Source organism: Actinoplanes rectilineatus (assembly GCF_000962825.1).
Classification (GTDB): domain Bacteria; phylum Actinomycetota; class Actinomycetes; order Mycobacteriales; family Micromonosporaceae; genus Actinoplanes; species Actinoplanes rectilineatus.
The window spans coordinates 1-55,111 of the sequence record NZ_JZKF01000033.1 but is presented as its reverse complement, the minus strand read 5'-3'; the positions used below and the strand labels follow the sequence as shown (position 1 = coordinate 55,111).

59 protein-coding genes (1 of these 59 cut by a window edge) are annotated in these 55,111 nt (G+C 70.2%); 32 read left to right on the top strand and 27 right to left on the bottom strand.

All coding sequences use genetic code 11. The features are described from left to right. A protein-coding gene (locus WH85_RS24185; protein WP_045744262.1) for a glycosyltransferase family 4 protein crosses the window boundary here: on the bottom strand, positions 1–460 show its beginning. It extends 548 nt beyond the left edge of the window; 460 of the gene's 1,008 nt are visible here — the first part of the coding sequence; its start codon is at positions 458–460; its stop codon lies off the left edge, out of view. An 86-nt stretch (positions 461–546) separates the two neighbouring features. On the opposite strand from WH85_RS24185, the gene WH85_RS24180 reads away from it, so the two are divergent. Further along, positions 547–1,851, top strand: coding sequence for a hypothetical protein (locus tag WH85_RS24180; protein WP_052720763.1), 1,305 nt, complete (start codon positions 547–549; stop codon positions 1,849–1,851). Positions 1,852–1,908: 57 nt separating this feature from the next. Then, positions 1,909–3,612 carry an alpha-glucosidase gene (locus tag WH85_RS24175; protein ID WP_045744261.1) on the top strand — a complete coding sequence of 568 codons (1,704 nt, stop codon included), beginning with the start codon at positions 1,909–1,911 and terminating at the stop codon, positions 3,610–3,612. On the opposite strand, the gene WH85_RS51690 is transcribed toward WH85_RS24175, so the two are convergent. Together WH85_RS51690 and WH85_RS24170 are read right to left on the bottom strand one after the other, a co-directional pair. Then, positions 3,602–3,748, bottom strand: a complete 147-nt coding sequence (locus WH85_RS51690; RefSeq protein WP_169792483.1) for a hypothetical protein — start codon at positions 3,746–3,748, stop codon at positions 3,602–3,604. The two genes, WH85_RS24175 and WH85_RS51690, sit on opposite strands and share 11 nt — an antisense overlap. A 65-nt stretch (positions 3,749–3,813) precedes the next feature. Next, positions 3,814–5,391 (bottom strand): CocE/NonD family hydrolase, encoded by a 1,578-nt coding sequence (locus WH85_RS24170; RefSeq protein ID WP_045744260.1) that lies wholly within the window; start codon positions 5,389–5,391, stop codon positions 3,814–3,816. A gap of 54 nt (positions 5,392–5,445) precedes the next feature. Here WH85_RS24170 and WH85_RS52360 point away from each other — a divergent pair, with 54 nt between their 5' ends. The 3 genes from WH85_RS52360 to WH85_RS24155 all read left to right on the top strand — a co-directional run bounded on the left by WH85_RS52360 (position 5,446) and on the right by WH85_RS24155 (position 8,721). Beyond that, a complete protein-coding gene (locus WH85_RS52360) occupies positions 5,446–6,075 on the top strand; it encodes a TetR/AcrR family transcriptional regulator (protein WP_045744259.1) in 630 nt (209 codons plus the stop codon). 10 nt (positions 6,076–6,085) lie between these two features. Further along, positions 6,086–6,574 carry a TspO/MBR family protein gene (locus WH85_RS24160; protein WP_045744258.1) on the top strand — a complete coding sequence of 163 codons (489 nt, stop codon included), beginning with the start codon at positions 6,086–6,088 and terminating at the stop codon, positions 6,572–6,574. 92 nt (positions 6,575–6,666) lie between these two features. Further along, positions 6,667–8,721 (top strand): N-acetylmuramoyl-L-alanine amidase, encoded by a 2,055-nt coding sequence (locus tag WH85_RS24155; protein WP_045744257.1) that lies wholly within the window; start codon positions 6,667–6,669, stop codon positions 8,719–8,721. On the opposite strand, the gene WH85_RS24150 is transcribed toward WH85_RS24155, so the two are convergent. After that, the gene (locus WH85_RS24150) at positions 8,705–9,622 is read right to left on the bottom strand and encodes an NADP-dependent oxidoreductase (protein WP_045744256.1); all 918 of its coding nucleotides are present in this window, start codon (positions 9,620–9,622) and stop codon (positions 8,705–8,707) included. The two genes, WH85_RS24155 and WH85_RS24150, sit on opposite strands and share 17 nt — an antisense overlap. A 97-nt stretch (positions 9,623–9,719) precedes the next feature. Here WH85_RS24150 and WH85_RS24145 point away from each other — a divergent pair, with 97 nt between their 5' ends. The 4 genes from WH85_RS24145 to WH85_RS24130 all read left to right on the top strand — a co-directional run bounded on the left by WH85_RS24145 (position 9,720) and on the right by WH85_RS24130 (position 12,391). After that, on the top strand, positions 9,720–10,295 hold the full coding sequence (locus tag WH85_RS24145; protein WP_045744255.1) for a hypothetical protein: 576 nt from the start codon (positions 9,720–9,722) through the stop codon (positions 10,293–10,295). A gap of 49 nt (positions 10,296–10,344) precedes the next feature. Further along, the gene (locus tag WH85_RS24140) at positions 10,345–10,983 is read left to right on the top strand and encodes a bifunctional 4-hydroxy-2-oxoglutarate aldolase/2-dehydro-3-deoxy-phosphogluconate aldolase (protein WP_052720762.1); all 639 of its coding nucleotides are present in this window, start codon (positions 10,345–10,347) and stop codon (positions 10,981–10,983) included. Further along, positions 10,980–11,906 (top strand): sugar kinase, encoded by a 927-nt coding sequence (locus WH85_RS24135; protein WP_045744254.1) that lies wholly within the window; start codon positions 10,980–10,982, stop codon positions 11,904–11,906. Before WH85_RS24140 ends, WH85_RS24135 begins: the two co-directional genes overlap by 4 nt. Positions 11,907–11,977: 71 nt before the next feature. Continuing rightward, complete coding sequence (locus WH85_RS24130; protein ID WP_045744253.1) at positions 11,978–12,391, top strand: PRC-barrel domain-containing protein; 414 nt, start codon at positions 11,978–11,980, stop codon at positions 12,389–12,391. 91 nt (positions 12,392–12,482) lie between these two features. Here the strand turns inward: WH85_RS24130 and WH85_RS24125 are convergent, their stop codons facing one another. Beyond that, positions 12,483–13,193: a TioE family transcriptional regulator gene (locus WH85_RS24125; RefSeq protein ID WP_045744252.1), complete on the bottom strand. Its 711-nt coding sequence runs from the start codon at positions 13,191–13,193 to the stop codon at positions 12,483–12,485. On the opposite strand from WH85_RS24125, the gene WH85_RS24120 reads away from it, so the two are divergent. The 4 genes from WH85_RS24120 to WH85_RS24105 all read left to right on the top strand — a co-directional run bounded on the left by WH85_RS24120 (position 13,129) and on the right by WH85_RS24105 (position 15,964). Then, complete coding sequence (locus WH85_RS24120; RefSeq protein WP_281179078.1) at positions 13,129–13,728, top strand: DUF6194 family protein; 600 nt, start codon at positions 13,129–13,131, stop codon at positions 13,726–13,728. The two genes, WH85_RS24125 and WH85_RS24120, sit on opposite strands and share 65 nt — an antisense overlap. Positions 13,729–13,796: 68 nt before the next feature. Beyond that, positions 13,797–14,378 (top strand): cysteine hydrolase family protein, encoded by a 582-nt coding sequence (locus WH85_RS24115; RefSeq protein ID WP_045744300.1) that lies wholly within the window; start codon positions 13,797–13,799, stop codon positions 14,376–14,378. Between the two features lie 6 nt (positions 14,379–14,384). Further along, positions 14,385–15,275: a GlxA family transcriptional regulator gene (locus WH85_RS24110; RefSeq protein ID WP_045744250.1), complete on the top strand. Its 891-nt coding sequence runs from the start codon at positions 14,385–14,387 to the stop codon at positions 15,273–15,275. Further along, complete coding sequence (locus WH85_RS24105) at positions 15,272–15,964, top strand: HAD family hydrolase (RefSeq protein WP_045744249.1); 693 nt, start codon at positions 15,272–15,274, stop codon at positions 15,962–15,964. Before WH85_RS24110 ends, WH85_RS24105 begins: the two co-directional genes overlap by 4 nt. 49 nt (positions 15,965–16,013) lie before the next feature. On the opposite strand, the gene WH85_RS24100 is transcribed toward WH85_RS24105, so the two are convergent. The 3 genes from WH85_RS24100 to WH85_RS24090 form a co-directional block, all read right to left on the bottom strand. Further along, the gene (locus WH85_RS24100) at positions 16,014–16,802 is read right to left on the bottom strand and encodes a pectate lyase (RefSeq protein ID WP_245674070.1); all 789 of its coding nucleotides are present in this window, start codon (positions 16,800–16,802) and stop codon (positions 16,014–16,016) included. A gap of 91 nt (positions 16,803–16,893) precedes the next feature. Next, positions 16,894–17,436 carry a nucleotidyltransferase family protein gene (locus WH85_RS24095; protein ID WP_045744248.1) on the bottom strand — a complete coding sequence of 181 codons (543 nt, stop codon included), beginning with the start codon at positions 17,434–17,436 and terminating at the stop codon, positions 16,894–16,896. After that, the gene (locus WH85_RS24090; RefSeq protein ID WP_245674069.1) at positions 17,433–18,866 is read right to left on the bottom strand and encodes a hypothetical protein; all 1,434 of its coding nucleotides are present in this window, start codon (positions 18,864–18,866) and stop codon (positions 17,433–17,435) included. Before WH85_RS24090 ends, WH85_RS24095 begins: the two co-directional genes overlap by 4 nt. A gap of 165 nt (positions 18,867–19,031) precedes the next feature. On the opposite strand from WH85_RS24090, the gene WH85_RS24085 reads away from it, so the two are divergent. The 4 genes from WH85_RS24085 to WH85_RS24070 are packed head-to-tail and all read left to right on the top strand — an operon-like array spanning position 19,032 to position 22,085. Further along, on the top strand, positions 19,032–19,874 hold the full coding sequence (locus WH85_RS24085; protein WP_245674068.1) for a hypothetical protein: 843 nt from the start codon (positions 19,032–19,034) through the stop codon (positions 19,872–19,874). Further along, complete coding sequence (locus WH85_RS24080) at positions 19,871–20,296, top strand: ABA4-like family protein (RefSeq protein ID WP_045744246.1); 426 nt, start codon at positions 19,871–19,873, stop codon at positions 20,294–20,296. Before WH85_RS24085 ends, WH85_RS24080 begins: the two co-directional genes overlap by 4 nt. Before the next feature lie 5 nt (positions 20,297–20,301). Then, positions 20,302–21,459: a sensor histidine kinase gene (locus WH85_RS24075; RefSeq protein ID WP_045744245.1), complete on the top strand. Its 1,158-nt coding sequence runs from the start codon at positions 20,302–20,304 to the stop codon at positions 21,457–21,459. Next, complete coding sequence (locus tag WH85_RS24070) at positions 21,456–22,085, top strand: response regulator transcription factor (protein ID WP_045744244.1); 630 nt, start codon at positions 21,456–21,458, stop codon at positions 22,083–22,085. The genes WH85_RS24075 and WH85_RS24070 overlap by 4 nt, the downstream gene beginning before the upstream one ends. 1 nt (position 22,086) lies before the next feature. On the opposite strand, the gene WH85_RS24065 is transcribed toward WH85_RS24070, so the two are convergent. Together WH85_RS24065 and WH85_RS24060 are read right to left on the bottom strand one after the other, a co-directional pair. After that, the gene (locus tag WH85_RS24065; RefSeq protein WP_045744243.1) at positions 22,087–22,569 is read right to left on the bottom strand and encodes an NADPH-dependent FMN reductase; all 483 of its coding nucleotides are present in this window, start codon (positions 22,567–22,569) and stop codon (positions 22,087–22,089) included. A gap of 29 nt (positions 22,570–22,598) precedes the next feature. After that, positions 22,599–23,096: a flavin reductase family protein gene (locus WH85_RS24060; protein ID WP_245674067.1), complete on the bottom strand. Its 498-nt coding sequence runs from the start codon at positions 23,094–23,096 to the stop codon at positions 22,599–22,601. A 220-nt stretch (positions 23,097–23,316) separates the two neighbouring features. Between WH85_RS24060 and WH85_RS24055 the strand changes: the two genes are divergently transcribed. The 3 genes from WH85_RS24055 to WH85_RS24045 all read left to right on the top strand — a co-directional run bounded on the left by WH85_RS24055 (position 23,317) and on the right by WH85_RS24045 (position 26,335). Then, positions 23,317–23,853 (top strand): winged helix-turn-helix domain-containing protein, encoded by a 537-nt coding sequence (locus WH85_RS24055; RefSeq protein WP_052720761.1) that lies wholly within the window; start codon positions 23,317–23,319, stop codon positions 23,851–23,853. A 251-nt stretch (positions 23,854–24,104) separates the two neighbouring features. Continuing rightward, the gene (locus WH85_RS24050; protein WP_211275432.1) at positions 24,105–25,118 is read left to right on the top strand and encodes a S1 family peptidase; all 1,014 of its coding nucleotides are present in this window, start codon (positions 24,105–24,107) and stop codon (positions 25,116–25,118) included. A 65-nt stretch (positions 25,119–25,183) separates the two neighbouring features. Beyond that, a complete protein-coding gene (locus tag WH85_RS24045; protein WP_045744241.1) occupies positions 25,184–26,335 on the top strand; it encodes a cytochrome P450 in 1,152 nt (383 codons plus the stop codon). 835 nt (positions 26,336–27,170) lie between these two features. On the opposite strand, the gene WH85_RS47375 is transcribed toward WH85_RS24045, so the two are convergent. Further along, positions 27,171–28,196, bottom strand: a complete 1,026-nt coding sequence (locus WH85_RS47375; RefSeq protein ID WP_052720760.1) for a hypothetical protein — start codon at positions 28,194–28,196, stop codon at positions 27,171–27,173. A 491-nt stretch (positions 28,197–28,687) separates the two neighbouring features. Between WH85_RS47375 and WH85_RS24035 the strand changes: the two genes are divergently transcribed. Then, the gene (locus WH85_RS24035) at positions 28,688–29,578 is read left to right on the top strand and encodes a serine hydrolase (RefSeq protein ID WP_045744240.1); all 891 of its coding nucleotides are present in this window, start codon (positions 28,688–28,690) and stop codon (positions 29,576–29,578) included. On the opposite strand, the gene WH85_RS24030 is transcribed toward WH85_RS24035, so the two are convergent. From WH85_RS24030 to WH85_RS24020, 3 genes are read right to left on the bottom strand one after another with little or no spacing between them, the layout of a single operon-like run. Next, positions 29,553–30,128 carry a DedA family protein gene (locus WH85_RS24030; protein WP_045744239.1) on the bottom strand — a complete coding sequence of 192 codons (576 nt, stop codon included), beginning with the start codon at positions 30,126–30,128 and terminating at the stop codon, positions 29,553–29,555. The genes WH85_RS24035 and WH85_RS24030 overlap by 26 nt on opposite strands. After that, complete coding sequence (locus WH85_RS24025) at positions 30,125–30,901, bottom strand: MBL fold metallo-hydrolase (RefSeq protein ID WP_045744238.1); 777 nt, start codon at positions 30,899–30,901, stop codon at positions 30,125–30,127. The genes WH85_RS24030 and WH85_RS24025 overlap by 4 nt, the downstream gene beginning before the upstream one ends. After that, positions 30,898–31,386: a DUF1990 domain-containing protein gene (locus WH85_RS24020; RefSeq protein WP_045744237.1), complete on the bottom strand. Its 489-nt coding sequence runs from the start codon at positions 31,384–31,386 to the stop codon at positions 30,898–30,900. The genes WH85_RS24025 and WH85_RS24020 overlap by 4 nt, the downstream gene beginning before the upstream one ends. A 65-nt stretch (positions 31,387–31,451) precedes the next feature. Between WH85_RS24020 and WH85_RS24015 the strand changes: the two genes are divergently transcribed. From WH85_RS24015 to WH85_RS50690, 5 genes are all read left to right on the top strand, one after another. Continuing rightward, positions 31,452–32,399, top strand: a complete 948-nt coding sequence (locus WH85_RS24015; protein WP_045744236.1) for a diacylglycerol/lipid kinase family protein — start codon at positions 31,452–31,454, stop codon at positions 32,397–32,399. Beyond that, positions 32,396–33,400 (top strand): YihY/virulence factor BrkB family protein, encoded by a 1,005-nt coding sequence (locus WH85_RS24010; RefSeq protein WP_045744235.1) that lies wholly within the window; start codon positions 32,396–32,398, stop codon positions 33,398–33,400. The genes WH85_RS24015 and WH85_RS24010 overlap by 4 nt, the downstream gene beginning before the upstream one ends. A gap of 10 nt (positions 33,401–33,410) precedes the next feature. Further along, a complete protein-coding gene (locus WH85_RS24005) occupies positions 33,411–34,868 on the top strand; it encodes a phosphatase PAP2 family protein (protein WP_045744234.1) in 1,458 nt (485 codons plus the stop codon). Next, complete coding sequence (locus tag WH85_RS24000) at positions 34,865–35,620, top strand: endonuclease/exonuclease/phosphatase family protein (RefSeq protein WP_045744233.1); 756 nt, start codon at positions 34,865–34,867, stop codon at positions 35,618–35,620. Before WH85_RS24005 ends, WH85_RS24000 begins: the two co-directional genes overlap by 4 nt. A 120-nt stretch (positions 35,621–35,740) precedes the next feature. Next, positions 35,741–35,905, top strand: a complete 165-nt coding sequence (locus WH85_RS50690; protein ID WP_157411197.1) for a hypothetical protein — start codon at positions 35,741–35,743, stop codon at positions 35,903–35,905. Between the two features lie 200 nt (positions 35,906–36,105). On the opposite strand, the gene WH85_RS23995 is transcribed toward WH85_RS50690, so the two are convergent. Continuing rightward, on the bottom strand, positions 36,106–36,588 hold the full coding sequence (locus WH85_RS23995) for a MarR family winged helix-turn-helix transcriptional regulator (protein ID WP_045744232.1): 483 nt from the start codon (positions 36,586–36,588) through the stop codon (positions 36,106–36,108). A gap of 75 nt (positions 36,589–36,663) precedes the next feature. Between WH85_RS23995 and WH85_RS23990 the strand changes: the two genes are divergently transcribed. Together WH85_RS23990 and WH85_RS23985 are read left to right on the top strand one after the other, a co-directional pair. After that, complete coding sequence (locus tag WH85_RS23990) at positions 36,664–37,842, top strand: FAD-dependent monooxygenase (protein ID WP_045744231.1); 1,179 nt, start codon at positions 36,664–36,666, stop codon at positions 37,840–37,842. 12 nt (positions 37,843–37,854) lie between these two features. Then, entirely contained in the window at positions 37,855–38,469 is a 615-nt protein-coding gene (locus WH85_RS23985) for a cysteine hydrolase family protein (protein ID WP_045744230.1), read from the top strand. A gap of 7 nt (positions 38,470–38,476) precedes the next feature. Here WH85_RS23985 and WH85_RS50685 read toward each other — a convergent pair whose 3' ends face one another. The 3 genes from WH85_RS50685 to WH85_RS23975 are packed head-to-tail and all read right to left on the bottom strand — an operon-like array spanning position 38,477 to position 41,077. Then, positions 38,477–38,617, bottom strand: coding sequence for a hypothetical protein (locus WH85_RS50685; protein WP_157411196.1), 141 nt, complete (start codon positions 38,615–38,617; stop codon positions 38,477–38,479). Beyond that, positions 38,614–39,621, bottom strand: a complete 1,008-nt coding sequence (locus tag WH85_RS23980; RefSeq protein WP_045744229.1) for an alpha/beta hydrolase — start codon at positions 39,619–39,621, stop codon at positions 38,614–38,616. Before WH85_RS23980 ends, WH85_RS50685 begins: the two co-directional genes overlap by 4 nt. Continuing rightward, positions 39,614–41,077, bottom strand: coding sequence for an MFS transporter (locus tag WH85_RS23975; protein ID WP_045744228.1), 1,464 nt, complete (start codon positions 41,075–41,077; stop codon positions 39,614–39,616). The genes WH85_RS23980 and WH85_RS23975 overlap by 8 nt, the downstream gene beginning before the upstream one ends. A gap of 69 nt (positions 41,078–41,146) precedes the next feature. On the opposite strand from WH85_RS23975, the gene WH85_RS23970 reads away from it, so the two are divergent. Next, positions 41,147–41,752, top strand: a complete 606-nt coding sequence (locus WH85_RS23970; protein WP_045744227.1) for a TetR/AcrR family transcriptional regulator — start codon at positions 41,147–41,149, stop codon at positions 41,750–41,752. A gap of 441 nt (positions 41,753–42,193) precedes the next feature. Further along, on the top strand, positions 42,194–43,441 hold the full coding sequence (locus WH85_RS23965; protein WP_052720759.1) for a glycosyltransferase 87 family protein: 1,248 nt from the start codon (positions 42,194–42,196) through the stop codon (positions 43,439–43,441). Between the two features lie 261 nt (positions 43,442–43,702). On the opposite strand, the gene WH85_RS53790 is transcribed toward WH85_RS23965, so the two are convergent. The 3 genes from WH85_RS53790 to WH85_RS23950 form a co-directional block, all read right to left on the bottom strand. Continuing rightward, positions 43,703–44,794 carry a methyl-accepting chemotaxis protein gene (locus WH85_RS53790; protein WP_052720758.1) on the bottom strand — a complete coding sequence of 364 codons (1,092 nt, stop codon included), beginning with the start codon at positions 44,792–44,794 and terminating at the stop codon, positions 43,703–43,705. Between the two features lie 401 nt (positions 44,795–45,195). Continuing rightward, a complete protein-coding gene (locus tag WH85_RS54180; RefSeq protein ID WP_353050999.1) occupies positions 45,196–45,576 on the bottom strand; it encodes a response regulator in 381 nt (126 codons plus the stop codon). 205 nt (positions 45,577–45,781) lie between these two features. After that, a complete protein-coding gene (locus tag WH85_RS23950) occupies positions 45,782–46,342 on the bottom strand; it encodes an SDR family oxidoreductase (RefSeq protein WP_052720757.1) in 561 nt (186 codons plus the stop codon). Between the two features lie 121 nt (positions 46,343–46,463). On the opposite strand from WH85_RS23950, the gene WH85_RS23945 reads away from it, so the two are divergent. Together WH85_RS23945 and WH85_RS23940 are read left to right on the top strand one after the other, a co-directional pair. Beyond that, positions 46,464–47,117 carry a response regulator transcription factor gene (locus WH85_RS23945; RefSeq protein WP_045744224.1) on the top strand — a complete coding sequence of 218 codons (654 nt, stop codon included), beginning with the start codon at positions 46,464–46,466 and terminating at the stop codon, positions 47,115–47,117. 19 nt (positions 47,118–47,136) lie between these two features. Then, positions 47,137–48,339: a sensor histidine kinase gene (locus tag WH85_RS23940; RefSeq protein ID WP_063775539.1), complete on the top strand. Its 1,203-nt coding sequence runs from the start codon at positions 47,137–47,139 to the stop codon at positions 48,337–48,339. 58 nt (positions 48,340–48,397) lie between these two features. On the opposite strand, the gene WH85_RS23935 is transcribed toward WH85_RS23940, so the two are convergent. From WH85_RS23935 to WH85_RS47360, 6 genes are all read right to left on the bottom strand, one after another. Further along, positions 48,398–49,624 carry an ABC transporter permease gene (locus WH85_RS23935; protein WP_045744222.1) on the bottom strand — a complete coding sequence of 409 codons (1,227 nt, stop codon included), beginning with the start codon at positions 49,622–49,624 and terminating at the stop codon, positions 48,398–48,400. A gap of 1 nt (position 49,625) precedes the next feature. Then, positions 49,626–50,294 carry an ABC transporter ATP-binding protein gene (locus WH85_RS23930; RefSeq protein WP_045744292.1) on the bottom strand — a complete coding sequence of 223 codons (669 nt, stop codon included), beginning with the start codon at positions 50,292–50,294 and terminating at the stop codon, positions 49,626–49,628. Between the two features lie 35 nt (positions 50,295–50,329). Next, positions 50,330–51,376 carry an efflux RND transporter periplasmic adaptor subunit gene (locus WH85_RS23925; protein WP_045744221.1) on the bottom strand — a complete coding sequence of 349 codons (1,047 nt, stop codon included), beginning with the start codon at positions 51,374–51,376 and terminating at the stop codon, positions 50,330–50,332. Beyond that, a complete protein-coding gene (locus WH85_RS47365) occupies positions 51,376–51,945 on the bottom strand; it encodes a hypothetical protein (RefSeq protein ID WP_052720756.1) in 570 nt (189 codons plus the stop codon). The genes WH85_RS23925 and WH85_RS47365 overlap by 1 nt, the downstream gene beginning before the upstream one ends. Positions 51,946–52,914: 969 nt before the next feature. Continuing rightward, a complete protein-coding gene (locus WH85_RS23910; RefSeq protein ID WP_157411195.1) occupies positions 52,915–53,640 on the bottom strand; it encodes a hypothetical protein in 726 nt (241 codons plus the stop codon). A gap of 460 nt (positions 53,641–54,100) precedes the next feature. Further along, a complete protein-coding gene (locus tag WH85_RS47360; RefSeq protein WP_052720755.1) occupies positions 54,101–54,751 on the bottom strand; it encodes a hypothetical protein in 651 nt (216 codons plus the stop codon). Positions 54,752–55,111 lie beyond the last annotated feature (360 nt).

Below are 55,111 nucleotides of genomic sequence, written 5' to 3'. Positions count from 1 at the left end.
CGCCGTGGTGGACGGTGGCGACGTAGTCCAGGTCCGGCGAGCGGTCGCTGTCCGAGATCGCGACGAAGTGCGAGCGGGCCCGTTGGTACGCGGGCAGGATGTTCGCCCCGGAGAAACCGTGCACGGTGGTGAGCATCGGTGCCCGGCAGTGCGCCGAGAAGGCCAGGGGCAGCCAGTCCAGATGGTTGTGGACCAGGTCGAACTCGCCGGACCGGGCCAGCGCGTGACCGACGTGGATCGCCTCCCAGACGCGGCCGTCGATCGCCGGGTCCTCCTCGTACCCGGTGGCGACGACGCCGTCCAGGGTGGCGGTGGTGACCGAGTCGAGGGTGGCGAAGAGGGTGACGTCCACGCCGCGGGCGGTCAGCCCGTCGGCGAGCAGCCCGGTGATCAGTTCCCAGGGGCCGTAGTGGCGTGGTGGCGTCCGCCAGGCGATCGGCCCCAGCAATGCGATCCTCATGGCAGACACCGCTTCTCGTCCGGGGACACGTCAGCAGTATGTCCACTCGCGATCGAGATGTGCGGGGATTTGCTACAGAGGGCATCATGAATTTCTCTCTCGATCCACCTCCGTCGGCCCGCGCGACACTGGCGGCGGCCGTCGCCGTCGTGACGGTGGCCGCCGGTGCGCTGCTCGGCGCGTCACCCGCCGCCGCGGCCACCCCGGTGTCGATCATCGACGCCGCCACGGTCGGCACGTACAAACTGCAGACCGACCCGGCGGAATGGGCGACGTTCGAGCAGCGCATCGCCGCCGTGGAGGGCGGGGGCGCGGTGTCGACGGCCTCGACGCTCGACGTCGCGCTGTCCGGGCAGCAGACCGGCCGCAAGGGACTCTGTCACTACCCGAACCTGCTGCCCACGAAGTACGTGCCCGACGGTTTCTGCTGGAACACCACGGACGATCGGAGCAGCAACTACTCGAAAACCGGTGGCTGGGTGCCGCAGGGGCTGACCGCCAGCCACGACGGCGACAATGTCAACGGCATGATCGACGGCAACCACATCTATCTGGCGTCGTGGTACTGGGGGATCAACGAGTCCAAGAACGAGTTCACCCGGATCTCGATGACGGCGAACTCGGCGGTCGGCAACTCGTACGGTCACGTGCTGCTGGTGGCGCCGACCGAGTCCGGCTTCGAGGCGGTCAAGGGCAACCACGCCGACGGCATCACCTGGTACGGCAACCGGCTGTTCGTGGCCAACAGCGGTGAGCTGCAGGTCTACGACATGCGGCACATCTGGCGGATGAACAGCCTGGGCACCGACGTCGGGATCTCCGGCGGCACCTCGTCCGCGTGGGGCCACCAGTGGGTGATGCCGATGATCGGCCGGTACTGGACCCGGACCAAGGGCTCCGGCAGCTGCCAGACCACCACCGGGGCGACGCCCTGCTTCAGCTCGCTGAGCCTGGACCGCACCGGCACCGACGGCCTGATCGCCGCCGAGTGGAAGTCCGGCGCGGCCGGCGGCCGGATCATCCGGTGGCCGCTGAACGCCTCCACCGCCCTGCCCCGCGCCGACGACGGCAGCGCGTACGGCACGGTGACCGCGGTGGCCGGGTACTCGTCGCCGATCTGGGAGATGCAGGGCGCGGCGACCGACGGCACCAACCTGTACATCAGCGGGCGGTGCCCGGACAGTGCCAACGAGGACCCGAACAGCGCGGACGCGTACTCCTGCATCCACCGGGCGGTGCCCGGCCAGGAACCGCACGTCATCGCGCTGACCCCGCCGCTGAGCCAGAACCTGTCCTTCTCGAGATTCTCCGGCCGCCTGTGGGGGCTCAACGAGCGTATCGACAGCGTCGTGGGGAAGCGGGTGGTCTTCTCCATCGACGTGACCCCGTAGCCGTCCCAGGGGATCGGATGGCGGGAAAAAAGACACCGGACCCGATACGTTACGGGCATGCGGTCTGACGAGTGGTGGAAGAAAGCGGTCGTCTACCAGATCTACCCGCGGAGTTTCGCCGACTCCGACGGCGACGGCATGGGCGACCTGCGCGGTGTGATCGATCATCTCGACCACCTCGCCGAACTCGGGGTGGACGTGTTGTGGTTCTCCCCGATCTACCCGTCCCCGCAGGACGACAACGGTTACGACATCAGCGACTACCAGGACATCGAACCGCTCTTCGGTGACCTGGCCACCTTCGACGAGCTGCTGGCCGGGGTGCACCACCGGGGCATGAAACTGATCATGGACCTGGTGGTGAACCACAGCTCGGACGAGCACGCCTGGTTCCAGGAGAGCCGGTCGTCGAAGGACGGTCCGAAGCGGGACTGGTACTGGTGGCGCCCGGCCCGCGACGGCATGGAACCCGGCACGCCGGGCGCGGAGCCGACCAACTGGGGCTCGGTGTTCGGCGGGCCGGCCTGGGAGTACGACGAGAAGACCGGCGAGTACTACCTGCACCTGTTCTCGCGGAAGCAGCCCGACCTCAACTGGGAGAATCCCGAGGTCCGCGAGGCGGTGTACGCGATGATGCGCTGGTGGCTGGACCGCGGCGTGGACGGGTTCCGGATGGACGTCATCAACATGATCTCCAAGGACACGTCGTTGCCGGACGGGCGGCTGAGTGCCGGTACGGCGTACGCGGACGGCTCCGCCGCGTACGTCGGCGGCCCCCGCCTGCACGAGTTCCTGCAGGAGATGCACCGGGAGGTGTTCGCCGGCCGGGAGGGTCTGCTGACCGTCGGCGAGATGCCCGGCGTCACCGTGGACGAGGCACGGCTGCACACCGACCCGGCCCGGCAGGAGATCGACATGGTCTTCCAGTTCGATCACGTCTGGGTGGACCGCGGGACCGATCCGTGGATGTTGCAGCCGTTGCAGCTCACCAAGCTCAAGGCGATCCTCGGGCGCTGGCAGGCCGGTCTCGCCGACCTGGGCTGGAACAGCCTGTACTGGAACAACCACGACCAGCCGCGGGTGGTCTCCCGGTACGGCGACGACGGCCCGGAACACCGGGTGGCGTCGGCGAAGATGCTCGGCGCGGTGCTGCACCTGCACCGCGGCACGCCCTACGTCTATCAGGGCGAGGAGCTGGGCATGACGAACTATCCGTTCGGCGGGATCGAGGACTTCCGGGACATCGAGGCGCTCGGGCACTACCGTCAGGCCCTCGACCTGGAGGGCCGGACGCCGGACGAGGTGCTGACCGTGCTGCGGGCCCGGGGACGTGACAACGCCCGGACACCGATGCAGTGGGACGCCTCGCCGCAGGCCGGGTTCACCACCGGCACGCCGTGGCTGGCGGTCAACCCGAACCACCGCGAGATCAACGCGGCGGCGCAGCGGGACGACCCGGACTCGGTGTTCCACTGGTACCGGCAACTGATCGAGCTGCGGCACACCGAGCCGGTCGTGGCCGGCGGCGACTTCACCATGCTGCTGCCGAACGACGAGCGGCTCTACGCGTTCACCCGGCGGCTCGACGACACCGAGCTCCTGGTGATCGGCAACTTCACCGGGGAGACGGTCGGTGCCGAGATCGAGGACGCCGCGGCGTGGTCGTCAGCGGAACTGCTGCTGACCAACGCCGCGGCGCCGGACGATCTGAGGCTCGGGCCGTGGCAGGTGGTGGTGTACCGCCGCACGGTCAGGCGGTGATGACCGGCCACGCGTACCCGAGCAGGGCGAACGCCGCACCGAGCAGGGCGAGGCTGAAGCCGCGCGTGGCGATCGGCAGAGCCGCGATCACGAGCAGAATCACGGCGATGATGTAGAAGAGTCCCTGGATGGACATAATCGGCTCCTTATCAGGTGATGTGGGGGTCGGGCGGCGACGCAGTACCCCCACATCGAGGAGCGTTAAACCACGCTCACTATCACCGACGAGCTGTGCCGCACGGTCGTGTCCGTCGAAACCATCCGGACGGCGGACGCGACCGGCTCCCCGGTGCCGTGGTTGCGCAGCCAGCGGGGGTGCGCGCCACCGGCCACCAGCAGCCGGATCCGGTGCCCCGGACGGAACCGGTGTGCCGTGGATCCCATGTCGACGACGACCCGCCCGCCGGTGAACCGGGTCAGCCCGTCGCACACGTTGACCGACTTGCCGGACGGGTCCACATCGCAGAGACGGGCGAACAGGTCGGCACTGGCCGCCGTGGTCGTGGCGTCGAACTCGGCGTGCACCGTGCCCATCACCTCGACCGCCCCCGTCAGCGGCTCGGTGCTGAACAGCAGCACGTCGGACCGGGCCTCCAACTCGGCGTTGTCGTACGTCCCCTGGGTCTTCGACTGCAGCGCGCCGCCGATCGACGGGGTGGGGTCGGCCGGGTCGTACCGGAAGGTGCTCGCCCCCGGACCGGGCCCCGCGCGCAGGCCGTCCGCGGCGAGGAAGAAACGCCGGGGCTCGGCGGGCGGCGGCCAGTCGGGGAGGTCACGCCACTCGTCCGCGCCGCCGACGTGCACCCGGACCGGGGTCGCCGGCTCCCGGCCGCGCAGGGCCCGCAACGCCCACGGGTAGGACTCGGCCCAGCCCTTGTCGAGGATGCCGGTGTGCGTCCACGGGCCGATCAGCAGGTCGACCGGCAGCCCGGCGTCGCGCCGGTGCCGGTAGAGATCGATGAACTGGCCGGTGGTGAAGTCGTGCCAGCCGGTGCTCAGGCTCAGTGGCACCGGCAGGGTCCGGGCGGCCGCGGTGAGGTCGGCGCCGCGCCAGTAGTCGTCGTCCGGCTCCGGCGAGGTCAGCCACGCCTCGAACTCGGGACGGCGGCCGCCCATGGCCGTGCGGTAGGCCTCGATCAACGGCAGCCCGAAGACGGCCTTCTTCCAGTGGCGCTGCAGCCGGATCAGCAGGCGGACGTTGTCCCGGAACATGTTGGCGTTGCCGAACAGGTTGAGACCGCCGACCAGGGAACGCTCCAGGGCGAACGCACCGCCCGGCCAGAAGAACGAGTGCGGGTGGGTCAGGCCGACCTGGCAGACCGCGCCGCGCCACTCCGGCGGCGGATCGGCGGCGAGCGAGAGCTGGCTGTAGGTCATGTAGCTCGCGCCGAGTGTGTGGAACTCGCCGGTGAACCAGTCCTGCTTGCGCAGCCACTCGATCGCGGCCTGACCGTCCGGCGCCTCGTTGCGCCAGGTGTGGAACTCGCCGTCCGATCCGCCGGTGGCCCGGCTGCTCTGCAGGATCACGTGGAAGCCCTGCTCGGCGTAGGCGGCGCCGTAGACCATGTTCCACGGCCAGCCGCCGCGGATGTAGGTGGCGCGGATCAGGATCGTCGGGCACGGCTCGTCGGTGACCGGCGCGTAGTGGTCGGCCAGCAGGGTGGTGCCGTCGGCGCCGGGCACCCGCAGGGCGGGTTCCCAGACGACGTCATAGCGTGCGGGCGGGCCCTGCCGGGCCCGGCGCCGCCACAGACGGAGGGACAAGGGCAGTCTTCGCATGGCGCAGCTCCCTTTTTCGTACGCTGTACCAAAAACAGTACCAGGAGGTTTCCCGTGGCACGAGGTCGTCCACCGGCATTCACGCGGTCGCAGGTCGTCACCGCCGCGATCCGGGTCGCCGACAGCGAGGGGCTGGAGGCCGTCACCATGCGCCGGATCGCGTCCGAGATCGGTGCGGGGGCGATGTCGCTCTACACGTACGTGCCGGACCGCGAGCACCTGGCCGACCTGATGGTCGACGCCGCAGCCGGGGAGTTCGCCCTGCCGGAGATCACCGGTGACTGGCGTGCCGACCTGCTGGCCCTGCTGACCGTGCAGCGCGAGCTGATGCGTGCCCACCCGTGGATCCCGTCGGTGCTGGCCGGCCGGCAGCTGGCCGGGGTCAACCTGCTCAGGTTCCTGGAGCACGGCCTGCGGGCGCTGGAGCCGGCCGGCCTGCCCGGCGTCACCCGGATGACCCTGCTCGGCCTGTTCACCGGATTCGTCACCGCATATGTGACCGGCGAACGCGCGGGCCGCACGGACGCCCGCGACGGTGCCGAACAGATCGCCGCGGCCGTGACGAGCGGGCAGTTCCCGCTGCTCGCCGCGGTGCTGGCGGAGGGCGGCGACCCGGATCTGGACTTCGCCCGGATCGCCGACTGGGTCATCACCGGCCTGGTAGATCGAGCCGCGGCTGGGTAACACCCCTGTCATGAGCAGTCACGTGATGCGCCCGAGCCGTTCGGTACCGCCCTGGCCCGCCCTGGCCGGTTTCGGGGCCGCGGTCGCCGTGGCCGCCCTGATCGGTGGCCTCGGCGTGTCCGGCACCGCCGGGGAGTACCAGAGTCTTCAGCAGCCGGACTGGGCACCGCCCTCGTCGGTCTTCGGTCCGGTCTGGAGCATCCTGTACGCGATGATCGCCGTCAGCGGCTGGCTGGTCTGGCGGCGTACCGGTTGGTCGCCGGCGTTGAACTGGTGGGTCGCCCAGCTGGTGGTGAATGCGATCTGGACGCCGATCTTCTTCGGATTCGGCCAGTACGGACTGGCCCTCTTCGACATAGTGGTGCTGTGGGTCCTGATCGGCGTGACCGTGTGGAGGTTCCGGCCGGTCTCCCGTCTCGCGGCGGGTCTGCTGCTGCCGTACTGGGCGTGGGTCACCTTCGCGACCGCCCTGAATGCCACTATCTGGACAATGAACTAGAAATCTGAGCTTTTTTCGCAGAACTTCCCACGTGTCACTTCCGGCACGGGCAAGGTGACACGAGGTCACCGGAATGCCAACGGGGAGTTCACATGCGCCGCAACCGGCTCACCGCCCGTCTCGTCACCGCCCTGGTCGCGGCCACGCCGGCCGTCGCCCTCGCCGTCGTGGCAGCCGCACCGCCGCAGCCGGCCGGCCCGGCGGGCGTGGCCGGGCGAGCCGGCCCGCTGGTCCAGACGTTCCCGTTCGGCGCCACCGGAGCCCTGCGGCCGGTCGCCGCCACGTCCTCCGCCGAACTACCGGCCCGCGCCACCGAACCGTTCAGCATGCTCGGCGTGACCTGGGCGAACCCGCGCGCCCGCGCCCGCGGCACGATCGAGGTGCGGACCCGGGCGGCCGGCACCGGACGGTGGAGCCCGTGGCGCGCGCTGGAGACCGACAACCCGGACGCGTCCGGCGGCGCCGAAGGTGCCCGCGGCGCCAGCGACCCGCTCTGGGTCGGCCCCTCGGACGGCGTCCAGGCCCGGATCGCCGACCCGGCCGGCCGGCCGCTCCCGGACGACCTGCGCATCGACCTGATCAACCCGGACGGCGAGCAGGTGCGGACCGCCCCGGCCCGCCCCCGGATGGCGCCGGTGTCCGCGCACTACCCGACCCGGCCGGTACCGCGGATGGTCACCCGGGCCGGCTGGGGCGCCAACGAGGCCCTGGTCAAGGACGCGCCGGAATACACCGGCCCGATCCAGGTGGTCTTCGTGCACCACACCGCCACCGGCAACGACTACAGCTGCTCGCAGTCCTCCGCCATCGTCCGCGGCATCCAGGTCTACCAGGTGCGGAGCAAGGGCTGGGACGACATCGGCTACAACTTCCTGGTCGACAAGTGCGGCACGATCTTCGAGGGCCGCGGCGGCGGCGTGCACCGGTCGGTGCTCGGCGCGCACACCCTCGGGTTCAACACCGACGCCAGTGCCGTCGTGGTGATCGGCGACTACCGGGGCACGGCGATCTCGTCCGCGGCCCGGGCGTCGGTGGCGCAGGTCGCGGCGTACAAACTGGGCGCCTGGGGCAGCCCGCCGCAGGGCCGGGTGGTCAAGGTCTCCGGCGGCAGCGACCGCTACCCCGCCGGGCGGCCCGCGCTGCTCAACCGGATCTCCGGGCACCGGGACACCGGTGCCACCGAATGCCCGGGCAACGCGCTCTACGCCCAGCTGCCGGCGATCCGGGCGATCGCCGGGGCGGCCCCGTCCGGCCTGCGGATCCGGCGACTGAACAACACCATCGCGTACGCCGGACGGCACTACACCCGCGGACTGGTCCGCCCGCTCTGGGACCTGTCCACACCGACCCGGATGATCGACCACTTCGAGGTGTGGGTCGACGGACGGCTCCTCACCCTGGCACCCAACGGCCACCGGCTCTCCCGGATGAAACTGCCGCGCGGACGGCACGCCGTGGTCGTCAAGGCGGTGCACCTGTCCGGGCGTACCTCGGCGACCGGCGCGACCGTGATCGCCGACCCGGTGCCCCCGCGATTCACCGCTGTGCCGCAGCTCAGCCTCCGGACCGGGACGATGGCCGACGCGGTGCCGGTCCGGCTGACCTGGACCGCCACCGACCCCTCCGGCCTGCGCGCGGCCCGGGTCGGCGGCGCCTCCCAGGCCGCCCTGGCCGGGGCCGCCCGGGCGCTGAACACCACGGCCCGGCTCGGCGAGACCGGCACCTGGGCGGTGACGGTCACCGACCGGGCCGGGAGCCGGCGGAGCTCGTCGGTCACGCGTACCCCGATGCTCCTCGCGGAGAGCGCGGCACGACGGACCGGAACCTGGCGCACCCTGCGTGACAACGGGTTCCTGGGCAGCGAGGCGGCCACCGCCTCGACCGCGGACGCCACGATGTCCTGGACCTTCACCGGGCGGGCGGCCGCCCTGGTGGTCGGGCGCACCGCCACCTCCGGCCGGGTCCGGATCAGCGTGGACGGTCGCTACCAGGGCGTCCTCGACCTGCGGTCGGACACCGCGAAGTACCGCCAGGTGGTGTGGAGCCGGCTGTGGCGCGACAGCGGCACGCACACCGTGACCGTGGAGGCGGAGGGCACCACCGGGCGCGGCTCGGTGATGCTGGACGGCCTCAGCTACCTGCGGTGACCGTTGTCAGCACCACCTTGCCGGGGCCACGCCGGGACTCCACCAGCTCGTGCGCGCGGACCACGTCGTCCAGCGGGAAGGTGCGTACCTCGATGACGACCTCGCCCTCGGCCGCCAGCGCGACCACCTCGGCGAGACGCTGCGGGGACCGGCCGGCCCGGACCACCCGGGCGTCGTGCTCCTCCGCGGCCCGGTCGTCGACGATCGTGCCCACGCGGGCACTCGCGACACCGAGGGCGATCGACTGGGCGATGGCCTCACCACCGGCGGCGTCCAGGGCGACCGTCGGCGCGAGCCCGGCGGCCCGGACCGCGTCCACCAGGCCGGGGCCGTACGCCACCGGCACCGCACCCAGTCCACGCAGGTAGTCGTGGTTCTCCGGGCGGGCGGTGGCGACCACCGTCGCGCCGGCGAGCCGGGCCAGCTGGATCGCGACCGTGCCGACGCTGCCCGCCCCGGCGTGCACCAGCAGCACGTCGCCCGCGGTCACCGCCAGCTCGCGCAGGGCGCCGCCGGCCGTCTGGGAAGCGGCGACCAGGGCCGCTGCCGTCGGGAAGCCGATCGTCGCGGGCTTGGCGACCGCGTCACCGGCAGGGACGACGATCAGGTCGGCGGCGGCCCGGAACATCGCCGAACCGAGCACCTCGTCGCCCGCTGCCACGGTGCCGACGCCGTCACCCACCCGCTCGACCACACCCGAGTACTCCTGGCCGATGGTCTGACCGGGGAAGTCCGCCGGTGCCCAGGACATCCGGCCGCCCCGGTACGCGGTGTCGAAGGGCTGGACTCCGGCCGCGTGCACCCGCACCAGGATCTCGCCCGGACCGGGCTCGGGAACGGGCCGGTCGGCGATGTGCAGAACCTCGGGCGGACCGTACCTGTCGAAGACCACTGCTCTCATGGGACCAGCCTGATAGGTGAACCGAGGTCGAGGTCAAGGCCTTCGCCGGGGGAGTGGTTGACAGACCGCCCCCGGGGCGGGTCGATACGGTAAGCGGGTGTCTCAGATCCCGTGGTGGGGGCTGCCGCTGGTAGCCGTCGTGTTCGCGTTCGCCGGTGCCGTGGTGGCGCAACTCGTCTCCGCCCGTAACAACGACCTGCTCAGCCGGAAGCGACGCACCAGGCAGTGGTACGACGAACGTCGCGACGCCTACGTGCAGCTTCTGGCCGCCTTCGAACGCGCCACCTACCGGCTGCGGGCCGCGTACGAGGCCGGCGACAAACCGCCGTCGGCCATCGCCTACATAGATCAGGTCGGGCCGGCGCTGATGCCGGTCCGGCTGCTCGCGTCCGGGCCGGTCCGCAGTGCCGCCCTCGCGGTGCACCTGCAGCTGGAGCGGCTGCACGGCGACATGAACCCGGCCGGGGTGGTCGGCGTCGAGCCACGGACCCACTTCCGTGAGCTGATCGCCCAGGTCCCGCTGGTCATGCAGCAGTTCGAGGCCGCGGTCCGGGACGAGCTCGGGATCGCGAACACCCCACCGGAGGCGATCCCGGCGGCGAAGAACGGGTCCGGCCGGATCCGCGCCATGCGACGGGTCCCCGCCGCGAAGACCGACAAGCCGGTGGGCTGACAAGGATCCTCATCTTTTCCGGGCCGTCGCGGTCGGGCAGGATCGAAGGGTGACCGATCATCCCGCACCCCTCGATCCTGTCTCCGCCGCCATCGTGGAGGGTGGCCTCGTCGCCATCCTCCGGGCCCCGACCTCCGACGGGTTCGCCGCGGTCGCCGACGTGCTCGTCGCGGCCGGCGTCACCGCCCTCGAAGTGACCCTGACCTCGCACGGCGCTCTCGAGGCGATCGGCGGCCTCAGCCGTCAGCTGCCCGAGACCATCAAGATCGGCGCCGGCACCGTCCTCACCGAGGACGAGGCGAAGGCCGCTGTCGACGCCGGCGCCGACTTCCTGGTCTCGCCCGCGCACACCCTCGGCGCGCAGCCGGTGCCCTACTACCCGGGCACGTTCAGCCCCACCGAGGTCTACCGCGCGCACACCGCCGGCGCCCCGCTGATCAAGCTGTTCCCGGCCGCCGGCCTCGGCCCCGGCTACCTCAAGGACCTGCGCGGCCCGCTGCCCGCTGTGCGGATCATGCCGACCGGTGGCATCGGCCTGGACGACATCTCCAAGTGGATCGCCGCCGGCGCGGTCGCGGTCGGTCTCGGCGGTCCGCTGATCGGCGACGCCGCCACCGGTGGCAGCCTCAAGGCCCTGGCCACCCGGGCCCGGCACGCCGTGGACGCGGTCGCGTTCGCCCGTTCATGACCGGAGTCCTCACGCTCGGCGAGTCGATGGGGATCTTCGTCGCCGACGGCATCGGCCCGGTGGAGCACGCCCGCGGCTTCACCCTGGGTGTGGCCGGGGCGGAGAGCAACGTGGCGATCGGCGTGGCCCGGCTGGGCGGCCCGGCGACCTGGGTGGGACGTCTCGGCCGGGACGCGGCCGGATCCCTGATCACGACCCGGTTGCGCTCCTCGGGGGTCCGCGTGATCGCGGTCGAGGACGACGCGTTCACCGGCCTGATGATCCGCTACCGCCGGTCCGGGGAGTTCATCCACGCCGACTACCACCGGGCCGGCAGCGCCGGTTCCCGGTTGTCGCCGGCCGACGTCCCCGAGGCTGAGCTCGCCGCGGCCGGGATCCTGCACGTCACCGGCATCACCCCGGCTCTCGGCGCGACCGCCCGTGCGGCCGTCTTCCACGCGGTGGAGATCGCCCGGGCGGCCGGTGTCCCGGTGTCGCTCGACGTCAACTACCGCAGCAAGCTGTGGTCGCACGCGGAGGCCGCGCCGGTGCTGCGTGACCTGGTGAGCCGGTCGGACCTGGTGTTCGCCGGGCCGGACGAGGCGGCGATCGTGCTCGGCGACGACGAGCCGCTGGCCGGCCTGGCACGACTCGGCCCGGCCGAGGTGATCGTCAAGGACGGTGCCCGGGGCTGCACGGCCCTCGTCGACGGGACGCGTCACGAGGTGCCGGCACTGCCGGTGACCTCGATCGACCCGGTCGGCGCGGGCGACGCGTTCGTGGCCGGTTACCTCGCCGACCGGCTGGCCGGGGCGGCACCGGAGCAGCGTCTGCGCACCGCGATCGCGGCCGGGGCGTTCGCGGTGACGGTGCCGGGTGACTGCGAGGGACTGCCCGGCCGGGACGATCTCGTGGCGCTGTCCGGAGGGGACATTCTCCGGTAATCGGGATTAGTGGTCATGGCGCCCGGGTACCTCGTCGCCAACGGCAATTTCGTCCAACTGAGGAGGCCGTGATGCAACCGACGCCGTTCACCCCGTGGTCCTGGCGAGACACCGCCGGCTACCCCGGCGCGTACGACCCTGCCGGAACCGACAGCATCGACGAGGGCACGACCGGCGTTGACCTGGTCGGCTTCAAGGTCGAGGCGACCGATGGCCACATCGGTTCGATCGACGAGGCCAGCAACGAGGTCGGCAGTTCCTACCTGGTCGTCGACACCGGACCGTGGATCTTCGGTAGCAAGGTCCTCCTGCCGGCGGGCACGGTGCAGACCGTCGACCGCGAGGAGAAGAAGGTCTACGTCGACCGGACGAAGGACCAGATCAAGGAGTCCCCGAAGTACGACAAGGACACCTTCACCTCGGCCGAGTACCGCGGTCAGGTCGGTGACTACTACACCGGTAGTTACCGCGACTACCCGCACTGACCGGCGCTGACTCCCGCCCCGCCCATATCCCCCATGGGCGGGGCGGCGTCGTTCTCCCGCGGAACTCAGACAGAGGCGTCTCCCGCGGAACTCAGGCGGAGGCGTTCTCCCGCAGGCTCAGATAGGCGGCGAGGGCGGCGGATCCGTCCAGCATCCGCCGGCCGCGGCCGGTGATCTGGGCCTGCCACGAGGTCAGCGACGCGGCGAGCGGCTCGGGCCCACCGGCCGCGCGGACCTGGCGCAGCACCTCGGCGATGTAGTCGAGCAGATAACCGCCGCGGCGCAGCAGATGCGCCAGTTCGGCGTCCCGGACGTCGGCCGGGGAGTAGATCCGGTTGGCGGTGACGCGTTCCCGCTCCGGGGCGAGAATGCCGGCCACCTCCCATTTGCGCAGCGTGGCCGGGGTGACACCGAGCCGGTGCGCGAGCACACCGACGGTCACCGGACCGTGCGGGCGGTCGGCCGCCGGTTGCGCGGTGAGCACCACGGCGGCTGACGAGACGGCCCGCACGGTCGCGCGGTCCCGCTGCAACTGGACGTGCGCCTCGTCCAGGATCGCGAACGCGTCGTCGACGGCGCCGGCCAGCACCGACCGCATGATCTCGCCGGCTGTGCGGTGGCCGTACCCCCGGATGAGCGCGACGTAGGCGCTCAGCGCACCCACATGGTCCTCGGTGTAGACCCGATAGCCGCTGGCGGTGCGCCGGGCGGGCGGGATGCAGCCGTCGCGCTCGTAGTTGCGGACCGCCTGCGCGGACAGTCCGTGCTGCCGGCCGAGGTCGATCGGTCGTGGAGACTTCAGGGCCGTCCTCCGAAGGGATCCCGGTCAAAGGTTCACAGGGTGGTTCAACGATACGGTTGAGGTCATGACTGTCGACACATGGGCCGCGCGGATCCGGGCACTTCCCGGAGTGACCGAGACCCGGATCGAGCCGGACTCCGGCATGCCGCCCTACACCTGGGACGACCGTTTCTTCTTCGCCGGCGAGGACCGGATGCGGCCGTTCGCCACCATCGTCGGCCACGACGTGCCCGATTTCGACACCCTTTCCGACCTCGACCGGCCCGGTGTCCACCGGCTCAACATCGAGGTGGGCAGGAGCGAATTCACGAACCTCTTCGGGTACGGGCCGGAGCAGTTCAGTGATCGACGCCCCGGCATCGACTTCACCGTCGCGGACCGGTTGATCCCGCACCCGGCCTACGGGGTGCAGGGCTGGGCCAGTGTCGTGCAACCCGGGCCGGCGACGTTCGACGAGGTCGGGCGGCTACTCGAACACGCCCGGAGCCGTTCGGTGGCGCGGCTCGCGCGGATGCGCACCTCCGAAGGAGAATGACCGGATCGGTCCGCCCGGCGTCGCGATGATGTCTTATCCGCCGGTCGGGAGCGGCGTTGGATGAGGACATGACCAACGCGCTCATCGTGATCGACGTGCAGGAATCGTTCCGGGCCCGGCCGCTCTGGACGACGACGAACAACCCCGACCTGATCAGGAACGTCGGGCGGCTGGTGGACCGGTTCCGGGCGGCCGGGGAACCGGTGATCTGGGTGCTGCACTCCGAGCCGGGCAGCGGCAACACCTTCGACCCGGCGAGCGGATCCGTCCGGGTGATGGCCGAGCTGACGCCCGCGGACGGCGAACCGGTGCTGGTCAAGACCGTGCACAACGCCTTCACCGGCACCGACCTGCAGCACCGGCTGACCGTCGCCGGGGTGCGTGCGGTGACCACCTGCGGACTGCGCACCGAGCAGTGCGTGGAGACGACCTCCCGGGTGGCGTCCGACCTGGGATACGACGTCACGTTCGTGACCGACGCGACGGCGACCAACCCGATTCCGCACTGGGAGGCGCCGGCCGACCAGACGGTGGACGAGCTGCTGGCGGATCCGCGTACGCTTGCCGCCGCGGACGTGGTGGCCCGGACGGAGTATGCCCTGGCCGGCCGCTTCGCGACGATCCGGACGACGGCTTCCGTGGTGGGGTGAGACTCTGTGAGCCGGGTGCTCTTCGTGTTGACGCCGCAGGTGCATCTGCTCGACCTGGCCGGGCCGGCGCAGGTCTTCTCCACCGCGCCCGGCTACGAGCTCTGTTACGTCGCCGAGGCGACCCCGGTGCCGACCTGGCAGGGCGTCGCGTTGCACGCCGCGCTGACCTGGCCCGAGCTCGCCGCCGACGACCTGGTACTGGTCCCGGGCTGGCGTGATGGATACGGCTGGTTCGGGGCGGCGGTCCTGGACCGGATCGCGGCGCACCACGCGGCGGGCGGCACGGTGGCCAGCGTGTGTGCCGGGGCGGACGCTCTCGGCCGGGCCGGGCTGCTCGACGGCCGGCGCTGCACCACCCATCACGACCTGCAGGATCGTCTCGCCCGCGGCTATCCGTCGGCGACCGTGGTCCGCGACGTGCTGTACGTGTCCGACCGCCGGGTCGTCACGTCGGCCGGCATCGCCAGCGGCATCGACCTGGCGCTGCACCTGGTGGCGTCCCGGCACGGCCCGGCGGTGGCGGCACGGGTGGCCCGGGAGATGGTGGTGTACGCCCGGCGCAACGGCGACGACCGGCAGGAGAGCACGATGCTGCGGCACCGGGCGCACCTCAGTGACGTCGTGCACCGGGTGCAGGACCGGATCGACGCCGGATTCGCCGAGCCGCTGAGTCTCGCCGCGCTGGCGGACGGCGCGGGGGTCAGTGAGCGGACGCTGACCCGGCTGTTCACGGCGGCGACCGGGAACACGCCGTTGCGTTACCAGCAGGCCCTGCGGGTGGAACGGGCCGAGCACCTGATCGGGCACGGGTCGACGGTGGAGTCGGCGGCCCGGGCGGTGGGATTCACCGACGCCCGGATGCTGCGGCGGCTGCGGGCACGTAGCGTTCCCGCGTGATCTTGCGTGGGGTTCTCTTCGACCTGGACGGCACTCTCGGCGACCATGACGCCTCGGTACGGGAGGCGTTGACCGCCTGGTTGCCGTCGCTGGGTCTCGCCTACTCGGCCGAGGTGCACGAGGTGTGGGACGCGCTGGCCGAGAAGCACCTGGCGGCGTGGCGGACGCGGGAGATCACCTTCGCGGAGCAGCGGCGCCGGCGGCTGCGCGATTTTCTGGGCATCCATGATGAAGAGTCGGAATTGGACGCCATCTTCGCAGGGTTCGTGTCCGCATATGCCGGTTCATACCGGGCGTTTGACGATGCCTTCGACGGGATCGCCGCTGCTCGGGACGCCGGCCTGACCGTGGCGGTGCTGACGAACGGCAGTTCGGAACAGCAGAACGGGAAACTGGCCCGGATGGGGATGACCGGCATCGGCCCGGTCTGGACCCCCGACGACCTCGGTGTGGCCAAACCGGAGCCGGCCACCTTCGCGCTGGCCTGCGCCCGCTGGGGAATCCCGGCGGGCCAGGTGCTGAGCGTCGGTGACCGGCACGATCTGGACGTGCTGCCGGCCCGGGTGGCCGGCCTGCGGGCGGTGCACCTCGACCGATCCCGTGAGACCGAGGGGCACCGCATCGGGTCCCTGCGGGACCTCGCCGCCTACCTGAGTGGGCCTGGGCCGTCGCCATCAGGCGGCAAATGAATCGGTGCACCGAAGAGTGACCGTCTGCCCTTCTCAGGGGCAGAGGATGTCATTTGTAGGTGATGTTCGAGCTGCTGAACTTGCAGAACGTGCCGTCCGCGCCGGAGCCGGTCTTGGTCGGCTCCTTGCCGGTGTTGTTGCCGGTGAAGCGGTCGCAGATCGAGATCTTCTTCTTGCTGTCGCCGACGATGGTGATGCCGGAGAAGGTGGCGGTGTCGCCGAAGTTGGTGTTGATGCCGGCCAGCACCTTGCCCGGGGCGGTGGCCGTGATGTTCTTCAGCACCACCGTGCGCTTGTACTGGGTCTTGCAGTTGCCGCACGAGCGGTACAGCTTGCCGAAGTCGCTGACCTCGAAGTTGCTGACGGTCAGCGTGCCGCCGCCGTTGTGCTGGAACACCTTGTCGTCGGCCGACTTCGCGCCGCCGCCGGTCACCGTGTACTTGGCGCTCGAACCGCCCTTGAAGGTGGCCGCGTCCTCGCCGACGTTCTCCCACCACACGTTCTGCAGCGTGCAGGAGCCCTTGCAGTGCACCCCGTCCGCGGCCGGCGAGCCGATGATCACGTTCTTCAGCACGGCGCCGTCGGCCAGCTCGAACAGCGGCTTCTGGCCCTCGTCCTGCGAGTCGGTGCCGAGGGCGCCACTGCCGACGAAGCGCTTCAGGCCGCCGTCGAGCGTGCCGGAGACCGCCTTGGTGGCGGTGACCTTCGTCGTGCCGGTGGCCGACGGCCAGGTCGCCGCCGAGGCGCCCTGCGTGTACACCGCCGCGCCGAGGCCCAGGCCGAGTGCGGCGAGCGCCACTACGCCGGTACGCCAACGCTTCCGCAGATTCTTGAACACGTGTGCAGCCTTTCGTCGTTCCCGGTGTCTTCAGAAGCGAAGTGCATCCGGGGCGGCAAAAGGTTGTCCGTGATTTCAAGTATTTCTGTGGTCACCGAACGTCGATGTCGTGGTCGTCGGCGACGTCGCCCACCGGGACGACGGTGACCGGGTGCGCCCGCAGATAGTCCCGGGCGCCCCGATCGCCGGTCGCCGTCGCCGCGACGCCGGCCCAGTGGTCGCGTCCGAGCAGGACCGGATGGCCCCGCCGACCGCCGTAGCCGCCCATGGCCAGTGCCGCCGGACCGGCATGCGCCCGCAGACGCTCGACGGCCGCTGCTGTCACGCCCGGCATGTCGACCAGCAGCACGATCACGGCATCCTCGTCGTCGAGTGCGGCCAGCCCCGCTTGCAGCGACGACGCCATCCCGGAATCCCAGTCCGGATTGACGACCACCTCGGGCAGGTCCGGTGCCGCCGCGACGACCTCGTCGGCGGCGGCGCCCAGCACCACGACGATCCGGTCGCAGCCACCGGACCGCAGCGTGTCCACCGCGTGCTGCACGAACAGCCGGTCCCCGTGCCGGACCAGCGCCTTCGGCATCCCGTAGCGCCGACCCGCCCCGGCCGCCAGCACCAGACCCGCGACCGTCATGACCCGGGGACCACCAGGCCGCGGACGGCGGCCAGCGGCAACGCCGTCCGCAGGTGATAGCCGATGCGCCACAGGCCGCCGTGCGCCGCCGCGATCGCCTCGTCCGTCCAGGGCGCCTGCGCGGCCGACCGCGGCTTGCGGATCTGGTGCACCAGCAGCGCTGCCATCAGCTTGCTCGACGTCGCCGGCTCGAAGATCTCGACGCCGAAGACGTGGGCGCCCGCGTACGCCGCGGCCAGCAGACGGTTGTTGACGACCGACCGGGTCCGGGACGGCGGCGCCACCGCGAAACTGACCGTGCCGTCCCGGCGGGCCAGCGTCGCCCGCCAGCGATGGATCCGCTTGGCCAGCGCGTAGTTCGGCCCCTGCTGCGGGACCAGGCTGTCGTTGATGCCCGGCTCGCCGTCGATCGTGTAGTTGGGTTCCAGCAGCCGGCCCGCCGACACCAGGGTGCCCAGTTTCGCCGCCTGGGACCGGCCCGCGAATCGGGCCCGGGCCTCGGCCACCGCGCCTGCGGGGACCGCGAACACGTCGGTCGGGGTGGCCAGGAACGCCAGCGCGGTGTCCGGCCGGTGGTGCCGCAGGTGGACGGTCAGGGCGTCCAGGGCGGCGGCCAGCCGGGGGTACGTGGCACCCGGCGCGTACACGTAGTTGCCCAGCACGAGCCGGCCGTCGAGACCCTGCAGCCACTGGGCCGCCGCCGGCAGATCCTTGAGCAGGTCCACCCCGGGCGTCTCCCCGCTGGTCGGGGCGATCAGCCGGCCGGCGCCGGCGGCGGCCGTCTCGGCGACCCGGGACCACAGGTCGGGCCGCGGCAGGTCGACGGCGACGACCGTGCCGCCCCAGCCGAGAACGGAACGGACCGGTCCCATCTCGGCGCCCGCCCCGAACGCCACCAGCGTCTGATCGCTGAGGTCGAGCCAGTCCGGGGAGCCGGCGACCTCGGCGACCGCGGTCGCGCAGGACTCCTCGATCACCCCGGCGGCCACCCAGGTGTCCAGCTGCCGGAGCAGGGCGTCGCCGCGGAGCTGCTCACCCCGGTACGGCAGGACGAGTTCGCGTTCCGGCGTGCCGGTGCCGTCGACCCGGACCGTCTCCAGTGGCCGGTCCGGTGCCGCCATCAGGGCCTGCGGGAGGGTGAACTCGCCGTCCGGCCGCCGGTACCGCATCCGGGCGTGCAGGGAGGCGAGGCCCGCCTCGGCGATGTCGAAGCCGGCCGCACCGCCGTCGGCCAGTCCCGACTCGACGAGCGCCCGGAAATGGCGCAGGTAGCCGCGCCGCCAGTCGGTCTCGTTCTCGGCGGCGGACGCGGCGGCCGGATCGACGTGCCGTAGCGCGTCGGCGACCACCGCCCGGCCGAGGGCGGTGCTGCTGCGGCGGCCGGAGTCGTCGGCCGGGAAGTCGGTGATGCCGGGGGATTCGGGGTGCACCGGGTCAGTATCGCGGTCTCCTACCAGAGGAGGAGACGAGGTCGTCCGAAGGGCCGGTGGTGCGGCCCCGGGTCGGGCGATTCCGGGCCGCCGCGACGGCAGGCTCCAGGTATGACGACCGTCGATGCTCCACCTCGACCCGACCTGCGATGGAACCGGCCCCTGATGGCTCTCACCGTGGCGTCGGTGGTGCTGACCGTGGTGGCCGGCATCGCGATCTTCGCCGACGCCCGGGTGCTGACCGGCGTCCCGATCTGGCTCAAGCCCTTCAAGTTCGCGGTGTCGTTCATCGTGTACGCCTGGACCCTGGCCTGGCTGCTGGCGATCCTCCCGCGCCGGAGCCGCACCGGCGAGGTGGCCGCGATCGTGATCGTCGGCGTCGCGGTCGTCGAGCTCACCGTCATCGTGACCCAGGTGATCCGCGGTACGACCTCGCACTACAACGTGGCCACCCCGTTGGACGCCACCCTGTGGGCGGTGATGGGTACCTCGATCATGGTGTTGTTCTTCGCGCACCTGGCGATCGGCGTGGTGGCGCTGATCCAGCGGATCCCGGACCGGCCGGCCGCGTACGCGATCCGCCTCGGCATGCTGATCGCCCTGGGCGGCATGGCTCTGGGTTTCGTGATGACCGGCGGGAACTCCGGCGCCGGCGCGCACTCGGTCGGGGTGCCGGACGGCGGGCCGCACATGCCGGTGACCGGGTGGAGCACGCTCGGCGGGGATCTGCGGATCAGCCACTTCGTCGGGTTGCACGCGCTGCAGGCGGTGCCGCTGCTGGCGTACGCCCTCGGCCGCTGGACCCGGTTCGGCGAGGCGGTACGCGTCCGGCTGGTGATGGTGGGGGGCGGTGCTTACGGCGTACTCGTGATGCTGTTGCTCTGGCAGGCACTTCGCGCGCAACCGCTGCTGCGACCTGATGGACTGACCCTGGCCGCGTTCGCGGCTCTGGCCGTGGCGACCGTCGCGGCGTCGGCGATCGTCATCAAGACGGGGGTACGGCGATGACACCACTGCTGTTCACTCTGACCTTCGCGCTGGCCGCGCCGTTCTGGGCGCTGATGATCCTGCTGCCGCGCTGGTCGTGGACCGCCCGGATCGTGGGGTCGCCGCTGATCGTGCTGCCGATCCTGGTGGTCTACGGGCTGCTGGTGCTGCCCGAACTGGCCGAGGTGCTGCCCGCGGTGGCGAGCCCGACGCTGGACGGGGTGCGGGAGCTGCTCGGATCCCCGTCCGGGGCGGCGGCGGGCTGGGCGCACATGGTGGGCTTCGACCTGTTCGTCGGCCGCTGGTCGTGGCTGGACAGCCGGGAGCGCAGGATCCCCGCCTCGGTGATGGCGCCGATCCTGCTGCTGACCATCATGCTCGGGCCGCTGGGCCTGGCCGTCTACCTCGGGGTACGCCCCTGGTGGCGCCGAGACCTAGGCTGATCGTCATGGCCCGGCTGGTTCGCCTCCTCGACGTGCGGTCCACGCTGACCCGGGTGCTGCTGCTGAACGCGAGCGGCGTGGTCTACCTGCTGCTGGTCGGGCGGCAGGAGGGGCACACCACTCCCGGGGGCCTGCAGTGGGCCCTCGCGGTCGGGGCGTTCGCCGCCGGTCTGCTCTGGCATCGCCGGCCGACGGCCAACCTGACGATGCAGATCGTGCTGTTCACGGTGTCGTTGCGGGTGCTGGACGATCCGACGATCAGTCAGGTGGGCACCGCCTGGGCGCTTGCCGAGTTCACCGCGGTGCGCAGCGTCCGGCGGGTGGCGACGGCCTGCGGGGTGATCGCCGTCGGATATCTCGTCGCGGTGCTGCCGTCCACGTTCGACGCGATCACCGCGTCGGCGGCCGGACTGGGGATCAATCTCGGTCTGCCGGTGCTGATCGGCACGGTCGTCCGCACGAACCGCGAACTGGGTGTGCAGGCGGCCCGCCGGGTGGAGTCGGAGCAGCGTGCGGCCCGCGCCGACGAGCGCGGCGCGATCGCCCGCGAGCTGCACGACGTGGTCGCGCACCACGTGGCGTCGATGGTGCTGCGGGTCGGGGTGGCCCGGCACGTGTTGCCGGACGTCGATCCGCGTGCCGGGGAGGTCTTCGACGACGTGCACCGGACCGGCACCGCGGCGCTGGCCGACCTGCGCCGGCTGGTCGCGGTGCTGCGCGATCCGGACGGTGTCCGCGGTGACGCCGCGATGACCGCGATCGACCCGTCCGCGCTGCCCGCGACCCTGGACGGGGCGGTGGAGACGGCCCGGCGGGGCGGGGTGATCGTGGAGGCGGAGATCGATCCGGCGATCGCCGGGCTGGACGCGGTCCGTGGTCTGGCCGTGTTGCGCCTGACCCAGGAGGCGCTGACCAACGTGGCCAAGCACGCCGGGGAGTCGGCGACGGCCCGGCTGCGGGTCTCCCTCGCCGGCGGCGGCGATCTCGACTGGGAGGTGGTCGACGACGGCGGACAGAATGGGCCCACTCATGCGATCGAAGGCGGACACGGGTTGACCGGGATGCGGGAACGGATCGAGGTGCTGGGCGGGGTGCTCGAGGCCGGGCCCACGGCCGGTGGCGGCTGGCGGGTGGCGACGGTGCTGCCGGGGGAGATCACATGATCCGGGTGCTGCTCGTCGACGATCAGCAGCTGATCCGGGCCGGTCTGCGGATGCTCTGTGACGCGGAGCCCGGCATGCAGGTGGTCGGCGAGGCCGGCGACGGCCGTGCCGCGGTCGAGCTGGCCGCCCGGCTGACCCCCGACGTGATCGTGATGGACCTGCGCATGCCGGGGGTGGACGGCATCACCGCGACCAGCCGGATCCTCGCCGCACGGCCGTCCGCCCGGGTGCTGGTGCTGACCACGTTCGGCGACGACGACCATCTGTACCCGGCGTTGCAGGCCGGGGCGTGCGGTTTCCTGCTCAAGGACGCGCCGCCGGAGGAGCTGCTCGGCGGGATCCGGCAGGCGGCGGCCGGGGACAGCCCGTTCAGCGGTGACGTGCTGCGCCGGCTGGTCCGGCGGGCGGTGGACGCGAGGCCGGTGCCGCAGCGCCGGGCCGAGGGCCTGACCGCCCGCGAGTCGCAGGTGCTCGACCTGGTCGGCGAGGGCCTGAGCAACACCGAGATCGCCGCGCGGATGCACATCGGGGTGACGACGGTGAAGACCCACATCACCGCGCTGATGGCGAAGACCGGCAGTGCCAACCGGGTCCGGCTGGCACTGCTGGCCCAACGGCCGACCTAGGTCACCAGTCGAGGGCCGCGGCGTACTTCGCGGCGATGGCGGGTGTCTCGGCGAGGTCGGCCTCGACGACCGGCAGGCCGGGGCGGACGGCGATGGCGCCGAGTTCGATCAGCAGCTGGCGGAGCAGCGCCTCCGCGGCGGTCGCCTGGGCGGCGGCCCCGGCGGTCACCACCGGCACCGCGAGTTTTCCGGCGAGGGCGTTCGCCGGCAGCCGGTCCAGAAGCACCTTGAGCACGCCGGTGTAGCTGCCCTTGTAGGTGGGGGTGGCGATGACCAGCAGGTGCGCACTGGTCAGGGCGCCGACCGCAGCCCCGGTCGCCGCGTCGTCGGCGACCAGCAGGCCCGGTCCGAGGTCGCCGGCCTCGACCACCTCGGGCCTCGGCGAGCCGAGCCGGCCGGCGATGGCCTCGCCCACCGCCACGGCCAGCGCCGATGTCCGTGACCCGGCGCGCGGGTTGCCGGACACCACCACGATTCCCGTCATGTCAACGATGCCTCTCCATGGGTCCGGGCCTATGCGGCCCGGCGCAGATGCGTGTAGGTCCCGTCGTGGTAAACCAGCGGCGTGGCCAGGTCGTCGTGCACCGATCCGGTCTCCGGCGCGGCCAGCACGATCGTGTGATCGCCGGCCTCGACCCGGCGGACCACCCGGCAGACCAGCCGGGCGAGCACCCCGTTGATCAGCGGCACGCCCTCCGGACCGGTCTCCCAGTCCCCGTGGGCGGCGAAGCGGTCGATGTCGCGGGTGGAGAAGGTCCTCGCGACGTGCTCCTGCTCCTCGGTGAGCACGTGCACGGCGACGACGTCGGCACCGGAGACGGCGGGCCAGGCCGAGGCGGTGTGCGCCAGGCAGAACGACACCAGTGGCGGGTCCAGCGAAACCGAGGTGAACGAGGTGGCGGTGAACCCGGCCGGCGGCTCGCCGGGTGCGGTCACGACGACGACGGCGGCGGCGTGGCGGCGCAGCAGGGATCGGAAGAGATCGGCGTCCACGAGTGAGCTGACGGTCACGAGGTCCCCCCAAGGGTTGCTTTCTTCGACCATCTGTCCTGGGTCAGGTGCTGGTCAACGCTGGCTCATATCCTAGTGAACTGATGGGAGATTGCCGATGTCTTCCGGTATGACACCCGCCACTGGAACCGATATACCTATCTAACAGATAGGAAATGTATCCTTGCTGTGCGCCGTATGCAATGCGGCGTGCCGTCCTCCACCGTCCTGAGGGGTTGTCATGTCCGCTCTCGCCGTCGCACACCCGCACGCCACCTATCCCCGGCCGGTCCTGTTGCGCCCGGTGCCGGACCCGCCGGACTCCACGCCGGAGAGTGAGGCCCCGGTCACCGTGACGATCAGCATCGCGGGCGGCGCCGGCGGCCGGGAGCGGGTGCTCGCCGCGCTGCGGGAGCTGGTCGACGCGGCCGGCGCCACGGCGGCCGTGGAGGTGGGCGAGGTGGCCGTGTCGCCGGCCGGCTCCGAGATCCGGCTGGACCCGCGGGCCCGGACCGCGTTCCGCGGCGGCCGCCTGCTCGAACTCAGCCGCCTCGAGTACGACCTGCTGCTCTTCCTGGCCCGCCACCCACGTCAGGTGTTCAGTCGTACCCAGCTGCTGACCCACGTCTGGGGTCACCGGCACACCACCAACCGCACGGTCGACGTGCACGTCAGTCGACTGCGGACCAAGCTCGACGACCCGGAGCTGATCACCACGGTCTACGGGCTCGGCTACCGCCTGGCCGACGACGCGCCGATTGCGGTCGTCGACCGGTGATCGCGGGGTGTACGAGGTCCCGTGGTATGCCGTGGGCATAGCACGGGACAAATCTCGTTCATCCGGTATTCATCCCGAAAGGGTTATAGGCCAGAAAGTATGACGCTGCCATTCGTGCAGCTCAGCGCCCTCCTGATCTTCATCCATAGATCAACGTCAACCCTTGCGCCGAGATCGAGCGCTTTGAATACTTGCGAGCACGTGGATGCCGGACCGGTGTCCCCGCCTACCCGATCCCCCTGGGAGGAACCGTGCTCAACCCGAAGCTTCGCCGACCGATCGTCGGCCTGGCAGTCGGCATGCTCGTCGGCGGCGCCCTCGCCGCGTCGCCGGTCTCGGCCGCCCCCAAGGCCCCGGCACTCGACGCCTCCACCCTCGCCAGCTCCCTCGACACGCAGTTCGGAACGCGTGACGCCGGCTCCTACATCGACGGCGCCGGCAAGGTCGTCGTCAACGTCACCGACGCCGCCACCGCCGCCGAGGTCAAGGCCGCCGGGGCGACCCCGCGGTACGTGGCCCGCACCGGCGCGACCCTGGCCGCCGCGGACAGCAGCCTCAAGACCTCGCTGAAGACCCCCGGCACGGCGTTCGCCGTCGACCCGGTCAGCAACCAGGTCGTGGTCAGCGTCGACGAGAGCGTCACCGGCGCCAAACTCGCCGCGGTCGAGGCCATCGTCGCCAAGCTCGGCGACAACGCCCGGATCGAGAGCATCCCCGGCACCCTGAGCCCGAACATCGCCGCCGGCGACGCCATCTACACCGGCGGCAGCCGTTGCTCCCTCGGCTTCAACGTGCGCAGTGGCAGCACGTACTACTTCCTGACCGCCGGCCACTGCACCAACGCCGGCACCACCTGGACGAACGGCTCGGCGACCCTCGGCACCACCGCGGGCAGCAGCTTCCCGACCAACGACTACGGGATCGTCCGCTACACCAACACCAGCATCACCAAGACCGGCGGCTTCACCTCCGCCGCCACCCCGTCGGTCGGCGCGGCCGTCACCCGTCGCGGCTCGACCACCGGCACCCGCTCCGGCACGGTCACCGCGCTCAACAGCACGGTGAACTACTCCCAGGGTTCGGTCTCCGGCCTGATCCGCACCACCGTCTGCGCCGAGCCCGGCGACAGCGGCGGCCCGCTCTACCGCGGCACCGTCGCGCACGGCCTGACCTCGGGCGGCAGCGGCAACTGCACCTCCGGCGGCGTCACCTACTTCCAGCCGGTCGTGGAGGCGCTCAGCGTGTACGGCGTCTCGATCTTCTGATCCGGTTTCTCCGGACGGCCCCCGATCGCTTGATCGGGGGCCGTTCCCGTCTCCACAATCGACGGATGACCTCCGTCGACAGCAGTCGCAAAGTGGACCGCGGGCCGCGCGTACCCGGCTGCCCCGCCCACGCCGGAGCCGACGGCGTGTGGCACATCCAGGACCACGCGACCGCCCGGCAGTTCCTCCGGCACGCCGACACCCGCCAGGCCGGCCTCGGCATCGAGAACGCCACCCGCCTCGCCAGGTACATCCGGCTGCCGGTGCTCTACCGCGACGGCCCCGAACACCGCGAACACCGCCGGCAGACCGCCCGCTACTTCACGCCGAAACGGGTGGAGGCGTCCTACCGGGACCTGATGCACCGCTACGCCGACGAACAGATCGACGTCCTGCGCCGCCGCGGCGCCGCCGACCTGAGCACCCTCTCGTTCCATCTGGCCGTGGCGGTGGCCGCCGACGTCGTGGGCCTCACCGACAGCCCGCCCGGCATGGCCCGCCGCCTCGACCGGATGTTCGACATCCCCGCCCCCGGCGCAGGCCGCCTCACCACGATGCTGAACAACGCGGTCTTCCTCACGTTCTTCTGGCGCGACGTCCGCCCCGCCATCGCCGCCCGCCGCCGGCGACGCCGCGACGACCTGATCTCCCACCTGATCGACGAAGGCTGCAGCGCCGCCGAGATCCTCGGCGAATGCATCACCTTCGCCGCCGCGGGCATGGTCACCACCAGGGAGTTCATCAGCGTGGCGGCCTGGCACCTGCTCACCGACCCGGCGCTGCGGACCCGCTACACCGAGGCCGACAGAGCCGGCCGGCTCGCCGTCCTCCACGAGATCCTGCGGCTCGAACCGGTGGTCGGCGACCTGATGCGCCACACCACCGCCGACATCACCGTCGGCGACGTGACGATTCCCGCGGGCGCGAAGGTGGACGTCGGCGTGGCCGCCACCAACCTGGACCCCGCAGCGGTCGGTGCGGACCCGACGGCGGTCTGCCCGGGCCGCGCACTGGGCGAGGGCGTACCCGAGACGGGCCTCTCCTTCGGGGACGGTGCCCACCGCTGTCCGGGCGCCTACATAGCCCTGCAGGAATCGGACATCTTCCTGCACAAGCTGTTCGCGTTCCCCAACTTGCGCCTGATCCGCGAGCCGTCGGTCACTTTGCGTCCCGAGATCGCTTCCTACGAGATCAAAAACCTGACAATAGCCATATAAACCGCCATTTTGTACGCGTAAAGCCCGCTCGCTCGCAAGCCCGCCCGTGTACGCCTGACCGTGTTCGCTCGCCCGTGCTCGCCCGTCCGTGTTCGCTCGCCCGTGCTCGCCCGTCCGTGTTCGCTCGCCCGTGCTCGCCCGCGCCCGCGTCGATCGCCGCAGCCCGCCCTCGGCCAGACCAACTCAATGCGAGCGGTTTTTCAGGCGCCCGGCCGTCGCCCAAGGTTCTGTCACGACGCCGGCAGCAACACCGACGACGGTGCGGGGTAGCCGGCCGTTACACAGGATCGCATTCAGTTCCCAGGCAGACCGTGGTCAACGGCCGAGTGGCCCGCGCCGTAGTTCACGGCTGTCCAGGAGTCGGAATTCAGCCTTCAAGGACGGCTGCGCGGGTCGGGCCGTCGGTTACGGCTGTCCAGGAGTCGAAGTTCAGCCTTCAGCGACGGCTGGGCGGGTCGGGCCGTCGGTTACGGCTGTTTTGGCGGCGAAGTTCAGCCCTCAAGGACGGCTGGGCGGGTCGGGCCGTCGGTTACGGCTGTCTGGGAGGCGGCGATCAGCCGTCAGCGACGGCTCGGGGTTGTCGGCCGGTGTTCTGGGTCGTAACGAGTTCACGGGTGGACCGTGGCCGACGGCTGGGCGGGGTGGGCCGTGGTTGACGGCTGGGTCGGCTGGACCGTGGTTGACGGCTGGATCGGCTGGGCCGTGGTCGACGGCTGGGTCGGCTGGGCCGTCGGTTGCGGCTGTGTGGGCGGCGGAGTTCGGCTGTCGGCGGCGGCTGGGCGGGTTGGGCCGTCGTCTGGGGCAGTTGCTGGGGCGGAGCCTGCAATACAGCTGGTCAGTCGTTGACCCGCTCCTCGCCGCGGCGGCGGAGCAGCTTCAGGCCGGGGAGGCCGGCGATGGCCAGGTGCAGGTCCTCGGTCACTTCGAGGAGTTTGTGCAGGTCGGGGCCGACCTGATCGAGTTTGCCGAGCAGGGGCATGACGTCGTCGACCAGGTGGTCGCGGAGGGCGGGCAGCTGATCGACCATGCGGATGGCGGCGGTCACCTCGTCGGGGGTGAGTTCGGAGACGAAGCGGGAGGCCAGCGGGGCGGCCTGCTGGAGTGTCGGGGCGTAGGCGTCGAGGAGCTCACCGGCCTGGGCCGCCGCCACGTCGGCACGCTCGACGACCGTCTGCGCCCGCCCGGCGACCGTGGAGGCGGCGGCGACGATCGTCTGCGCCTCGCCGGCCACGCCGGATGCTGTGGTGATCAGGGACTGGGCTTCGCCGGCCACGCCGGATGCTGTGGTGATCAGGGACTGGGCCTCGCCCGCCACGCCCGAAGCCGTGGTGATCAGCGACTGCGCTTCGCCCGCCACGCCTGCGGCGGTGGTCACCAGGGCGCCGGCGGTGGTGGTCAGGGCGGTCATCTCGGTGACTGCGGCGGTGGCCGTCGAGGTGAGGGCGTTCACGTCGGTCATCACGGTGGTGGCGTCGCCGACCAGTCCGGCGGCCGCGTCGGCGGTGAGCGACGTGCGGCGGATCAGGTCGGTGGCGGCGGCCGAGATCGCGGTGGCCTCCTCGACGGTGAGTGCGGCGGCGGTGGCGATGGCTCGGGCGTCGGCGACCGTCTGTTCGGCGGCGGTGACCGTCGTGGTGACCCGCCGGATCAGGTCCTCGGCCTGGGCGGTGGCCAGGTTGACCCGGTTGAGCAGCAGCTCCGCCTGTCCGACCAGGCCAACCGCGCGGACCGGGATGGTCGCGGCGGCGGCTGCCGTCTCGACCACCTGTCCGAGTGCCGTCCGGGTCAGGTCGGCCGCCACGGCGGGGACGGCCAGCGCGGCACGGGACAGCTGGACGGCTCGGGACAACAGAGATGCCATACCCCCATTCTGCTCTGTCGGTGCTCGTCGAAAACGTCGACGTTCACCGAAGACCGAGCCGAAGCCGAGCCGAAGCCGAGCCGAAGCTGGGCCAAGACCGAGCCGAAGCCGAGCCGAAGCCGAGCCAAGACCGAGCCGAAGCCGAGCCGAAGCTGGGCCGAAGCCGTGCTAAGACCGAACCGAGGCCGAGCCAAGACCGAACCGAAGCTGGGCCGAGGACCGAGTCGAGGCCGAGTCGAAGCCGGCCCAGAGGCCGAGCCGAGAGGAAGAGCCGAGGGACGAAGGCGGAGCCCTCACATAATGGAGCCAATGACGGCACTGGATGACTAACGGGATGCGGGACCGCATAGCGGTGTCGCCCCCGGAAAATCCGTGACGGAGGGTACCGGCTGCACGCCTATGGGTCGAAAGTTGGGAATCAACAGGCTTTCAGTGCCCATTCGGGGGCTTCGACACGGCAGTATGCATGGGTGCGGAGTACCCGGAATCTGATGTTGACGATTGCCGCCGTGGGCATCCTCGGGGGATCGGTGCTGGTGGCGAAGGGGATGATGGCCGGCGGCAGCGGCACGAACGCGCTGGCCGGCACGTTCCTCGACGCCCAGCCGTCGGCGTCGCCGACCCCGACCGGTCCCAGTCCGGAGGAGTTGGCCGCGATCGAGCGCGCCAAGCGTGTCAAGGCGCTCGACGCCGCGCTCAAGAAGTATGCGGCGACCGCCCCCGAGTTCTCGGTGGCCGTTTTCGACGGCGAGACCGGCGAGACGTACGCCTATCGCGGTGACGAGAAGTATGAGACTGCCAGCATCGTCAAGGTGCAGGTGCTCGCCTGTCTGCTGCTGACCGCGCAGGACGACGACCGCAAGGTCTCGGCGAGCGAGGACGCCCTGGCCAAGAAGATGATCAGGTACAGCGACAACGCCTCCACCACGTCGCTCTACGTGAAACTGGGCCGGATCCAGGCGCTGACCGCCTGCAACAAGCGTCTGGGGCTGACCCAGACCAAGGTGAGCAGTTCGTGGGGCTTGACGAAGACCACGGTCAAGGACCAGGTGAAGCTCCTCGAGGCGATCCACGACGAGGACGGCGAGCTGACCGACTATTCGCGCGGCTATGCGGAGAAGCTGATGGGCACGGTCGCCGACGATCAGGACTGGGGCGTGCCGGCCGTTGCCGCGGCGGGCGAGGAGGCCACCGTCAAGAACGGCTGGCTGCAGCGCTCCACCGAGAAGAACCTCTGGATCATCAACTCGGTGGGCCGGGTCGAGGGCGACGACACCGACGTGTCGATCGCGGTGCTGTCGCACACCAACCAGACGATGCCGGCCGGGATCAAGCTGGTGGAGAAGGTCGCCAAGCTCACCCGGACGCATCTGAAGTACTGAGCGAGCGCTTGTTCCACCAGGTCAGCGCCTGGTTGACGATCAGGATCAGGACGACGGCCGCGATCACGCCCTGCCATGGTTCCGGGAAGATCGAGCCGCCGGCCAGGCCGATCGCGGCGTAGACGATCGACCACAGGGCGCAGGCCGGTGCGTTGGCGGTCACGAACGTACGCCAGGGCAGGCCGGCGAAGGCGGCGGCGAGCAGCACCGGGACCCGTCCGCCGGGGATCAGCCGGGACACCAGCAGGACCTGGACCTGCCGGGCCTGGAGGCGTTCCTTGACGACGGCGAGGCGTTCCTCGTCGCGCAGCCAGCGCAGCCGGCGGGCCAGTTGTTCACCCCCGAACCGGCACATCGCGTACATGACCAGGTCGCCGAGGTAGGCGCCGGCGGCTCCGGCGACCACCACCAGGCCGATCAGGGCCGGGTGTTCGTGCAGGGCCAGGGTGGCGGCCCCGCTGACCGCGGCGCCGGTGGGCACGATCGGCACGATCGCGCCGAATCCCACGACCAGCAGTAGCCAGCCGATCGCGACGAGAGCGTCGATCACCTGGCGGGCTCCACGGTCAGGGTCTCGCCGTGCGTCAGGACCCGGACCCGGGTGTCCGGGCAGGTGCGGGCCGCGTGTTCGGCGAAGCGGGCGCCCGGCTCGTCGAACATGTGCCGGCGGACCCGTCCCATGCCGATCGGCCAGAGTGTGCCGTAGTGCACCGGTACCGCCCAGGTCGCCTTGACCCGGCGTAGCGCCTCGGCGCCGTCGGCGGCGTCCAGGTGGCCGTGCGCGCCGAGGGTGGGGCCCCAGCCGCCGACCGGGATCAGCGCCAGGTCGAGGGGTCCGAGGTCGGACATCTCCTCGAACAGGCCGGTGTCGCCGGCGTAGTAGGTCCGGGCGGCGCCCTCGACGACGTAACCGATGGCGACGGCCCGGTCCCGGGACCACGGTCCACGGGCGCCGTCGTGCCGGGCGGGGACGGCGCGGACGCGTACCCCACCGACTTTGATCTCGTCGCCGGGGGAGACCTCGACGCAGCGGTCGGCGGCTTCCGCGCCGAGTGCCTTGAAGACGAAGGCGCGGGCGCCGCGCGGGACGATCAGTGCCGGTTTGCCGGGGACCGCCTTGATCGAGGCCACGTGGAAGTGGTCGGCGTGCAGGTGGGACAGCAGGATGGCGTCCGGGGCGCCGGGCAGGCGGGGCGTGGGGCCGGCCATCCGCCGCAGGTGGGCGAGCCGGTCGGTGAGGACCGGGTCGATCAGCAGGCCGGCGCCGGAGTCGGCGAGCCATGCGGTGCTGTGCCCCCACCAGGTCACCGATGTCGTGCTCACGAGGCCACCGTACCCAGCCGGCGCAGGGCGAATCCGCACGCACGCGCGTAAAGGTGCTGGAATCCGACAGCTACCGGCCCGCCGAGGCGCATCAGGGTGCCGGCCGGCCGGCTGTACGCCACGACCGAGAACCACACCACGCCGTGCCTGTCCATCTCCACGGTGAACGACTCCTCGCCGGAGGCCGGGTGACCGGGGCGGGTCCCGTACCCGAATCCGAGGTCGGTGGCCCACACCACCTCGCAGGGGGCGCGCAGCGGCCCCATGCCGACCACGAGGCGTACGCCCGGGGCGGCCCGGACGGCGTCGGTGGTGATCCGCGCGCCGGTGGCCCGGTGCATCCGGAATGTCAGGATGGCCTCCCCGGCCCGTTGCAGGACCGCGGTGCCGCTGCCGATCCGGGTCCGATAACGCAGATGGCGATATCCGGTGGGCAGGTCGCCGGTGCGGGTGTGCCCGATCTCGGAGTAGGTCAGGTCTGTCACCCGTGCAGTGTGCGCCGGGCGCACGCCGGGTCGCCGAGCGGCCATGACTCCGGCACACTGAGCGCGTGAGTGGACCCCGCACCGCTGTTGTCGTCAACCCGGCCAAGGTGGCCGATATCGCACAGTTGAAGAAGGCAATCGGCGATGGCCTGCGGAAGGCCGGCTGGCCGGAGCCGCGCTGGTACGAGACCACCCCCGAGGATCCGGGTCGTGGTCAAGCCAAGCAGGCCGTGTCCGACGGCGCCGAACTGGTGTTCGCGTGCGGTGGCGACGGCACGGTGACCGCCGTGGTGACCGCGCTGGCCGGCACCGACGTGGCGCTTGCCGTGCTGCCGGCCGGCACCGGCAACCTGCTCGCCGCGAACCTGGGGCTGGGCACCGATCCGGCCACCGGTCTGCAGGTCGCCCTGGACGGCGGGCGCCGCCGGATCGACGTCGGCGCGATCGACGACCGGTGTTTCGTGGTGATGGCCGGGATGGGTTTCGACGCGCAGATGCTCGAGGACACCTCGGAGCGGGCGAAGAAGCACATCGGCTGGCTGGCGTACGTCGGCGGCGGTGCGAAGCACCTGCTGGACCGCCCGATGCGGGTGCGGATCCGGCTGGACGGCGGCGCGCCGATGCCCCGCCGCCCCCGCGCGGTGATCATCGGCAACGTGGGCCGTCTGCAGGGCGGGGTGCGGCTGCTCAAGAAGGCGGTGCCGGACGACGGCAAGCTGAACGTGGCCATCCTGAGCCCGAGCAACCTGGCGCACTGGATCGCCCTGGCCTTCGCGGTGGTCCGCAAGCGGGAGCGGGTGCCACTGATGGAGAGCTACACCGCATCACGTGTGGAGATCTACAGCAACCGGGCACAGTCCCGTCAGCTCGACGGAGATCTGATCTCGCCGGGGAAGGCCATGAAGATTCACGTACGCCCGAAGGCCCTGCTGCTCTGCGTGCCACAGCCGGACGCCGACCCGGACCTCGCCCACGACGCCGACGCCGTCGCCGAGCGGGCCCAGAACCTGTGAGCAGCACCGAACCCGTCCCCGAGACCCGGAGCATGTCCGGGGACGAGTTGTCCGCCGACGACGCCTTCCTGGCGCTGCGGCACTACGGGCGCTGGCCGCTGCTGCGGGACGCGTTCGTCCGGTTCCGGTACGGCGACGGTTTCAGCCACTCCCGGGCGTTCGCCCTGCAGCTCTGCCTGGCCATCGTCCCGTTCCTGATCGCACTGTCCGGTCTCGCCACCGACCTGGGTGTGGAGTCCGGCGGGCAGATCGTGGCGGACACCGTCATCGCGCTCACCCCGGGCGCCAGCGAGCCGGTGGTCCGCGAACTGCTCGTCGACACCGACGCGACCGAGGACGCCGGTGAGCTGGCGCTGACCCTCGGTCTGATCACCGGCCTGGTCGCGCTCACCCAGGCGATGGCGCAGGTCGAGCGGGGTGCGAACCGGATCTACGGGGTGGAGCGGGACCGGCCGGCCCACCTGAAGTACGCCCGGGCCACGGTCCTGGCGCTGCTGGCCGGCCTGCCCGCCCTCTTCGGTTTCCTGCTGCTGGTGGCGGGCCGGGCGGCCGGGAACTCGGCGGAGGAGCATCTCGGGTTGCCGCACGGCCTGCGGGTGGCCTGGGACGTGGTGCGCTGGCCGGTCAGCCTGGCCCTGATCGTCTTCGCGGTCGGGCTGCTCTTCGAGTACTCGCCGCGCCGCCGCCAGCCGGCCCTGTCTTGGCTGCTGTTCGGCGCGGTGGTGGCCACCATCCTGTGGTGGCTGGCCAGCCTGCTGCTCGCCGGGTACGTCCGGGTCAGCGACAGTTTCGGCGCCACCTACGGCCCGCTGACCGCGATCATGGCGTTGCTGCTGTGGGCGAACCTCACCGGGATCGCGTTCTTCCTGGGTCTGGCGTTCGCCGCGCAGCTGGAGGCGCGCCGGGTCGGTGCGCGGCCGGCGAAGGACGACGAGTGGAAACCGGAGCCGGACATCCCGTCCCAGCGACGGGACGGTGTATCGACCGAACCGTCCGGGTAAGAACGGCGCCGTGACCGACAACCGTGTGGTGGAACGTACCGGCTGGGCGCCCGTCCGGCACTTCGCCGAACGCAGCGTCCTCGGCCTGATCGTCGTTGCCGCGATCGGCCTCGGCTTCGGAGTCCTGCTCCTGTTGGTGCGCTTCAACTGGGAGCCACTGCAGAACCTGGACCGGTCGGTGACCGACAGCCTGAACCGCTGGGCGTCCGGTTCGGAGTCCACCGTGGCGGTGCTCGAACAGATCTCCTCGTTCGGCGGGCGCGGCGTGCTGATCCCGCTGGTGGTGCTCGCCGTTGCGGTGCTGCTGATCCGCCGCCGTCCCCGTCCGGCTCTCTACCTGGCCGTCACCGGTGCCGGCGCGCTGATCCTGGACCCGTCGCTCAAGTCGCTGATCGGCCGGCTGCGCCCGGTCGTCGAGGTCCCGGTCGCTCAGGCGCCGGGCAACAGTTTCCCCAGCGGGCACGCGCTCGGTGCGACGGTCGTCTACGGGATGCTCGTGCTGGTCTTCCTGGCCGCGGTCCGCCCCCGGTGGCGTCCGGTGACGGCCGGCCTCGCCGCGGTGCTGGTGGCGGCGATCGGGTTCACCCGGGTCGCGCTGGGCGTGCACTTCCTCTCCGATGTGGTCGGCGGGATCCTGCTCGGACTCGCGTGGATCAGTGTCACGGCGTACGCGTTCCGCATCTGGCGCCGGGAGGCGGGCCACCCCACGCCGTCGCTCTCCGACGGCCTGGAGCCGGAGTCCGGTCCGGACCTGCGTCCCGCGCCGGCCGAGGAGGCGGTTCTGCCGCACCCGTGGGCCAAGGGTGCGGAGATCCTGGTCGGCTGGGTGTTCGTCTTCGGTCTGCTCTACCTGCTCGGCTACACGGTCACCCGGTGGGAGCCCGGCTTCGACGACGGTTTCCCGCGCTGGCTGCAGACGTTCCGGACGCCGGCCCTGGACGACCTGAGCTGGCTGGCCAGCAAGGCCGGTGACACCCACGCCATCCTGATCATCTCGCTGATCTTCTGCCCGCTCGCGCTGGCGCTGTGGCGGCAGTGGCGCCCGATCCTGTTCCTCGCCCTGACCATGGTGGGCGAGCTGACGCTGTTCCTCTGCGCGGCGGCCGCCGTGGATCGTCCCCGGCCCTCGGTCGAGCAGCTCGACGGCCAGATGCCGACGTCGTCGTTCCCGTCCGGGCACATCGCCGCGACCATGTGTCTCTGGGCCGCCATCGCGATCATCGTGATGGCCCGGGTGCACCGCCCGTGGCGCTGGATCTTCCCGGTGCTCGCGGTGATCATGCCGGCGATCGTGGCGCTGTCCCGCATGTACCGCGGCATGCACCACCCGACCGACATGCTCGGCGCGCTGCTGCTCACCACCGCCTGGATCACCGTGCTCTGGTTCACCGTCCGCCCGAACGCGCACGCCGAGACCGTCAGCGAGGCCGCGGAGGAGGCCCGGGTCCTGCAGAACGCTCCGGCATGAGGCTGCTGACCTGGAACATCCGCAACGGCGGGGGAGACCGCCTCCCGGCGATCATCGAGGTGGTCCGGGCCGTCCGCCCGGACATCTGGGCGGTCCAGGAGCTTCGCGGATTCTCCTCGTACGCGCAGAGCCTCACCGCCGCCGTAGGGATGCAAGCGCACGCGGCCCGGTCGTTGTTCGGTCAGCCGGTCGCGGTGCTGACCAGCCCGCCGGTGCGGGTGCTGCGGCGGTCCACCCTGCTCCGGGGCATGCACCACGCGGCCGCGGCGGTGGTCGTGGACACCCCGTCCGGGCCGCTGACCGTGGTGAGCACGCACCTCAACCCGTACTCGCCGTCCCGCCGTCGCCGGGAGGCCCGCCGTCTGGTCGCCCGGTACGCCGGGGACATGACGGTGGTGGCCGGTGATCTGAACAGCCTGGACACGTTCACCGATCACGGCCCGTCGCTGGACGGTCAGCGGGAGGAATATCGCCGTCGCCATGTGACGGGGCAGGGGGTGGCTGACACGCGAGCTTTGGCGGCTTTTGAGAACGCGTACTTTACCGATTTATGGCGAAATATCGGATCTGGAGAGTCGCATACCGTGCCCACCTCCGGCCTGGCTGGGGCCGAGTTCGGGACCATGCGCCTCGACTATGTGCTGACCGGCCCGGGCGTGACCGCCCGCGCACGCTCGATCGAGGTGCTGCGGGGCGGCGCGCTCGAGCACGCCTCCGACCACTATCCGGTGCTGGCCGAATTCGATCTCTGACTCACTCGAGCCCGTGGCTGCGGGTCTGATGGTCGTCCAGCGCCAGCGCGAACGCGGCCCACCCGGCTCTGCTCTGGCACCGCCGTACAGTGGTTCCTCACCGGAACCGGGAGTGACACCATGACCAGCACGCAGATCGACCGCCACGCCGCGGACCCCGCCGAGGCCGCCCCGGCGAAGGAGCCGGTGAACTGGGACGACGTGCTGCCCGACCAGTACGTCGCCGCGGCCGAGGGCTGGGACTACGTGACTTGGCAGCGCATCCGCGCCGCCGCCGACGCCTGACCTGTCCTACTGCGGCGGCACCCGGCGATACCTGGTGTTCCGGCTCGCGGTCGACTTCTCCGTCGCCGTGACCAGGCCTTCCCTGCGGAGCAGCGTGAGCCGTCGGCGTACGGTCTGATCCGACGATCCCGTCCTGGAGCCCGGCTCGGCGCGGGAGGCGCCGACCTCCACCATGCCGCGAAGTGCAAAAAGTGCAACGACTATTCGCTGAGGGTGCTGAGGCGGGTGGTCAGGTCGGTGGCGAAGCGGTCCAGCAGCCGCCCGAAGGTGCGGCGATCGTCGGGGGACCAGTCGGCCAGGGCCGCGCCCAGGACACCGAGCACCGTCTGCAGGTAGCGGCCGACCGCCTCCGCACCGGTGGGGGTCAGCTCGACCAGGCGGGCGCGCCGGTCGTCCGGATCCGGGACCCGGCGGACCAGGGTGCGGCGTTCGAGTTCGTTGACCTGGCGGGTGATGTGCGGGCCGACGACCTGCATGCGTCTGGCGATCTCCCCGATGCGCAGTGGTCCGCCGCCGGTCTGCAGGGCGACCAGGACGCCCAGGGCCGGGCGGTCCAGGCTGGGGCCGGCGTTCTCGGTGGCGCGGTCGATCAGGCCGCTGCGGTTGAGCACCGTGCTGAGCTGCGAGATCTTGGGCAGGACGGTGAGCAGGTCGAAATCGCCGTCATCCGTAGTGTCGGTCATCACACTCAATTCGATACCTAAGTTAGGTATATATTTTTCTCAAGGGGAGCGAGCAGAGCATCGAGGAGGAAACCCATGAGCAGAATACTGGTCTCCGGAGCCAGCATCGCCGGACCCGCGCTGGCGTACTGGCTGCACAGGTACGGTTTCGACGTCACCGTGGTGGAGAAGGCGGACACCATCCGCGGCGGCGGCTACCCGATCGACATCCGCGGCACAGCGATCGAGGTCGTCCGGCGGATGGGCGTGCTGCCGCGGCTGCGCGACGCCCACATCGACACGCGGCAGATCAGCTTCCTGCACCCGGACGGCAGCCCGATCGCCGCGGTCCGGCCGGACACTGTGGTCCGCGGGGACGAGGGCAGCGACCTGGAGATCCCCCGAGGCGATCTGACCACGATCCTCTACGACGCGGTCCGCGACGACGTCGAGTTCCTGTTCGGCGACAGCATCGACACCCTCGACGACCGTCCCGACCGGGTCGACGTGACGTTCCGCGGCGGCGCCCGGCGCAGCTTCGACCTCGTCGTCGGTGCGGACGGGCTGCACTCGTACACCCGAGGTCTGGTCTTCGGTCCTGAAGAGCGGTATCACCGGTACCTGGGGCACTGCTTCGCCGGCTTCACCATGCCCAACGACCTGGGGCTCTCGCACGAGGCCGTCACCTGGTGCGAACCCGGCCGGGGCGCCGCCCTCTACGCCGTGCGCGACAGCGACCGGATCCACGGATTCCTGACCTTCGACCGGGCCGAACCCCCGTTCGACGCGTTCCGCGACCCGGCGGCGCAACGCGACCTCGTCACCTCGGTCTTCACCGGGGACGGCTGGCAGATCCCGCGCATGGTCGAGGTGATGCGCGCCGCCGACGACCTGTTCTTCGACGTGGTCAGCCAGATCCGGATGCCCCGCTGGTCGTCCGGCCGGGTCGCCCTGGTCGGCGACGCCGCCTACGCACCGTCGTTCCTCACCGGGCAGGGCACCAGCCTGGGCCTGGTCGGTGCCTACATGCTGGCCGTCTCTCTGGCCACGGCAGGCGATCATGCCGAGGCCTTTGCGGGGTACGAGCGGAGCACGCGCCCGTTCGTCGAGGCCAACCAGGATCTCGTCGGCGAGGGTGATTCGATCCTGTTCCCGCCGACCGCGGAAGCCCTGGCCCGGCGCAACGAGATGCTGCGCGGACTGACCGTGATCCCGGCCGGGGCGGCCCGCCCGGAACATTCCGCGTTGACCCTCCCCGGCCATGTCCGGTCCTGAAACCATCAGCGCATGACGGAGACACTGCGGATCGACCCCGCGACCACGGCGGTCGTGCTGATCGAGTACCAGAACGAGTTCACCACCGACGGCGGGGTGCTGCACGAGGCGGTGGCCCCGGTGATGGCGGCGACCGGGATGCTGGACCGGACCGTCGAGCTGGTGGCGGCGGCCCGGACGGCCGGGGTGAGCATCATGCACGCGCCGATCACCTTCGCACCGGGTTACGGCGAACTGACCCGGCACCCGTACGGGATCCTGAAAGGGGTCGTCGACGGCAACGCGTTCGTCAAGGGCGGCTGGGGTGCGGCGATCGTCGACCGGCTCGCCCCGGCCGACGGCGACATCGTGATCGAGGGCAAACGCGGCCTGGACACGTTCGCCAGCACCAACCTCGACTTCATCCTGCGCAGCAAGGGCATCGAGACCGTGATCATCAGCGGGTTCCTGACCAACTGCTGCGTCGAGTCGACGATGCGCAGCGCGTACGAGAACGGGTATCGCGTCATCACGGTCACCGACTGCATGGCGGCCACCTCGGCCGAGGCGCACGACAACGCGATCGCCCACGACTTCCCGATGTTCTCGATCCCGCTGCCGTCGGCCGAGGTCATGGCCGCGTTCTGAGGAGAGTTCAGGCGAGTGCCCGGAAGACCTCGCCGCAGACGTCGATGCAGTGTGCCAGGGCCACGTCCGCGGCGAGCGGCCCGGTCGTGGTGAAGACGAAGAGGTCCCGGTCCTCCCGGCCGGCCGTGCCGGTGAACGGGGCGATCAAGAACGACGAACCGCATCCGCGTCGTCGGCAGGTCGTCCGGCGAGCAGCCGGGCGGTCCAGGTGGCCAGCGCGGCGGTGGCGGCCCGGGACAGTGCTGCTTGCGGCATCATGCTGGTGAAGCCGTGGAATCCGCCGGGCCAGACGTGTAGTTCGGTGTCGATTCCGGCGTGCCAGAGTCCGCCGGCGTAGGCCACGGTCTCGTCGCGGAACACTTCGGCGCTGGCGCAGTCGATGTAGGTCGGTGGCATGCCGGTCAGGTCGGTGGCCCGGGCGGGGGCGGCGTAGATCGACACGTCCTCGCCGCCCCGCCGGTCGCCGAGGTAGGCGGTCCAGGCGAAGCGGGTCATGGCGCGGTCGGCGATGCCGACGCCGTCGATCTGGCGGGTCGAGACGGTCGAGTCGCTGTCGTCGAGCATCGGGGAGATCAGGATCTGGCCGAGCAGGGGAGGTCCTTGCCGATCACGGGCCAGTAGCGCGGTGCCCGCGGCGAGTCCGCCGCCGGCGCTCTGCCCGGCCAGCACGATACGCGAGGGGTCGATGCCCAGTTCGTCGCTGTGGGTGGCGGTCCACAGCAGGCCCGCGTAGCAGTCCTCGACCGGATAGGGGTCGGGGTACTCCGGGGCGAGTCGGTAGTCGACGCTGACCAGGACGACATCGTCGTGGGTGAGCAGCCAGTCGTCGTAGGAGTCCAGGTTGCCGAGGTAGTGGCCGAACATCATGCCGCCGCCGTGCATGGTGTAGAAGCACGTTGCCGGACCGGTGTGCCCGATACGGCTGATGACCGCCAGGTTGATGGGGGCACCCTGGTAGCCGGGGACGGTCAGGGTGCGGCGTCGCCAACCGCGGGCCGTCAGCCGCTCGTCGAGGGCCTGTTCGGTCATGTCCAGCATGCGCATGCGCGGCAGCATGTCGGTGGTCAGGGTGAAAGGGCCGCGTTCGTGCATGGCGGTGAGGAACACCCCGAGTTCGGGGTCGAACGGTGGGCGCGGCAGGACATCAGACATGGTGGGTCTCCGTGACGGAAGTGGTGGTGTGCGAGCGGATGACGCCGTAGGTGACGAGTGCGGCAGCGACGGCGGTGAGGGCGAGAGCCGCGATGGTCACCGCCTGCTGGAACTGCCCGGCTTGTGCGGTGCTCCAGCTCGAGGCGGTGAGGCTGCCGGTGAACAGGGCGGCCAGGATGGTGCCGGTGGCGGCGATGCCGGCGCCCGTCGCGAGTTCGCTGGAGGTGTCGACGAGGGCCGCGCCGATCGAGGTGCGGTTCTCCGGCAGGCCGCGCAGCACGTTGTTGCCGGCCACGACCCCGACGACGCGCATGCCGGCGGCGACGAGCACGAGCGCGATCAGCACCCCGGGGTAGCCGAACCTGTTCAGTGCGGCGAAGGTGGCAAGACCGGCGACGACCGCTGCGGCGCTCAGCCAGGCCGCACGTTCCAGGCCGACGCGCCGCACGAAGGGCGTCACGAGCCGGCTCCCGGCGAGCAGCACGACGACCTGCGGCAGCATGCCGACGGCTGCCATCGCGGGGGACCAGCCCCAGGCGAACTGCAGCAGCAGTGTCACCAGGTAGCCGAGGCCGGCGACGGCAAGTCCGGCGGCGGCCTTGTAGGCCAGGCCGCTCGATACCAGCGGCACCGCCAGCAGCCTCAGGTCGAGCAGGGGGTGACGTGCCGTCCGCTCCCGTAGGACGAAGGCCGCGGTCGTCACGATCGCTGCCGCGGCGGCGGTCCAGGGCGCCCACGATGCGCCGCCCTCGTCGACGAACAGTGTCGGCGTGACCAGGGCCAGGGTGATCGTTGCCGTGCCCAGTACCGCGCCCGGGATGTCGAGTGGGCCGGCGTGCAGGCTGCTCGGGTCGTCTGCGGCGACGCCGAGGCGGATGCCGGCGAACGCGAGTGCGGCGATCGGCACATTGATGAGAAGCAGGACCTGCCATGGGGCGACGGCGAGCACGAGCCCGCCTGCCGTCGGACCGATCGCGAGACCCACCAGCCCGGCGGTCGAGATGACCGTGATGGCCCGCACCCGCAGGTCGTCGGCCCGGAACAGCCGGAAGGCCAGCGCCATGGAGCCCGGGGTGGTCATCGCCGCGGCGGCTCCCATGCACGCCCGTACCGCGATGAGCTGCCCGGCGGTCGACACGAACATGGTCGCGAGGCTCGCGGCGCCCAGCAGGACCAATCCGGTCAGCATCACCCGGCGCCGCCCGAACCGGTCGGCAATCGCCCCGAACAGCAGCATCAGCCCGCCGAAGACGACCGAGTACGCACCTGTCACCCACTGCAGCGCTGTCGTCGTCGCCTGCAGCTCACGGCCGATCGTGGGCAGCGCGACGTTGAGGATGGAGTTGTCGAGCATCTCGAACAGGAACACCGCGGACAGCCCGGTGAGGGCGATCCATCTGTCACCCAGCGATTCGGGTCGAGCCACATCAGGGGGCCGTGCCTCAGCAGTGAACATGCCACTAAGTTAACTCACTAAGTTTAGTTACACAACCACTATGCTGGCGGCAGCTACGGAAGGGGTCACATGCCACGCACCGATGCCCGCGGGGGACCGCAGACACGTGCGCGAATTTCGCAGATCGCCACCCGGCTGTTCCTCGACCAGGGGTTCGACGCCGTCACCGTGGCCGACGTCGCACGCGCGGCAGGAGTCTCCACCGTCACGGTGTTCAAGCACTTCCCGCGCAAGGAAGACCTCCTGCTCGACCGGGCCGAGGACGCCACGCAGATGCTGCGCTCGGCGGTCCGCGACCGTCCCGCGGGAACCGATGTGCTGGACTCGCTGGAGGCCTTGACGCTGCGGCTGGCCGGGGACCACCACGGACTGTCGGGCATCGCCGCCGAATCCACCCCGTTCTTCCGCACCGTGGCCGGCTCCACGCCCCTCATCGCGCGAGCCCGAGAACTGGCCGCTGACCTGCAGCACCTGCTGGCCGACGAGCTCGAACGCGATCCGGGCTTCGACGGCGACAGCACCCTGCTCGCCGCCTTCTTCGTATCCGGCTACACCACCGTGCTGACCGATAACGCACGCCGCCTCATCGCCGGCGAAGCCCCCGCCGAGATAGCCCTGCACCATCGTCAGCGCCTGGGGCAGCTCTTCCGCGCATTGCGCAACGTCCATCGCTGAACGACGAGAACGGCTCGCACCCGTACGGGAACGTCTGTGCCCGGCGGGACTTCTCGGTGATGCTCTCCGGTGTGGAGATGCTCAGCGTCGGCGCCCAGCCGCGACTGCGACGTGAGGGCTGAGCCGCCCGGCCCTTCGAGCCGACCGCAGCGATCATGGGCACCCGGGGCGTCAGACATCCACTGGTGAGCACACCGGACACGCGATCGGTTGGACAGGATCGCGAGGAGTCGCTCACCAGCACACCCGCTCCGCGTCATCATGGCCAACTGTCCACAGCGGCCGGTCAGGCGGTCGCGATCCTGTTACCGTGGGCGCCCATATAGACGGTTGGCAATGCCTTCGGGTCCTCTACCTAGGTGCGGTGATCCTGTGTTTCGACTGCTTCACGCCGTTGTCCGTCGGCCACTCGATTCCGTACGGCAATCGGCGCGTCCCCGGATGGCCCGGCGATCGCAGGACGGTCGCACGGCCTCGCGGGTTCTTCGCGGTGTCGCCGTCGCAACGGCGATCATCGTCGGACTGGCCCTCGCGTGGAGTTTCGCGAAGCTGGTACCGGACTTCATCTTCATCGACCTCGGGGTCTATCGCGGCGCGGTGCGCTTCTGGCTGTTGGACGGCGGCGACATCTACGACTACCGCTACGACGGCCCGCCACTCGGCTTCACCTATCCTCCGTTCGCCGCGATCCTGCTCAGTCCCCTGTCGGTCATGTCGTGGCCGGTCGCCATCGGCGTCAGCGTCACGGTGAACATCGCCGCCTTGGTTCTGCTCGCCCGCTGGTTCGTGGCGCCGGCCCTGCGGCGGTGGCCTGTGTGGTTGTCGACCGCCGTCGGGGCCTGTGCGGTTGCCTTCGCCGAGCCCGGTCTCGCCACCCTCAGCCTCGGGCAGATCAACCTCGTGCTGGTCGTCCTCGTCTGCGCGGACCTGCGAGCGCTCGAGAAAGGCTCTCGCTGGGCGGGGATCGGCATAGGCCTGGCCGTGGCGATCAAAGTAACTCCGGTGGTCTTCATCGGTTATCTGCTGATCTCCCGCCGGTTCCGGGCCGCCGTCACCGCTACCGCCACGGCTGTCGGTGCCGCTGCGGTGGCCGCGATTCTGCTTCCCGGTCCCTCGCTCGAATACTGGACCTCGGCGCTCTGGCAGACCGAGCGGGTTGGTGACCTGGCCAGCACGGGCAACCAGTCGCTGAGCGGTGTCGTCGCCCGGCTCGACGGCTCGGCGATCTGGTGGCTGATCGCGGTCGCCGTGGTCGTTGCGTACTGGTGGGTGCGGGTCAGATCACAGACCGTCCGGACCGGTATGGCGATGACCGGAGTCCTCGCCTGCCTGATCAGCCCGGTCACCTGGGTGCACCACCTGGTCTGGCTGCTCCCGGCCGCCGCCGTGCTGCTCGGCCGGGCGATGGCCGTGACAGGCCGGCAACGATGGTGGAGGCTCGGCGCGCTGGCCGCCGGCTACGCCGTGCTCTGGAGCGGTCTCCACTGGTACGGGCTGGGCGATGTGATCAGCAGCAACGCGGATGTCTGGATCAGCCTCGTCCTGTTCCTGGCGGTTCCGGTCACGTCGGCCGCGTCCCGCATCGGCCTGGAACAGTCGGATCCAGCCCACCACCGCCGTCGCGGTATTCGTGCGGCAACCGGCCTGCGATCGAGGCCGACGACCAGCCGGCCTCCAACTGCTCCTTGACCACCATCCGCAGCCGTGGCGAGCGGTCGACCACGTACACCTTCGGCCGTCGCCGGTCCGCAGCGGCCGCGTCGTCAACGGTCACCGCCCGGTACTGCACGCGGCCGCCGTGACGGGCGACGTCCCGCGAGGACCACCGACGGGTTCCGCTCGACGAACCCGGCGATCGCCTCACGAGACACCTGATCGGCCTGACTTGCTCGGTGCCGATTCGTCGTTTGCCAGTGTGCGAACGCCCGCTCGCCGTGATTGGTTCTCGGATCATTTCTGCTCGGCGGCGGTATTCAGGAATGTCGTGAGGTCATCGGTGACGGCGTGCACCTTGCCGGCAGCCGCGGTCAGGCTCCGGGTGATCTCGTGGTTGGTGGCCGTCTGTTCCTCCACGGCGGCCGCAACCGAGCTCTGGTTGGCCCGGACGGCGTCCACGATTCCAGCGATCTTCGAGATCTCGCCGCCGGCGAGGTTGCTCAACGTCTGCACGCTGGTGATGAGCTCGCCGATGCGTTGTGTTGCCGCCTGGGTAGCGCTGGACAGATCCTTCACTTCGCCGGCGACGACGGCGAATCCCTTACCGGCTGCGCCCGCGCGGGCGGCTTCGATCGTGGCGTTCAAAGCGAGAAGGTTTGTCTGCCGGGCGATCTGGGAGATGGTGCTGACCACTTCGTCGATCCGGCCCGATGCCTCGGTCAGCCGGTCCATCGTGCTCGTCGCGGACTCGATCGCAGCCACGGCGTCGACCACCACCTCGGATGCCTGGCTTTCGCTGCGGGCGATCTCGGCGGCCGTTGCGGACAGCTGTTCCATGGCGCTCGCCACCGAATGCAGAGATCCGCTGGCCTCTCCGGTCATGGCCAGGGTGTCACCGAGCCGGTTCGTCACCACCCGAGAACGATTTTCAGCGGCGGTCCGAGCGCTGACGTCCTCCCAGGCCACCACATAGCCGATGACCGCGCCGCGCTCGTCCTTGGCCTGGTTGATGTGGGTGTCGAGAGTGATGGAACCGAACGTGAAAGCGGCGTCGCGAGGCTGGAAGGCGGGGTCTCTGAGGATACGGTCGATCCGGGCGGGGTCCTTGTGGAAGCGATGGATGCTGCCGTTGAGGACGTCGGAGACGCGAACCCCGAAAACCCGTTCGATCTCGGGTCCGATCAGGCGCAACGTCTGCATCGCCCTGGGGTTCGCGTAGACGATGTTCAAGGCGAGGTCTGCCACGAAGATGTTCGCCTGTACGCAGTCGAGGATGTGACGAGCGCCGGTCTCGACGATGTTCGCCGGAACGACGTCCTGGGGTGCCGTTCGGACGGCCCTGGTCGTACGCCACTCATTCGCGGTCCGGGACAGTGAATTGATCATTTTGTGGCCCCTCTCGGTCTGTTGGAGGAAGTGAGGTTGTACGCGAACCGATGCGGTACCCGTCAGGCAACGGCGCTTGCCCAGATAGTGGCTTTTACAGCTTTCGCACCGAAATGCCATCGGTGAAGGGCCGAAAGTCCTACGCCGCTCTCGCCATGCGGGTATCCCGCGCTGCAGGCGCCGGATATGCGCTCGGATGGCGCACCGCTGCCGTCGTGTCCGGGCGACTGCAGACTTGGGGCACATCTCCCACCAGCTGTCCGACCGCGTCCAAACCGGCGCGTGCTCCCGGCTGACCGAAGCCACACGGTGCCTGATGCTCCAGACGATGATGACGATCACAAACTCACTGCCGCCTGACCTCCGAAGCAGAGGGCCTGCTGTTGAAGGGGGACTCGCGGTCAGGCCGGTCGATGGGCCTCGAGCGCTCGGACCGCGGCAAGGAGTCTGCTCGTCGTGAACGACTTGGTCAGCAACGTGGCACCTGCCGGTGTAAGACCGCGGTCGTTGATGAGTCCGTCGGCGTGTCCCGACGCGAACAGGACGTTGACCGAGGGATGGTCGGTGGTGATCCGGTCTGCGAGTTCGGGGCCGGGCATGCCAGGCATGACGACGTCGCTGAGCAGCAGTTGGATGGATTCGGTTCCGCCGTTTACTGACCGGTGGGTGGGCGTGGGAGGCGGCTTGGGGTTTCGGCGGTGGCGGGAATATGGATGGTGATCGTGGTGCCGCGGTGGGGTGCGGATTCGATGCGCAGGGATCCACCGAGTCGCTGATTTCAACCCCGGCTGCGCCCCGTCCGATCACCGGTTTTGGGAGTAGCCCCGCACCACCCACCCCGAACGACCCGATTTCATCGTGACGGTGCTCCACGCCATCGTTTAGGGCGGCGTCTGAGCGGGGCAAACATGATGGCCGACGAGGAGCAGACCGCTCCCCTCGCCGCCATCATGTCGGTCGAGCCCTGTTCGCCCGCGGTGTGATCGCTCAGTCGCGGCGCAGTTCGGGCTGCCACTCCTTGGCGTCCTGCCGATGCAGCTCAAGGTAGTCGTTCGCGAGAGCGGACGACGCGAATCGTTCCTCACCAGCGTCGATTCCGCCGTTGATGGTGACGACCGTCGCGCGAACACCGGTGTCGGCCAGCTCCGCGGCGAGGGCCTGGACATAGGAGCGCAGACTGGCTTTGCCGACGGACAGGGAGGCGTACTGCCGGGACGGGGTGTCGGCGAGTCCGCCTCCGGTGAACAGCAGGCTTCCCCTTCCACGCAGCTCCGGCAGCACCGTCTCGGCGGCTATCTTGGCGCCGAGGACGTTGACGGCAAAGGAGTTGATCCAGCCCTCGTCGTCACCGTCGGTGGGGGTGTCCGGGCGGATCAGTGCCGCGTTGTAGGCCAGCACCTCGGGTCGGCCCAGTTCCTTGATGGCGGTGGTGATCGCGGTGCGCAGCGCGTCGCGGTCGGCGATGTCCGCGGCGTAGGCGCGCACCGGCTGGTCTCCGGCCAGTTCGCCTGCGTACTGCTGCAGGCGGTCCTGGCTGCGGCCGATCATGGCAACCGGGTCCATACGGCTCGCGTCGCGCGCTGTGACGACCGTGTGACCGTCCTTTCCGTACGCTGGTGGGTCCGGTCCGTATGGTGGCGGCACCGGTCGAATCGGGGGCAGGGCGCGGATGAAGGTCCTGGTGGTCGAGGATCAGGTGAGGCTCGCCGGCTCGGTGGCTCGGATGCTGCGGCGCGAGGGCATGTCGGTCGACGTCGAGCACAACGGCGCGACTGCGCTCGACCGGGCCGCCGCGGTCGAATACGACGTGGTGGTGCTCGACCGCGATCTGCCGGGGCTGCACGGCGACGACGTGTGCCGCCGGCTGATGCGGGCGCAGGTGCGCACCAAGGTCCTGATGCTGACCGCGTCGGCCGGCCTGGACGACCGGGTCGAGGGCCTCACCATCGGCGCCGACGACTATCTGACGAAACCGTTCGAGTATCCGGAGCTGGTGGCGCGGATTCGGGCGCTCGGCCGGCGGACCCAGGTCGCCGTGCCGCCGGTCCTGGAACACGGCGACCTGACGCTCGACCCGGCACGGCGCGTCGCCACCCGCGGCGGGGTCCGGTTGCCGCTCAACCCCAAGGAACTGGCCGTCCTGGAATACCTGCTCACCTCCGGCGGCCGGGTGGTTTCCGCAGAGGAGCTGCTGGAACGGGTATGGGACGAGGCCATCGACCCGTTCACCACCACGGTGAAGGCGACCATGAACCGGCTGCGGTCGAAACTCGGTGAGCCGTCCGTGATCGAGACCGTCCCACGGGCCGGCTATCGGATCTGATCGAGGAAGGCAGACCTTCATGGGACTGACGGTTCGGCTGCGGCTCACCCTGCTGTACAGCGTGTTGTTCCTGATCGCCGGTGCGGCCCTGCTGGCCATCTTCTATGTTCTGGTCACGAACAGCCCACCGATCGCCGCGATGTCCAAGCCGTTGTCCTCCGACACCAGCGTGATGATCGGTGTGGTGGGCGGCGATCAGCCGGCCGGCGAGCCGGTGCCTGTCGAGGTGGGCGCCGCCCCGTCCGCCGGTGAGCGACGCCTGCTGGCGTCGCTGGAGAAGCGTGCGGCCGAGCAGCAGGCCGAGATCAAGCGTCAGCTGCTCCTGCAGTCCGGCCTGGCGCTGGCCATCATGGCGGTGGTCTCGACGGTGCTCGGCTGGCTGGTGGCCGGGCGGGTGCTGCGGCCGCTGAAGACGATGACGAACAGCATCCAGCACATCTCCGCGAGCAACGTGCACGAGCGGCTGGCGCTCGACGGGCCGCGGGACGAGCTGCAGAGCCTCGCCGGCACGGTGAACGGGCTGCTGAGCCGGTTGGAGGCGGCCCTCGAGTCGCACAAACGGTTCGTCGCCAACGCCGCGCACGAACTGCGCACGCCGCTGACGCTGGAGTACGCCCTGTTGCAGGAGGCGGTCTCCGACCCGGACCCGACGGTCGACTCGTATCGGGCGCACTTCGGGGAATTGATGATCGTCAGCGGGCAGCAGTTCCGGCTGCTCGACTCGCTGCTGGTGCTGGCCACCAGCGAACGCGGCCTGGGCCGGACCGAACGCGTCGACCTGTCCGAGGTGGCCCGCACGGTGATGCGGTCCGTCGAGACCCGTGGGCTGGACATGGTGCCGGCGATCGAGCCGGCGCCGGTCGCCGGCGATCCCATGCTGATCAGGCGGTTGGTCGCGAACCTGGTCGAGAACGCGGTGAGTTACAACGTTCCGGACGGATGGGTGCGGGTCGCCACCGGTACGGAGAACGGCCAGGGCTTCCTGTCGGTGGCCAACACCGGTGCACCGGTTCCGCCGGACATGGTGGGCCAGCTGCTCCAGCCGTTCCAGCGCCTGAGCCACACCGAAGACGACGGCCACCACGGCCTCGGGCTGTCCATCGTCAAGACGATCGTCACGGCGCACTCGGCAGAGGTCACCGTGGCGGCCCGGGACGGCGGCGGGCTGGTGGTCCGGGTCCTCTTCCCGGCCGACCAGCCGGCGCTGCAGGCTCCCTTCTGACCGCGCGGTCCGGGGTGGCCGAGGAGACGATCCCGGACCGGCGCCGGCGGCATCGAGGTCAGCTGGAGGCGAGGGCTTCGGTGGGAGCGAGCCGCGCGGCGCGGATCGCCGGGTAGAGGCCGGCGATCGCGCCGATCCCCACGGTCGCGCCGACACCACCCAGCAGGGCCCACCAGGGTACGACCGCCGGCCACTGCTGAATCATGGCGTACGTTCCGGTCACCAGGTATCCCAGCAGCGAGCCGACGGCGCCACCGAGCATGGACAGCAGCAGCGCTTCGCTGACGAACTGGGTGCGGATCTGACCCTTCGTGGCGCCGAGCGACCGGCGCAGGCCGATCTCCGAACGGCGTTCCAGCACCGAGATCACCATGGTGTTCGCGACCCCGATGCCGCCCACCAGCAGCGCCACCGCACCGAGCCCGACCAGCAGCGCGGTGAACGTCTTGTTCGCCGCGCGCTGCAGGGTCAGCAGATCCGAGGGCCGGGACACGGTGGCCTCGTTCGGCTTCTCCGGATTGGCGGTGGCCGCGAGCACGGCCTGCACCGCCTCGACCTGTGACTCCGCAGCCCGGGTGTAGACCACGGTGGGATGGCCGTCGAAGCCGAGGTAGGTGGTGGCCGCCGGCCAGCCGATCAACGCGGACAGGTCGAGCTCCTGTGCCAGCGGCGCCTTCTTGAGCACGCCGGACACCACCCACGACCGGCCGCCGATGTAGACCGTGGGCGGGTAGCCCAGCTGTTTGGCGGTCCGGGCGCCCAGCACCACCGTGGGATAGCGCTCGGTCGCGGCGTTGAGCCAGGTGCCGCGGTCCAGCTCGGCGCTCACCGTGCTGAGTAGGTCGAGCCGGGCCGCGGACACGCTCATGCCGGCGGTCTCCACGGACGGGATCCGCTCGTTGCGGTAGACGTGCACGTCTGAGATCACGCCGATCGCGGTGGCCGACAGCACCGGGCTGATCTGTTTGATCATGGCGAGCGATGGGGCCGGCAGCTGGGCGTCTTTGCCGCCGAACGTCTTGCCCGGCTTCACCGTGAGCAGGTTCGTGCCGAGCGTACGGAGCTGCCGGTCGAGGTCGGCGTGGCTGGACGCGGAGATTCCGACCACCGCGACCATCGACGCGATCCCGATCGCGATGCCCAGCGCCGACAGCACGGCGCGCAACGGCCGCGAGCGGAGCCCGTACCCACCGAGCCGGGCCAGGTCCGAGACCCGCAGCCGGGCCGGCTTCAGGCTGGTCGGGGACGGGTACCGGCCGGGGGAGGTGACAGTCACGGCCGGCATCTCAGACCACCTGCCCGTCGAGCATCGGCACCTGGCGGGGGAGACTGTCGGCGATCTCCCGGTCATGGGTGATAACCAGCACCGTCGTTCCGGCCGTGTGCAGGTCGTGCAGCACCTCCATCACGCCGACGCCGGAGGCCGAGTCGAGGTTGCCGGTGGGCTCGTCGGCCAGCAGCAGCGGCGGCTGCCCGGCGACCGCCCGGGCGATCGCGACCCGCTGCTTCTGACCGCCGGAGAGCTGGTGCGGGCGGTGCGTCACCCGGTCCCGGAGACCGACCCGGTCCAGCGCCGCCTCGGCCCGCTGCTCGCGTTCGCGGCGGCTCAGCCCGGTGTAGAGCAGGCCGTCGGCCACGTTGCCGAGCGCGTCGCGGCCCGGCGCCAGGTGGAACTGCTGGAAGACGAAGCCGATCCGCCGGGACCGCAGCGCCGACAGCTGGCGGTCCGACAGCGCGGCGACGTCGTATCCGTCGATGCGCACGGTGCCCTCGGTGGGCCGGTCCAGGGTGCCGATCAAGTTCAGCATCGTGGACTTGCCCGAGCCGGAGGGCCCGACGATCGCCAGCATCTCGCCGTACTCGACCGTCAGGTCCACCGACCGCAGAGCGTGCACTCCGCCTTGATAGGCCTTGGTCACTCCGGTCAGCTCGATGACCGGGTAGTCGGCGGTCACCTCACCGGCGGGCACCGCGTCGATCTCCGGGGCGGTCACGACGGCACCACGACCTGCATGCCGGCCTGGAGCCCGGTGCCTTTGACCTCCACCTTGCCGTCCGCGAACAGCCCGGTCTCCACCGCCATCGGCGTGGTCGTGCCGTTCTCGTAGACCTGCAGCCCGAATCCGCCCTCGGCGAGCACGACCAGCGCTGTGACCGGGACGGTCAGGACGTTCGGCCGTTGCCCGACGGTGAACGCGACGCTGACCACGGCCGCGCCCTGACTCCGCACCTTTGCCTTCGCGTCGAACCGGATGGTCACGTTGTAGGTGGTTGCGTTGGCCCCACCGTTGTCATTCTCGGTCACCACGGTGGCGATCTTGGCGATCTTTCCGGGCACCGTCTCGCCGTCCGGTAGCCGGACCTGCACCGCCGCGCCGTTCTCGGCCAGCCGGGCCGTGCCGGAGCCCAGCGGGACCGTGGCCAGAGCCGTCGTGCCGGTCACCTTCAGCACCTCGCTGCCGGAGCCCACCAGAGCACCGACCTGTACCGTCAGCGAGTTGACCCGCGCCTCGCCCGGCGCGTACATGATCTGGGACGTCGTCACCACACCGGTCTCGGTCACCCCGAGATCGTCCTGCCAGTCCTCGACCACGTCGGCCGTCGCGGAGCTGTACGTGCTGTCCACGGTGAATCCGCGGTAGCCCAGCGCCCACAGGTTCGACTCGAACTGCTTCACGTCGGAACCCTTGACACCGGCCTTCAGTTCCCGGTACGCGGGCAACCGCCCGTACAGCAGCGTGACCGGTCTGTCGTCCAAGCGGTAGAGCGCCTTTCCCCGGCCGATCGTGGTGCCCTCGGCGGGCAACTGCGTCACCGTTCCACTGCCCCGCGTCGTGATCGATGTGGGATCGCCGTACGCCAGTGTCCCGTCGACACTCTGCCGGTCGACGAGGGTCTCCTCGGTGGCCGTGGCGGTCGTCGGCGCGGTGGCGCCGGACGAACCGGAATCGTCGCCGTCCCGGGGAAGGCTGAACACCGTGATCGCCGCGGCCACCGCACCCACCGCGACCACGCCGGCTACCCGCTTCGCACCCATCAGGGAGTGCTTCCGTCCTGGCGCTCCTTCGGCTGCAGCATGAACTTCGCGCAGGCGTCCGACGCCTTCTTCCATTCCGGCGTGTTGTCCTGGATGTGCGCGCCACTGAGGTCGATATCGCCGTTGGCGTCCGGGTCCGGGAACTCCGGGAGACCGTTTTCCCGCATGCACTGGGAATAACCCTTGAGCGTCTCGATGTCCTCCGCGGACATGGCCGGCGCCTGTGCCGGGTTCATGTACCTCGACGAGCAGTCCTGCTGGGCTGTAGAAAGCTTCTCCTCGTCGACCTGGGTGCCCGCGGGCGGCGAGGCGTTGATGCGGCCGGAGCCGTCCGGGTCGGGCCACCACGAGAAGCCGGCGTCGCGCATGCACTTCCCGAACGCCGCCACGTCGCCGCCCTTCGAGTCGCCGCCGCCCGGCTTCGCGTCACTGACCGCGGAGTTCGGGTCGATGGAGACCACACCGCCGGTGTCGTCCTTCTTCGCGCAGCCCTCCAGCGCCCCGGCAACCGTCAGAGCGAGCGTGGAGAGGACCAGCGCCGTACGTAGCTTCGTCGAATCCGATGCCATGGGGGATGTTCTACGCCACGACCGGTCACACGACGGCCACAAACCACGGCCCCGAGAGCCGTACTCCACATTGGCCCTGCTTTCGCGGCACTGATCGAAGATTTCCTTCGGTGGAAGCCGGCCTTCCAGATCTGTGGTACGCCCACAAGACCTGGATGATCGAGGACAGCGTGCCGGAGGCCGCTCAGGCGAAGCGGCTGGGCCATCGGCTACCGGGGCTCTACATCCACGTCACCCCCCATCGGCGAACAGCGCCTCTTCGATGGCTTGCAAAAGCGCTGGGAGGGTACCGCCGAATTCGAACCCGAGCGGTGACCGCATTTGCGACGTAGTGGTGGTCAGTCGGGGAGCGAACAAATCAAACTCAGGAGCGGTCAACCCGACGTGCTCCCAGAACCATGACGAAAGGTCCACCGCATTGGATCATCGCGGTGGACCTTTTCGCAGCTCAACGTACTTGTGGGCGATACTGGGATCGAACCAGTGACCTCTCCGGTGTGAACGTAGCCCGATCAAGCCACTGACCAGCGCAAACGTAGATCTGCCCTGCTCAGTCGCCGTCGTCCGACGCCGCTGAACGCTGTTCGGCGCTGTTCGGCGCTGCTGGTTTCAACCCCGCCTGCTCCCCGTCCGATCGCCGGTTTTGGGAGCAGCGCCGCACCACCCATCCCGAACAGCCCGATTTCATCGTGGCGGTGCTCCCCACCCTTGCTGTGGATGGCCTCTGAACTGGGAAAACATTGCAGCCGACGAGGGGCACGTTGCTCCCCCACGCCGCCGTCACTCCTGTCGAGCCCAGCGACGTGGTCGGGCCGGCGCCGTGCTCCCAAGGGTCAGTACCCCCGAGGTCACGCAAGCGAACGATCCGACAACGCCAAAGCGCCACTCTTACTGTCATGCCGATGTGAGTGCCTCTGGCAAGTGATGATCATTTACTGCGCTGATGCATCCGGATGTCGAGATGCGGCGTCAGCGGGAGTAGAACACGAGGAGCGAGGTCGGGGCCTTGGCGTATTCCGACTTGTTCCAGCCTTCCGTCATCGGCACCGCGGTGTCGCCCTTCGCCGGCACCGTGATCAGGTCACCGATCGGGAATGCCGACCACACCTGCTGCCGTTCCTGTACCCCCTCGGGTCGGTTCTCGGGCATTTCCCATACGGCGTAGAGGACGCGGACGGTGACCGGTGCCTCGTTGTCGTTGGTGAGCCGCACCCGGGCGGTCTCCGCGTCCAGGTCCGCCTTCTTGCCGGCCTCGTCGAGCGGAGTCGCGGCGACGCCGGCCCGCACGGCGGGGAAGTCCGCCTGCGGAGCCTTCTCGATGCGCACGGCGACGTCGGCGACCTCGGCTTCGCGCTTGCCGGAGAAGCGCATCAGCTCGTAGGTGTCGCCGGCCGGGACCACGAGGCGGCCGCGTTCGGTGCCGAAGACGCTGTAGGCGACGACGCCCGGGATCGGCTCACCGGCTTTGTCCAGGGCGGTGAATCGCAGAACCGGGGCGACGGCCTGTTGTCCGCTGTTGGTGATTTTGAGGATCTGGTCCATGCCGTCGTCCTGCTCGAGGAGGAAGTCGAAGGAGAGCGTGCTCGCCAGATCGATCACCTCGGGGGCGGCCTGGGGTGTGGCGGTGCAGCCGACAAGGAGCGCAGTGGTGAGAGCGAGCATGGTGGGGAACAGAACGCGGCGCGGCATGGACACCGTCAGAGCATAGATCAACTTAAGAGTAACAAGATCATCAGCTAAGTCTTGAGAGCGTCAAGCCTGATGCATGGCTTCGGTTGCAGGAAGTGGACTCTGGCGGACGTTCCATGACTTTTCACTGGCTCAGTGAGGGTCGGATGTAGATGAGGACTGTGGTGATCCGCGGCATTGCCCGACGTTCTCTCATGGCCGCAAGTAGAGCGCTCGTCCGGCCGTCAGCGATGGACGACTTTCTCCGCGATTTCGGCACTCTGGGCGATGACCATCATGGAGACAGTCCCGGTTGCAGTCTCCGCTCTCCGAGTACGCCGACTGGTGAGCTCTCGGTAAGTCCGGATCCTCGACGACGTCGCCGCTGGCGAAGAGGTTATTGATGAAGCGCCGGAAGACCAACCAAGGCGGTCTCGTGTCGCCGTGTCCGGCGACGACGATGTCGGACTGGTACGTCCCTGTTGCGTCAGGCAGCGTCCTTGAAGATCCGCTGCTGCACCTCAAGCAGCGCACGCAGCTCAAGGACGACGTCACCGCCAGGACGCCGCCGCAACTCTGCAAGTCCACCAGGATCGACCCCGTTAGCCTCGGCAAGCTGCCGCGTGTACGCAGCAAGCAGCCCTACGAGTTCCTCCCACCGATTCGCAGCGAACGCGACGGTGATCATTCCGCTGTCGGACTCCGCTTTGACCGCATCCAGGTCAGCGAGCAGAAGCTCGACGTTTGACGCCCCCAGACGGCCGTCACGCGCCGCATCCAAGTAGCCGTTCAACGTGGCAGTGAACCGCTGTACCGACACCGGGTTATCCTCCACCACGGATGTCTCCTGCACCGTCGGCTGCGCCTTATCCTTCGTCGCCCATTTGTATAGCGCGACACCAGCGACCGTCACCGCCGCCGCCCCCACCGCGCCAACGACTACCTTGCCGGTGCTCGTGCGGGAACCGACCGACTTGGCAGCAGCCCACACCTGCTTCACCGACAGGTCAGCATCCTTCAGGTGGGACACAATCGACCCTGTAACCGCGTTACGGACCACACCGCCGGTCCTGATCAGTTCACCGCTCGAGATCCGCGCAGCGAGGTCCGCCGGAATGTCCAGTACAACGTTGCCCATGGTTCCGCTTCCCCTAGGTCCGCCTGACGGTGAATGCCAAGCCCGCGCCACGATCGTACGGATAGATGTCGGTAACGACCGCGAGCCCTCTTCGGCGCGCCACACGGGAACCTTACTGCGAGCGAGTGTCGTTGCCCGGCAGGCACAAACCAAGCACCGCCAGCATCCCGCCAAGAGAATCTTGCCGGCATCACTCCCTGGACGCCTGGCGAGGCCCGAGGGACACAAGGGCCTCCGGCCGGCATCCTGACCACTCCCACAACGGAACGTGTCAAGATTTTTGAGGCGGGTTGATCACGGATTCTTTGAGTGAATCTGCTGGTCAGCCTGGTTCTCTGCGGGCGGGTTGATCCATGCCGC

What these genes read in the sequence shown, in the direction of transcription:
- WH85_RS50690 (WP_157411197.1), top strand. Translation starts at nt 35,741, where the DNA reads ATGACCAGCACGCAGATCGACCGCCACGCCGCGGACCCCGCCGAGGCC.
- WH85_RS24035 (WP_045744240.1), top strand. Translation starts at nt 28,688, where the DNA reads ATGTTGACGATTGCCGCCGTGGGCATCCTCGGGGGATCGGTGCTGGTG.
- WH85_RS24135 (WP_045744254.1), top strand. Translation starts at nt 10,980, where the DNA reads ATGACCGGAGTCCTCACGCTCGGCGAGTCGATGGGGATCTTCGTCGCC.
- WH85_RS53790 (WP_052720758.1), bottom strand. Translation starts at nt 44,794, where the DNA reads ATGATCAATTCACTGTCCCGGACCGCGAATGAGTGGCGTACGACCAGG.
- WH85_RS24180 (WP_052720763.1), top strand. Translation starts at nt 547, where the DNA reads ATGAATTTCTCTCTCGATCCACCTCCGTCGGCCCGCGCGACACTGGCG.
- WH85_RS24000 (WP_045744233.1), top strand. Translation starts at nt 34,865, where the DNA reads ATGAGGCTGCTGACCTGGAACATCCGCAACGGCGGGGGAGACCGCCTC.
- WH85_RS23990 (WP_045744231.1), top strand. Translation starts at nt 36,664, where the DNA reads ATGAGCAGAATACTGGTCTCCGGAGCCAGCATCGCCGGACCCGCGCTG.
- WH85_RS24115 (WP_045744300.1), top strand. Translation starts at nt 13,797, where the DNA reads ATGACCAACGCGCTCATCGTGATCGACGTGCAGGAATCGTTCCGGGCC.
- WH85_RS24065 (WP_045744243.1), bottom strand. Translation starts at nt 22,569, where the DNA reads ATGACGGGAATCGTGGTGGTGTCCGGCAACCCGCGCGCCGGGTCACGG.
- WH85_RS24085 (WP_245674068.1), top strand. Translation starts at nt 19,032, where the DNA reads ATGGCTCTCACCGTGGCGTCGGTGGTGCTGACCGTGGTGGCCGGCATC.
- WH85_RS24170 (WP_045744260.1), bottom strand. Translation starts at nt 5,391, where the DNA reads ATGCGAAGACTGCCCTTGTCCCTCCGTCTGTGGCGGCGCCGGGCCCGG.
- WH85_RS23985 (WP_045744230.1), top strand. Translation starts at nt 37,855, where the DNA reads ATGACGGAGACACTGCGGATCGACCCCGCGACCACGGCGGTCGTGCTG.
- WH85_RS23975 (WP_045744228.1), bottom strand. Translation starts at nt 41,077, where the DNA reads ATGTTCACTGCTGAGGCACGGCCCCCTGATGTGGCTCGACCCGAATCG.
- WH85_RS23950 (WP_052720757.1), bottom strand. Translation starts at nt 46,342, where the DNA reads ATGATCGGCCGCAGCCAGGACCGCCTGCAGCAGTACGCAGGCGAACTG.
- WH85_RS24075 (WP_045744245.1), top strand. Translation starts at nt 20,302, where the DNA reads ATGGCCCGGCTGGTTCGCCTCCTCGACGTGCGGTCCACGCTGACCCGG.
- WH85_RS47375 (WP_052720760.1), bottom strand. Translation starts at nt 28,196, where the DNA reads ATGGCATCTCTGTTGTCCCGAGCCGTCCAGCTGTCCCGTGCCGCGCTG.
- WH85_RS23935 (WP_045744222.1), bottom strand. Translation starts at nt 49,624, where the DNA reads ATGCCGGCCGTGACTGTCACCTCCCCCGGCCGGTACCCGTCCCCGACC.
- WH85_RS47365 (WP_052720756.1), bottom strand. Translation starts at nt 51,945, where the DNA reads ATGGCATCGGATTCGACGAAGCTACGTACGGCGCTGGTCCTCTCCACG.
- WH85_RS24095 (WP_045744248.1), bottom strand. Translation starts at nt 17,436, where the DNA reads ATGACGGTCGCGGGTCTGGTGCTGGCGGCCGGGGCGGGTCGGCGCTAC.
- WH85_RS23970 (WP_045744227.1), top strand. Translation starts at nt 41,147, where the DNA reads ATGCCACGCACCGATGCCCGCGGGGGACCGCAGACACGTGCGCGAATT.
- WH85_RS23965 (WP_052720759.1), top strand. Translation starts at nt 42,194, where the DNA reads ATGGCCCGGCGATCGCAGGACGGTCGCACGGCCTCGCGGGTTCTTCGC.
- WH85_RS23940 (WP_063775539.1), top strand. Translation starts at nt 47,137, where the DNA reads ATGGGACTGACGGTTCGGCTGCGGCTCACCCTGCTGTACAGCGTGTTG.
- WH85_RS23925 (WP_045744221.1), bottom strand. Translation starts at nt 51,376, where the DNA reads ATGGGTGCGAAGCGGGTAGCCGGCGTGGTCGCGGTGGGTGCGGTGGCC.
- WH85_RS24080 (WP_045744246.1), top strand. Translation starts at nt 19,871, where the DNA reads ATGACACCACTGCTGTTCACTCTGACCTTCGCGCTGGCCGCGCCGTTC.
- WH85_RS24160 (WP_045744258.1), top strand. Translation starts at nt 6,086, where the DNA reads ATGAGCAGTCACGTGATGCGCCCGAGCCGTTCGGTACCGCCCTGGCCC.
- WH85_RS23995 (WP_045744232.1), bottom strand. Translation starts at nt 36,588, where the DNA reads ATGACCGACACTACGGATGACGGCGATTTCGACCTGCTCACCGTCCTG.
- WH85_RS24070 (WP_045744244.1), top strand. Translation starts at nt 21,456, where the DNA reads ATGATCCGGGTGCTGCTCGTCGACGATCAGCAGCTGATCCGGGCCGGT.
- WH85_RS23945 (WP_045744224.1), top strand. Translation starts at nt 46,464, where the DNA reads ATGAAGGTCCTGGTGGTCGAGGATCAGGTGAGGCTCGCCGGCTCGGTG.
- WH85_RS24055 (WP_052720761.1), top strand. Translation starts at nt 23,317, where the DNA reads ATGTCCGCTCTCGCCGTCGCACACCCGCACGCCACCTATCCCCGGCCG.
- WH85_RS24155 (WP_045744257.1), top strand. Translation starts at nt 6,667, where the DNA reads ATGCGCCGCAACCGGCTCACCGCCCGTCTCGTCACCGCCCTGGTCGCG.
- WH85_RS51690 (WP_169792483.1), bottom strand. Translation starts at nt 3,748, where the DNA reads ATGTCCATCCAGGGACTCTTCTACATCATCGCCGTGATTCTGCTCGTG.
- WH85_RS47360 (WP_052720755.1), bottom strand. Translation starts at nt 54,751, where the DNA reads ATGGGCAACGTTGTACTGGACATTCCGGCGGACCTCGCTGCGCGGATC.
- WH85_RS23980 (WP_045744229.1), bottom strand. Translation starts at nt 39,621, where the DNA reads ATGTCTGATGTCCTGCCGCGCCCACCGTTCGACCCCGAACTCGGGGTG.
- WH85_RS24150 (WP_045744256.1), bottom strand. Translation starts at nt 9,622, where the DNA reads ATGAGAGCAGTGGTCTTCGACAGGTACGGTCCGCCCGAGGTTCTGCAC.
- WH85_RS24175 (WP_045744261.1), top strand. Translation starts at nt 1,909, where the DNA reads ATGCGGTCTGACGAGTGGTGGAAGAAAGCGGTCGTCTACCAGATCTAC.
- WH85_RS24045 (WP_045744241.1), top strand. Translation starts at nt 25,184, where the DNA reads ATGACCTCCGTCGACAGCAGTCGCAAAGTGGACCGCGGGCCGCGCGTA.
- WH85_RS24130 (WP_045744253.1), top strand. Translation starts at nt 11,978, where the DNA reads ATGCAACCGACGCCGTTCACCCCGTGGTCCTGGCGAGACACCGCCGGC.